The organism is Rheinheimera soli (assembly GCF_021290985.1).
Lineage (GTDB): Bacteria > Pseudomonadota > Gammaproteobacteria > Enterobacterales > Alteromonadaceae > Pararheinheimera > Pararheinheimera soli.
Map to the genome: position 1 here is coordinate 1 of NZ_JAJOYU010000028.1, position 55,083 is coordinate 55,083.

Sequence of the window (55,083 nt, forward strand, 5' to 3'; positions counted from 1 at the left end):
AACCCAATAATACACTCGGCCAAAATATGTGGCGTGGCACCATTTTTCCCATGCACTGGGACTATAGCGATCTTCGCTTAGTTTTTGATTAAACAGAGCCAGCCATAAAACATGAATGCCGAGCTTCTCATATGCTGATGTACGATCAGTTATCTCATTTACACTTAAATTGCTTCGCTGAATCTCAATCGCAACTGGGACATTATTTATAACACAATAAACATCTGCTATTACTGCTCCGAAATCAGCTTCAACGTCTAGACCTGTAACATGATCATATTGAGATAAAGCATTGTAGATAGATTCTTTGCACTTTCTGTGAGCATCCGATTCGCCTTCGCCTCTCTGGCACAGGTATGGAGGCTTATGAGCAAAGTGATGTACTTTTATTCTACCCTTCCGGAGGACAAGCTCATGCTTACAACCAGGGCAATGGAAAGGGCCTTGTGCTCTATCGCTATTGGTCGCGAATACCTTAAGGTTAACTCCAGTTCTTATTCCGCAAAGCATGAATCAATCTTCCCTCGATGATTAACTATTTTAATAGAAGGCAAAACGCCTGCAAGTCGGGAATTTTTTTGCCTTCTTTCCCGATTTTTACTCACACTAACCTAATACCAAAGCACCTATTTTTCAACCAACTTTCCCGAATGCGCTAAAGCACATAAGTACTGTCCGTGCGCGAGTTGTCCGAAATTTAACTCATATTAAGTTGCAGGATAGGTAAAAAGTAGTTTTAGAGACTTTGCTGGATAGATTTGACGAAGTCGAAAGGAGTTTTCGACTGCTTTTGGTACAAAATGGTAACAATTCGTATTAAAAGAATTGAACTTCACTCCATACTAACGTCTTCAGTTTTGATAAGAATAATACGCGTCAAATTCCCAGCAGATTCAATTTCGGTATCGCTGAGAGTTTGGTTTATGTGCTTGCTCAGCACTATTGCTACTGTGTCGTCTAATTTTTCGCAAAGCAAAATATCGCCAACAACAAAGTTAAGTTCTCGACAAAGATCATCAGGAAGAGATATTTCATTGTTTCTGTTGAGTTCAACTTGATATTTCATGATCACCCCGTACATGTAGCCGATTTAAATAAGACATATTTAACTAGACCAAAAAATCCATTTTCCGATTTATTTTTCAATTAATTATATTTAAATACAATGAGTTACCGTCAGGGTTAAACATAGCATAGTCTTTTGTGAAAGACCATTTTTTCATCTGAACAGAGGTGCTAGAAGCTAATCGGTATTGGCTTCAAACATCTGCAAAGTCGTAGACTTTGCACCTACTTGAAACTGCTATTGGAGCTGTCAACAATGCACCTCGATTTGAGCAACATGCTGCCATCTCAAGCGATATCAGACATTGAGAACATAGCATTGACGTACAAGGATTGCTGCCGGGGTTTGCTCTGGTTCATCTGGGTACGTGAACTGGATACCAACAGAACTTCAATCAACATACTTCAAGCTGGGGCGCAGCTTCTTGCGAGTTATGATTGTGTTATTGCGGCTTTAAGGTTTGGACTCTACTGTTCACGCTATTTCTCAAAGCATGGCAGCGCTTTAAGCGACGATGTAGCCCTTTACTACCTGAGGCTTAGCTTCTCAACTTTAGAGAACAGCTCTGACGCTGTTATCGAGTGGGTTCGCAAAGCTGAAGGCTTTGATTTTCCTGACGGCTTGAAAGATGAGTTCTGGATTCAGGCTTGTGCGGCTTATGTGCAGCACGAGTACGACAACAGCCCTGATTACTTGGACTCTACGATTGATTTTGCGATGAGCTTTTTGATAAACGACTGAGCCTGATTCAGACGTAAAAAATAGCTCAAACTGAAATGTCTGTGTATTTTAATGAGGGAAGGCTTACGCTACTCAATGTTGGGCTAACTTCTTCTATTATTAGCTATCACTTTTATTGGAACTGAGTCATGAACACCATCGTAACAGACTGGTACATTGTTTCGGTTATTGATAACGGCAAGTTGCTAGGCAGAGTACTTTGGGGAATTTGCGTTGAAGATATGACTTGCAGATTTGTTACTGGTGACTATATTTGCACGTCAAAGATTGAAGAGATTATTCCGAGTGCTAAGTTAATAAAAACGTATAGCGGTAGCTCCTATCAAGTCAAAGGCGATGGTACAGAAGCTGAAATCCAGGCTCAAGATTTCGAACTTTTAAGACAAGGGTTCAGCCCCGATCAGATCAACCAGCTCAAATTTGCAAGAAACAATCATTTAAACTAAATCCGAACACCCAGCATTTGTTAACAAGATATTCACTCAAAAATATCTGATTATCTGGCACTAAGCAGTGAATAGGGTTCTGTGTAGTATAAATTCCAGTAACCATTTAAGGAAAGCAAATAGCAAATATGACGATGTAAGAGTTAAAACCAACTCTTTTTAGTCAGAAGACTTTACAAATAACCTGTCAGGTCTTCACTTATATATCCTTTTTCGGCGTCGTCTAATAACCTTATTATAGTGGCAAGATTTCTAAACCGATTTTTATTATAAAGCGCAATAATAGAGTTGCTTAACTTTGACCCTTTCTGTACTAAAATTCGATTTCTACCTAAAAATTTGAATGGAAGACTATTTAGGGTTTTAAAGGTTTTTAGGTACACAGTGCCGGCCCATTGTCCTCTGATCCCATCGAGAATGTCTTTACTTTTTGATGTTGGGTTAATGCTACCAATAGATATAATTTGAATGCAGAAATTAAAACCGTTAAACGGTATAATCTTAATGGTGCTACTTTCATCGTAATCAAAAAGCATTGATGCTGGTCTGTTTGGCTCGGCAATATAGATATCTTTATATTTCCCAAGGAAAGATTGCGCAACTTGGTACGCTACATTAGTAAGGTCTTCAGCTGGTGTATATCTACTTCTAATGTTGTAGGAGTTTTGATTGAACCATATTTCTCCGCTCATCTTCAGTAGCGTTCCAAGGTTTACATATAATGGTTTTACCTCAAAAAAATCTATTCCCGTGGAAACTTTATATAGTTTATAACAAATAAGATCTGGATGATTTTTATAGGCGACGCTTAATTCGTCTCCTGTATATTGATCATACGTATTTCCACCATGCATTGCTGATTGCATATTCAAATTATATATATGCTCTGGTGTGTACGAATTTTTTTCCTGAAGAAATTCTCTGTAAGCTTGATGGATAAGGCTAGAAATATCAAAAGAAAGCGTTTCAGAAGAAGCATTTTCCAGCAACTGTTGACGGTCGAGTGTGAACTCGAAACCTTCAGGTGTTTTTTTATTAGCAACAAACGCTCCTATTCTTCCGAGATCAAAGCAGGTATTTTTGGAGCGCAATGGTATTGTAAAACCACATACTGCAACTTTAGAGGAATTGAATAGGTTATCTGTTGCATTCATTAATGAATCAGTTGCATTCAGCATAAAGGTCGCGTGCCCATTCTCCATTCTGTAAGCGAATTTTACACATATATCAATTAAGGATGATGATCCTTCCCAATGATATGTCTGAATCTTGTACTGATCTTTGAGTATAAATTTTGAACCGAATATTTGCTTGTCTGAAATTTCAATCGGCCCACTTGGTAACTTGTCAATGTGTCTATCTATTAATAATTCGACATCGATCTCTGAACATATAACACTACTTTTGAACTGTTCAATTACATCATCTAAAATTACGTCGCCGCGAAGATCCAATTTAACGCTAGTACCACACGGTACGCTTTTTTCTTTAAGCAACGTATAGTCTTTAAATTTTTCCAAGCTAACTTCAAACTGAAGCCCGGCAATTTTAGATGAGGATTTTAGGCCTTGATTTGTCAGCTCATAAGGTGCTGACTGTATCGTAGCTTTCTGGGCAATTGTGAAAACAGACCAAAAACCAATCCCAAACCTAGCTATAGAGTGGTAGTTATTAACAACATAAGCCTTATCTTTAGAACGACTATTACCGACTGTAAGAAAATTATTCAAGATGGTATGCTTTGACATGCCACACCCATTATCAATAACAGTAATGCTATTATTTGCTCTATCGAAAACGACTTTTATTTTTGGTTCATAATTACTTGCAGCTGGTGTGTTATAGGCTCGATACCTACATGCTTCAACAGCATTTTGAAGAAGTTCTTTAACACTAAGCCCAAGATCTGATTTCCATACTGAGTTTGATGTTATGAGATTAATAATGTTTTCTTTATTTATTCTAACTCCAATCCTTTCGAAATCAGCCCCCAAAATTTTCAAATTCCTAGAGAAGGTCTGTGGTGAGATCTTAAGTCTTTTCAGAGGACTACTTCTTTCTAGATCACAATAACCTCTAACCCATTCTTCTATATTGTCAATCGTATTATGAGCCAAAGATAGCACTTCAGCGTCGTCAAATGTCCCAGAAAATATGACCCTGCCATCAGTCCCTATAGCTACACTATCACCGATACAAACATGCTTCATATTTTCCATGTATGATCTGTTTTCAGCAGGACTTGACTTGCCTTCAAGGGACTCTATTACACCTTCAACTACTCTGGTATCACTAAACTCTAAAGCATCGGCAATGCAAACAATTAATGAAAGTTGCTTTATAGCAATCTCAGTTTCTTGTGCGGCAATTCGATCTTTAAACTCAAAGTCTAATTTCGATATCTCTAAGTTATGCGATCTCATTAAATCATGAAGAGGGTGAACTAAGTTTTTTGGTACATCTAGCTCTTGATAATTTTTATTTATATACTCCCCGCCTCTTTTGGAGTGCTCTGCTCGTAAATAATTTTGAAGATTGCTGTTAGTCTCCCAACCATTGTGCTCATCAATATCAAGATTAGCGAGTAAACTATCTTTCTCTCCTGGAAAAACTGTCATCCCAAGGTCATGCGCATATGCTGTTGCAATGAGAAGGAACACTTCAACTGGATTAAGTGATAATTTGCTACCACATTCAAAGCAATCATCTTCAAGAATCTGGTGTATGCGATTACACACTCTAAAGCCATGATGAGCATCATGCCTTGTGTAATAAGGAAAATGTGTTTGAGTTGTCTCTAATATAGGGGCTATTTTGGAAACGAAAACTTCTATTCGTCCTGCATATTCTTTATCTATATCAAAAAGGTACTTATAAATTTCTGTACTTTTTAGCTCTTCTATTGGATTAGAAACAATCAAAATAATCTCCGAAGTTGTTTATATGCTAACAGCTTCTAACATTTGTACATCACGCATGCGCGTTCAGGGCCTTAGCCCAGCGCTATGACGCTTTTCATTAATCTCTAAAATTACCGATTTCCGGATATTTGTCCAGTCCTTGTTTTCGGGTGCTCGTTATCCAACCGACAAGGAAATTAAATTTATGAATTTTCTTACAGCTATTGTTTCTTGCAATGGTTAAGCGCGCAAATTTGGTTGGTAACCTGACTAAATAGTCCTTCGATGATAGGTGATACTTTTCAAAAGTTGCTGTAGGATACTTCGAATAAAAGGGTGTTATAATTGTTGACAACATATGGTTTATTTTTTCAGTTTTTTGTCAATTTATAAGGTTAACGAGTAAAGTATGGATTCGGCGATATCAGAAAAGTTGCGGGTTATAGCCTATGTATTTTGTCACCTTATGGCTTAACCAATACGCAGTGTAACCTGTCGCTTTTGGCTTGAAGGACTACAGATGATACAAAAACAATACCTCATATCATGGGGAACGCTGTTGGGCTTCTGCTTGTGTTTTGCCTTTGGGCTGCAGGCCAATGACACTGTATTGCCTGAATGGCTGCAACAAGTTAAACAGCAAAAAGCCCAACAACCTGAACAAATGTTGCTGCTGTTACAGCAACAACAGGCCGCATATGGCGAATGGGACAATGAGTTGCAGGTGCAATTTTTATTGCAGCTCTCTGATGTGTATGAAAGTTTAGGTAAACATCAGCAGCAGCAGGAAGTGGCGGAGCGGGGTTTGGCATTACTAGGTGAACGCCGTGATTTAACCACTATCGACTTCTGGAACAACTTAGGTTTTGCGCTTGAAATGCAAAGCCAGTATCAACAGGCCTTGCATTATTACCTGCAGGCTTCAGCCTTAGCTGCCGAATTAAAAGCCGAAAAACTGCATATTGAAGCGGATATTAATATCGCGGCTATTTACAGCATTCAGGATAAAACTCAGGAAGCGCTGGCGCTGCTAAAAAGCAGTTATGACAGAGCTGTGCAGCTAAAAGATCCGGAAAGTCTGGCTTATGTAAACGCCGAGCTTGGCCTGCTGTATGTTGGCCTGGGTTTTGATAAAGAAGCCATTCAGTTTATGGAAGAAGCACTGGTAGGGTATGAGGCTTTAGGTTGGCAAAAAGACAAAATGGACGTGTTGTTTAACTTAGCCAGAAGTTACAGCTACTTAGAGCAATACGACAAAGCCATGTTACGTTATGATCAGTTGCTGCAACTGGCCATAGCACAGCAGGATCAGGCCAATTTGTATTTTGCTTATCTGGGGCTGGCGTCCACCAGTAAAGACAACGAGAAGCTGGATGTCGCTTTGGCCTACATAGAAAAAGCAGAACAGTATTTGCCAGGTTTAGAGTCGACTTATCAGAACTCTATGCATCACTATGAAAAAGCGCTGATTTATCGTGAGCTAGGTCAGATTTCTCTGGCAAGTCAGCAATTGGCTCAGGCCGAGCAAAGCTTAAGCAAAGAAGAAAGTAATGCCAACCAGTCCAGTGTGCTGTGGATTTTGAATTTAAAAGCCAGGCTGGAGGCCGATTCTGGTCGCTATCAAAAAGCCTATGAGCATCTGAATCAGTTTTTTCAGGGTTATCACAAATTACGCAATAAAGAACACGAGCTGTCGGTAGAAAAACTGCGCTTAGGTTTTGATGCGGAGCGCCAGCAAGCTCAAAATGAACTACTGGCTAAAGACAATGAATTACAAGCGCTGCGTTTGCAGGAAGCTGAACGTAAAAGACAGATCCAGTGGTTATGGATTGGGTTGTTTGGCTGCACCAGTTTAGTACTGCTGGTGTTATTGCTGTGGCAACTGGCGCGCCGTCAGGCTCAAATGCAGGCGCAATTACAACAGCAGCTACAAGCAAAAGCGCTTGAAAAACAACAGAATCAGGCTGGTTAACGGAAGCTAAAAATGACAGATATTATGATATCCAATGAAGGGACGGAACAGCTGCCGCTGCGCCGTTTTACAGAAGAAGCCTACCTGAATTATTCGATGTACGTCATTATGGACCGGGCTTTGCCATTTATTGGCGACGGTTTAAAACCAGTACAGCGCCGTATTATTTATGCGATGTCAGAACTGGGTTTATCGCATCTGGCGAAGTATAAAAAATCCGCCCGTACTGTGGGTGACGTGTTAGGTAAATTTCACCCTCATGGTGACAGTGCCTGTTATGAAGCTATGGTACTGATGGCTCAGCCCTTCTCTTACCGTTACCCGCTAGTCGATGGTCAGGGGAACTGGGGTGCGCCGGACGATCCAAAATCCTTCGCCGCTATGCGTTATACCGAAGCCAAATTGTCGCGTTTTAGCGAAGTATTACTGAACGAGCTGGGACAAGGAACAGTCGACTGGGTGCCAAACTTTGACGGCACTATGGACGAACCCCGCACTTTACCTGCGCGTTTACCGCATATTTTGCTCAACGGCGTAACAGGCATAGCCGTTGGTATGGCGACAGATATTCCGCCGCATAACGCCCGTGAAGTGGCCAATGCCACCGCCTTTTTACTGGATAACCCTAAGGCCACTATCCCGGATCTGATGCAATATATTCAGGGGCCGGATTATCCGACGGACGCTGAAATTATCAGTCCGGCGCATGAGCTACAGGCCATTTATGAAACAGGCCGTGGCAGTATCAAGATGCGTGGTTTGTACCAGTTGGAAGATGGCGACATTATTATCACGGCTTTGCCGCATCAAACCTCTGGCTCGAAAGTGCTGGAACAGATAGCGGCTCAGATGAACGCGAAAAAACTGCCTATGGTCAGTGATTTACGTGATGAGTCTGATCATGAAAACCCAACCCGCATAGTGATAGTTCCTCGTTCAAACCGCATCGACGTTGAACAGTTGATGGCGCATTTATTTGCCACTACGGATCTGGAAAAAAGCTATCGCGTGAATTTAAACATTCTGGGCCTGGATCAGCGGCCCCGGGTGAAAAACTTACTGGAAATTTTATCCGAATGGCTGGTGTTCCGCCGCGACACAGTGCGTCGTCGTCTGCAGTTCCGTTTAGATAAAGTGCTGGATCGTTTGCATGTGTTAGAAGCCTTGTTGATCGCGTTTTTAAACATCGACGAAGTGATTAAAATTATCCGCGAAAACGATCAGCCCAAGCCGGTGTTAATGGCGCATTTTGGCATTACTGAGCGTCAGGCTGAAGCCATACTGGAATTAAAGTTACGTCATTTAGCTAAGCTTGAAGAGATGAAAATCCGCGGTGAACAAGCCGAGCTGGAAAAAGAGCGTGACTATTTAGAAGGCATTTTAGGTTCAGAGAAAAAGCTGACCAAGCTTATCCGTGAAGAACTGTTAGCTGATGCTGAAAAATATGGCGACAACCGCAGAAGCCCAATAGTGATGCGCGAAGAAGCCAAAGCCTTAAGCGAAAAAGAATTACTGCCCAGTGAACCTGTCACTGTAGTGCTGTCCGAAAAGGGCTGGGTGCGCTGTGCCAAAGGCCATGATGTCGACGGCAACAGCCTACAATACAAAGCAGGGGACGGCTTTAAAGCGGCCGCTACAGGCCGAAGTAACAGATACGCTGCCTTTATCGACTCATCCGGTCGCAGCTTTGCTGCTGAAGCCCACGATTTACCTTCAGCCCGTGGTCAGGGTGAGCCGTTAACAGGCCGCTTTACCTTAGTGGCAGGGGAAAACTTCGAGCATGTATTGATGGCAGAAGACAGCCAGAAGTTATTGCTGGCCAGTGATGCAGGTTATGGTTTTGTTGGCACCTTCGCCGATTTAGTCAGCCGTAATAAAGCCGGTAAAGCTGTGTTAACTTTACCAACTGGCGCTAAGGTATTAAGCCCAATTCCGATTAAAAACCCGGAAACAGATTTAGTAGTGGCGATCAGTACTGAAGGCCGCATGCTGGTATTCCCAGTGGCCGATTTACCACAGCTGAGTAAAGGCAAAGGCAATAAGATTTTGTCTATTCCATCGGCTCGTGCCGCCAGCCGTGAAGAGTATCTGAAACTATTAACCGTAGTGCCTGCTGCCACAGCTGTGACTTTAGTGGCGGGTAAACGCAAAATGACCATCAAGGTGGATGATTTAGCGCATTACATAGGTGAGCGTGGTCGTCGTGGTAACAAACTGCCTCGTGGTTTACAGCGCATCGACGAGCTGTTAACCGGTGAAGTGGCTGGGGATACTACGGAATAAATCGTAGGGGCGGGGTTTATCCCCGCCCGTCTAATGACACCGCGGTACAGATAGAAAGGGCCGGGACAAGCCGCGGCACCTAAACCACCCGCCCGTCTTGAATTACAATTCGATCCCGAACGGGAAACAGATCAAACCAGACAAAAACACTAATGCCGTTATACTCTGGCCCTTGTAAAAAACAGGGGCCTTTTTTGTGGTAGCTATTCTGCGTTTGGTGCTGGTCGCCATTTTTATTGTCTTCAGTGCCGTAGTGGGTTTGCTGATCTGTCTGGTTCGTCCTTTTTATGCCCCAAATGTGGCTTTATTTTCCAGCTGGTATGGCTGGTCCGCCTGGATCTTTGGCTTAAAAGTTGAAGTGCGCCAGGCTCCTGAAGTCACTGCTGCCATGCCTTGTGTGTTTTTAGCCAACCATCAAAATAACTACGATTTATTTACCATCAGCAAAGCCTTGTTGCCTGGCACTGTGACCATAGGTAAAAAAAGCCTGAAGTGGATCCCGTTTTTTGGTCAGCTGTATTGGCTCAGTGGCAATATTCTGATCGACAGAGCGAACAAGTCAAAAGCTGTAGGCACTATGCAAGGTGCTGTTGACCGTATAGTGCAGGACAAGGTATCGGTGTGGGTATTTCCTGAAGGCACCCGCAGTTATGGTCGTGGTTTATTGCCTTTTAAAACCGGTGCTTTTCATATAGCGCATCAGGCCAAAGTGCCGCTGGTGCCTATTTGTATGAGCAACACCAGCAAAGTACGTTTAAACAAATGGAACAATGGCAGAGTGATTATTGAAATCATGCCGCCTATTTATCCTGAAGCAGGAACTCCGGCCCGTGAACTGGCTGAAACAATACGGCAACAGATGGCAGATAAGATTAAGCTGCTTGATAGCGAAGTGGCAACCGACTACACTGCCGACTCATTGACTGTCACGGGGTAATATCATGGAAAACTGGCAAGAATTTACTGAAGACACCATAGCTGCATTGATGGAAGACGGCAGCGATCCGGATGCGGAATACACCATCGAACACCATTTTTACCATGAAGATTTTGCCCGCTTAGAAAAACTGGCTGTTGAAGTCTTTAAATTAGGTTACGAAGTTACAGACGCCGAAGAAGTCGAATTTGAAGAAGGCGGCACCGCCTGGGTATTCGACGCTATTCGTGAACAATCTCTGGACGGCGGCAGCATTACAGCAGATGCGATCAAACTGGAAGCCTTAGCGCAGAAGTTTGGCGTAGAATACGACGGCTGGGGCACCTATTTTGAAGGTGGTGAAGACGAAGACGGCGAAGACTTCGATGATGACGAAGACGACGGCGACGAAGCTCCACGCCATTAAGTAAAACCTGTTTTTACCTATTTAGATCTCTACTCTGTTGGGATCAAACAAAAAGGCCAAAGCGAAAGCTCTGGCCTTTTTCTATTACAGTCTTATATTTCCTTTTAGTATAACCTTGCTACTTTAAAGTATTTTAAGTTATTAATTAGCTCTGCTTTAATGTCTTAAAGACATATAGATGTCCTTAAGGAGAACAGATATGGCGGCAAAAGAAGTGTCTGCAGATTTGCTGAACCAACTGCTCGATAAACTGGAAAAGCTGGTTGGCCGGGTAGAGTTTGGTTCTATTGAACTGGTGTTTCATCAGGGTAAATTAGTGCAGCTGGAAAAAAACGAAAAATTACGTCTGGATAAACCCTAGCCTGAAATGGTTCAGACTGTTTCCCTCAGTGAACCTACTTACCCAATTTCCACCAACTTCAGCGCACCGGACCACCGGATCTGAAGTGATGTTGAGCCACTAACAGCAAAGGCTGTGCTGGCTGCAACCTGAACTCAGAGCGCTACCATGAGCATCCGTATAGACCAGATCAATAAAAAATTTGGCGACTTTGTTGCCGTCGATAATGTCAGTTTATCCATTCAGACCGGCGAATTAACCGCCTTACTTGGCCCTTCAGGCTCAGGTAAAACCAGTTTGTTACGTATTATTGCCGGCTTAGAGCAAGCCGACAGTGGCAGCATCCATTTTGATGATCTGGATATCAGTGGGCGCCATGTGTCAGAACGTGGTGTAGGTTTTGTGTTTCAGCACTATGCGCTGTTTAAACATATGACAGTCTATGAAAACGTGGCTTTTGGTTTGACAGTGAAACCAAAAAAGCAGCGTCCTTCGCCGGAGCTTATCCGTAAAAAAGTGCAGCATTTGCTAGAGCTGGTGCAACTGGATTGGACGGCCGATCGCTATCCTTCTCAGCTCTCCGGTGGTCAGCGTCAACGTATTGCTTTAGCTCGTGCTTTAGCCGTAGAGCCAAAAGTGCTGCTGCTGGATGAGCCCTTTGGCGCTTTAGATGCCAAGGTCAGGGCTGAATTGCGTCGCTGGTTGCGGCGGCTGCATGATGAAATTCATGTCACCAGCGTGTTTGTGACTCATGACCAGGAAGAAGCGCTGGAAGTGGCGGACAAAATAGTAGTAATGAACAAAGGCCGCATTGAGCAACAAGGTTCACCAGAGCAGGTGTACGACAACCCGGCCAATCCTTTTGTTTATGAATTTTTAGGTAATGTAAACCTGTTCCATGCCCGTGTTAAGCAAGGCAAAGCCGAAATTGGCCAGTTGTCTGTTGCTTCGCCGGAATTTACCAACGAACAGGAAGAAAGTGGTTTTGCTTATGTGCGACCACATGAAATTGATCTGTTGCTCAACCCTGCTGACGAAGCGCTGGAAGCCAAAGTAGACTTGATTACCATAGTAGGCCCCAATGTCAGGCTGGAATTAGTAGCTAAAGACAGCCAGCAACTTATTCATGTGGAGCTGGCTCGGGATCGTTTTAAACAACTGGGTTTATCATTGGGGCAACAAGCCTGGGTTAAGCCGCGTTACAGTAAAGTGTTTTTGGGTGAAGGTATTTAGTTGACCACTTCACTGAAATGCTAACTGAATAAGTTATTGAAGTCAGAGTAATTTAAAGCTTTATCTGCAAGCAGTCCCGGCTGCAAAAAACTCTGTACAGCTTGCAGATAAGCCTGATAACTCTGCAGAAATAAAGCCGGTCCAGCACTTAGGCGCTTCACTCCTGCTTCAGTTAAATTCTCAACAGTTGCAGCGTCCGGCCAGCCCATTAAGTTCAGCGGCAAACTGCTATGCTGGCTCAATTTTTTCGCCACAGCTAAATCCGTTAATCCCGGTACAAAAGCGCCATCAGCCCCAGCCTCTTGATACAAAGCCAATCGTCTGAGGCACTCTGTAATAGCTTCTGGCCCTGTAGCCAATTGCGCCAGATAAATATCAGTTCTGGCATTGATAAACAAAGCTCGCTCGTTTAAAAGGCGACGACAAGCGCAGATCTTTGCGCATAAGAGTTGCGGCTCTGCGGTCCCGTCTTCCATATTAATACCTGCCACACCCAGCTCTGCCAGTTGTACTGCCAGATCCGCAACGTGCGTTGGATCTTCGCTATAGCCTTGTTCTATATCCACGGTCAAAGGGATTTGCACAACGCGCAGTATGCGCTGCACCGCAGCCAGCAATTCGGCGACAGGAAGCTGCTGGCCATCAGCGTAACCCAAAGACCAGGCTAAAGCTGCGCTGGATGTGCCGATGGCTTTGACACCTTGCTGCTGCGCTAAGACGGCACTGGCCGGATCCCAGATAGTGGGTAAGATCAAAGGGACATGTTGTTGGTGCAGTTGTTGAAAGTATGAGGCGGGCATGATGCTTATCCTGTTCAAAAAGAAGACCTCATACTAAAGAGCCTTTGGGGTTTTGTCTGGCCAGTTCCGGTACTGAACAGCAAATTCCGCTGATCTAGTCGCAACAACGTTCCCGACAGTTGCGACATACCGTCCTTCCATGGACATAAAAAAGGCAGCCGAAGCTGCCTTGGTGATGCTGTAATCTCTTAGAAGCGATAACTCAGATCGGCATAATAAGAGCCGCCGTTGAAGCCAAAAGGAGCATTGGTGTTCGGGTAAATAAAGATCCCATTGAAGCTGTTGATCGTCGGTTGTTTATCCGGATAAGTATCAAACAGGTTGTTGGCACCAAAACCAAAACGTAATTGATCCGTCAACTCATAATGGAAGGTGATATCCACTGTGGTTTTGCCGCTGTAGGTTTTATCTCCTGTGGCATAACCAATAGTGTAAGGGCCAAAGTAGTTCAGCCTCAGGTTGGTTTGCAGCTGTTTATAATCTTGCGTCAAGCTCCAGACTGCACCTTTGTTTGGGTTGGCTTTGGTTAAGCGTACCTGTTCAACCCGGTCAAAAAGTTTGGTTTCCAGGCCATCCAGCAAGGCAGGAACCCGAATCGCATCTATGTTGGTATCGTTGTATTGAGCGCTGAATGAGGTTTTCCATTCGCCCCATAAACCTGCATCCCACTGATAGGCGGCTACAGCTTCCAGACCCTGAGTGGTGGTATCCACTGCGTTGGTAAAGAAGCGCACAGAGTTTGCTCCCGAGTCTCCCAGAATTTCCGCTAAGGCAGCACTGTCGGCCCGGCCAACACTGCCTGTTAGTATCACGCGGTCGTCCAGTTCAATACGGTAAGCGTCCAGCGTAAAGCTAAAACCATCGTCGCCCTGAAAGGTAATACCTGCGCTGAAACTTAAGGCCGACTCAGCTTGTAAATCGCCCTGGCCTATAGCGCGGGTGACGGCTGAAATATTATTAAAAGTACCGGACTCAGTTGGAGTCAGTACACCGGTTTGTGGATCGGCCACAAAAAGCGTCGACAGGTTAGAGAAATACAGTTGCTGCACACTAGGGGCACGGAACGCATCGTTTGCTGTGGCGCGCACTGCCCATTGCTCAGTCAGTTGATAACGGCCAGACAGTTTCCAACTGGTGTCGCTGCCAAAGTCGGAATAGTCTTCCTGGCGCAGTGCTGCACCCCAGGTGAAATCATCGGTCAGGGCGTTTTCCAGTTCCAGATACAGCGCAGTATTGTGGCGCGATTCATCCACTTCTGACTCTGGCGTAAAACCACCAAAACCCTGAATACCACCGGCTTTATTCTGATAACCATAATTGCGCCATGACAGCTCTTCACCAGCATTGATCTGGTAGCTGTTATGACGGCGGCTGAGGCCTGCAGACACCACCAGTTCTGAGTCGTTGATAAAGCTGTATCTTTTGCTGGCATCTATATTGAAGTTTTGCTCGGCATTCACCAGTTCACCGGCATAAGCGCTGGTTGGGCTGTTTGGGCCAAAAGACGCGTTCAGCGAATTATTGACATAATATTTGAAGCTGCTTTCGCCTGTGCCTGCAGACAAATCCAACCGCCAGTCGGCGACATCAAATTTAACACCAGCAGTGAAAGAGTAATCGCCTGATTCAGGGGCTATTTCCGGCAGATAACCGTCAGGGTAAATTTCCGGGATATTACGGGCATCTTTCGCTATACGATAAAAGGCGCCAGAAGCTGACTCTCTGTGGCTGGCGCCACCAAAGGCATACCATTCTGTAGTGCCGTGTTCGTAACCAGCATTAATAAATACAGACTCTTGCTTAAATGCGGCATCACCCACTTTATGGCTCAAGCGGTTAAAGCTGGCTTCACGTGGGTCGGGTGCGCCGTTAATAGGGTTGTATTGTTCACGGGGATCTAAACCTGCTCTGTTGGTGCCGTTTTTGTGTTGCTGTTCAACACTGAAGTTGACAAAACCTGTGTCGGCAAAACGAAAGCTTGAATTCAGCGATGCTTTGTAGTATTCGCCGTCGCCTTCATAAGTCTGGCCAGCGCTGGCTGCGATTTCACCTGAGCCCGCCTGATCTTTCAGCACTATGTTAATGACGCCTGCAATAGCATCCGAACCATATTGAGCCGCGGCGCCGTCACGCAGTACTTCAATACGTTTAATCGCAGAGACAGGGATAGTATTCAGATCCACGTTTGAACTGCCACGGCCCATAGTGCCGTTCAGGTGAACCAAAGCTGTGCCGTGCCGTCTTTTACCATTGACCAATACCAGAGTATGGTCGGGAGACAAACCACGTAAGCTGGCTGGTTTTACTGCATCTGAACCATCAGTAATAGAAGATGTTGGGAAATTAAAGCTTGGAACCAACATTTGCAGCGCTTTTGCGGTTTCCAGCGCTCCTGTACCTGCCAGTTGAGCTTCATCAATAATATCGACTGGTGAGCTGGTTTCAGTGGCTGAGCGCACAGATAAGCGGCTGCCAATAACAGAAATTTTTTCTACGTCGGCCTGCGCCTGTTGCGCCAGAGTGCTACCGCTATAAGTGCCGCTGATCAGTGCCAAAGTAATAGCTGAGGCCAGTGGGGTGTTTATCGTCATGCTAAATCCTTTCTTTGATAATGCTGTAGCGGAATGATACCGAATCTTTTATGTAAGTATTTCAATAAATTGTGATTGAATATTTCAAATAGATATAAATGTTTTGTAAAAAAAGCCCCGCCGAAAAGTTGGTGGGGCTATATAGGGGGTAGTCACTTAAGTCAAAAAAGACTGTGGACCACAAGCAACAGGACAAGGAATAGAACGTAGCTGGGGTGGTACATCCTGTACCCTACGAATTTCAAATCCATTCAACAACCAGAGTGGCTGCCGCTTCTCGCTGACACTGAGTTGCGGCAACAGCTTCAATCTATTAGATCAAAACGTTCGTGTAAACTGTATTTGTATTCCAAAAATGAATATCATATTTTAGCTACAACAAAAATCAACGCCTTGCTCCTTTTGGTTCTTGCTTAGAACAGAACTGAATAGGTCGGAACAGGCACAGCCTCTATACTGGCGACCTTTACAGTGCGGAATTAGTTATGAAAAACATCAATTTAAAATTAGCCCTCTGGCAGCAGGTGGTACTTGCTCTGGTGTTGGGAGTGATCGCAGGTTTAGTCTTAGGCGGCGATGCTTTGGTATTAAAACCTCTGGGTACCGCCTATATCAATGCCATTAGAATGTTGGTGATCCCGCTGGTGTTTTTTAGCCTGATTTTGAGTATCACCTCACTGGGGCAAGGCAAAGGCTTAGGTCGAATTGCTAGTAAAACTGTGGGTTTGTTTTTACTGACAGCCTTGATTGCCAGCCTGATAGGCCTTGGTGTTGGCACCGCCTTTCAATTTGAAACCGGCCAAAACTTAGTGGCGGCACAAGTCACTGAAAAAGTCATACCTCCTGTCAGTCAGGTGTTAGTGGATTTAATACCAGCCAATCCTATTGCCGCTATGGCTCAGGGCCAGGTTTTACCTGTGATGTTATTTGCTATTTTGTTGGGACTGGCGCTGCGTAATATTGGTGAAAAGGGCACTGCCATGCTTTCTGTGGTGCGCTCTGGTGCTGATATGATGTTTGAAGTCACCCGCCTGGTGCTGCTGTTTACTCCTGTGGGTGTTTTTGGTTTGATGGCCTGGGTGGTTGGCACTTATGGCTTAGAAATGCTGCTGCCGCTGGGTAAGTTTATTCTGGCTATTTATGTCGGCTGTTTGCTACATATCAGCCTGACCTATGGCGGTTTTGTGCACTTTTTCAGTTCAATGAAAGTCACAGACTACTTTAAAGCTATCTTCCCCGTACAACTGGTTGCCTTTAGCACCTGCTCCAGTTATGCCTCCTTACCTGCCAGCTACAAAGCTGTGACTGAAGATCTGAAAGTCTCCAAAGACTATGCCGGTTTTGTATTGCCTTTAGGCTCAACCATTAATATGGATGGTTGTGGTGGTATTTATCCTGCTATAGCCGCTATTTTTATTGCCAGCTTATACGGCATTGAACTGCAGTTTATTGATTATCTGTTGATTGTCGGCACTGCTACTTTGGCGTCGTTAGGCACTGCTGGTGTACCAGGCACTGCGCTGGTGATGCTGACAGTTACTTTATCTGTAGTAGGTTTACCGCTGGAAGGTATTGCTTTTATTGCAGCCATAGACCGTATTATCGATATGGCCCGCACTACTACTAATGTTACAGGCGATACCATGGTGGCTTTAGTTATTGCAGAGCAGGAAGGCTTACTGACAAAAGACCTAGTTACAGATGACCTAAAAGACGACAGCGCTTTTGCAAAAGCGCTGGCAGATACACCAGTTAGCTGCGAAATCCGCAGCTAACTGGGATATAGTCCATCTTTAGTGTGACTGGCCTTGGGCTAAATCTTTGGCGGCTTTGTATTCCAGTAAAGATTTTAATAACAAAGTGACTAAAGCCAGTAAGGCCAACAGGGACGAGACCGCAAAAGCGGCGGCAAACTGATATTCGTTGTACAGAATTTCAATATGCAACGGCGTTGGTTTGCTCACGGATTTTTCCTGACACCACACTGACAGCACCAAATTCGCCCATAGCTCTGGCTAAAATTATACCTACAACAAAGATTATTTCACTCTAGTGTTACCACTGCCCTTGTGTTGCCTTATCAGTAAACTGCTGCAATAATTGTAATGACATTTGTAAATACAGGAGGGCAGGGATATGGGTAGCATCAACTTGCGTATCGACGACGACCTTAAAGCTCGTTCTTATGCTGCGCTGGAAAAAATGGGAGTAACTCCTTCTGAGGCGCTTCGCCTTATGCTCGAGTATATTGCTGATAATGGACGCCTTCCTTTCAAGCAGACTTTGTTGAGTGATGAGGATGCCGAACTTGTTGAAGTGGTCAGAGATCGCCTACGTAATCCGAAGCCTGTACGCGTGACGCTGGATGATCTTTAATGGCGTACTTGCTGGACTTTGATGAGCGAGCGTTAAAGGAATGGCGAAAACTGGGCTCGACAGTCCGCGAACAACTTAAAAAGAAACTGACAGAAATACTGGAGTCTCCCCGCATCGAGGCAAATAAGCTAAGTGGAATGCCTGATTGCTACAAGATAAAACTAAGGTCATCTGGTTATCGACTTGTCTACCAGGTGATTGATGAGAAAGTGGTTGTGTTTGTTGTTACTGTGGGTAAGCGAGATCGCTCTGAAGTATATTCCGAAGCGGTTAAACGTATTCTGTAACGTGCCGCTGCAGCTGTGTAGTCAGAGCCAGCACAGCAGCCTTCCGGGCTGCTGTGTGAGCGAGTTGTTTAATGGGCTTGTTGTGCACCGGCTAAATCTTTGGCTGCTTTGTACTCCAGCAAAGATTTTAGCAAGAGCGTAACTAACGCCAGTAAAGCCAATAACGACGACACAGCAAAAGCGGCGGCAAACTGATATTCGTTGTACAGAATTTCAATATGCAACGGCATTGTATTTGTTTGCTCGCGGATTTTTCCTGACACCACACTGACAGCACCAAACTCACCCATTGCCCTGGCGTTCGCCAGAATAATGCCATAGAGCAAAGCCCATTTCACTGAAGGTAAAGTAACCCGGAAAAAGGTTTGCCAGCCCTTGGCGCCCAAAGTTAAAGCTGCTTCTTCCTGCTCCCGGCCTTGCTCCTGCATCAATGGAATCAGCTCACGGGCAACAAAAGGAAAGGTAATAAAAATGGTCGCCAGCACTATGCCGGGTACCGCAAACATAATGCGTACATCGTGATCCATCAGCCAGTCGCCCAAATAACCCCGTGCGCCAAAAATCAGCATCAGGCTTAAACCTACAATCACAGGCGAGACTGCTATAGGTAAGTCGATGAGGGTGATCAGCAGCTGGCGGCCTTTAAACTGAAACTTGGCGATAGCCCAACTGGCTGCCAGACCAAAAATCACGTTGCAGGGCACAGCTATAGCTGCTGCTATCAGCGTCAGCTTGATGGCGTGTAAAGCAGCGGGTTCGGTGATGGACGCCAGATAGACTTCAGTGCCACGGGCAAAAGCTTCACTGAAGACAATAACTAACGGCAATAACAGAAATAGGCTTAAAAACAGCAAAGCAATGCTGGTCAGTAACACACGAACCCATAAAGGTTCAGTGGTTGCCTTACGTAAAGCCGCAGCTGCCGGGTGAGGATGGTTCAGAGGGATACTGCTCATGCTTTGGCTCCATGTCTGTTATTGCTCCAGTGTTGAAGCAGGTTAATCAGCAGCAATAAAATAAAGGAAATAAATAACATCACAGTGCCAAGAGCGGCGGCTCCGGCATAATCGAATTGCTCTAAACGGGTCATGATCAACAGGGGCGTAATTTCAGTTTTCATTGGCATATTGCCGCTGATAAAGACCACTGAGCCGTATTCACCAACAGCGCGGGCAAACGCCAAAGCAAAACCTGTCAGCAAAGAGGGTAAAAGGGCTGGGAATAAAATACGGCAAAAGGTTTGCAAGCGATTAGCACCTAAGCTGGCGGCTGCTTCTTCAATTTCTTTTTCCAAATCTTCCAGCACAGGCTGCACTGTACGCACCACAAAAGGTAGGCCGATAAAAATCAACGCTAAAGTCACGCCTAAAGGGCTATAAGCTGCTTTGATTCCGAGAGCAGTTAAATGCTGACCAATCCAGCCATTGGGCGCATAAATAGCAGTTAAAGCAATACCAGCTACTGCTGTAGGTAAGGCAAAAGGCAGGTCGACTAAGGCATCAATCACTTTTTTGCCGAAAAAGTTATAACGCACTAACACCCAGGCGACGATCAGGCCAAACACCAGATTGACAGCAGCTGCAATAAAAGATGCGCCAAAAGTCAGCTGATAACTGGCAATGGCCCTGTCGCTGGCTATCACTTTCCAGAATTCACTCCAGCTTAAAGTCAGGGTCTGGCCCAGCAGGGCGGCTAAAGGCAGCAGTACTATTAAACTTAAATAAAAGGTGGCAAAGCCTAAAGACAAGCCAAAGCCTGGTAATACAGTAGGTTTCAGCCAATATGATTTTTTCAAAACAAGGAACCCCTTTTGTGGTTAAACAACAAAAAGCGACAGCTGTATAGCGTCGCTTTTTAATTCGTTGTTTTGGCTAGTTATAAATTTGATCAAAGATGCCGCCGTCACCAAAGTGTTCTGGTTGGGCTTTTTGCCAGCCACCAAAGTCGGCAATAGTCACCAGCTTTAGTTGCGGGAACTGTTTACTGTATTCTGCTGCCACTTCTTTATCGCGAGGTCTGTAATAATGTTTGGCTGCCAGTTGTTGACCTTCTTTGCTGTATAAGTACTGCAGATAAGCTGTGGCAACTTCAGTGTTGCCTTTGGCTTCGGCATATTTATCGACCACAGCCACAGAGGGCTCAGCCAGAATGGATAAAGAGGGCACTACGATTTCGATTTTGTCAGCACCCAATTCGTTGACAGCTAAAAAGGCTTCGTTTTCCCAAGTCAGTAATACATCACCTATGCCACGCTGCACAAAAGTAGTAGTTGAGCCACGAGCACCAGAGTCCAGTACCGGCACGTTTTTAAATACTTTGGTCACGAAGTCTTTGGCGGCGTCATCTGAGCCGTATTTTTGTTCGGCATAAGCCCAGGCTGCTAAGTAGTTCCAGCGCGCACCGCCTGAGGTTTTTGGATTCGGAGTGATCACTTCGACCCCTTCCTTGACCAGGTCGTCCCAGTCTTTGATATTTTTTGGATTACCTTTACGCACCAGAAAAACTATGGTGGATGTGTAAGGTGCGCTGCTGTCGGCCAGGCGGCTTTCCCAGTTTTCCGGTAACAATTTGCCAATTTTTGCCAGCGGGTCGATGTCACCGGATAAAGCTAAAGTAACAACATCTGCTCTTAAGCCATCAATGACAGAACGTGACTGGCTGCCTGAACCACCATGAGATTGTTCAACTTTGACTGTATCGCCGGTTTTTTGCTGCCAGTAGGCCGAAAAGGCTTGGTTGTAATCACGGTACAACTCGCGGGTCGGATCGTACGACACGTTAAGTAACGTCACTTCCTTGGCTGCAACCTGACCACTTAACGCCAGCAATACGCCTAAGACTAAGGCTTTGGATTTTTGTAAAGAACTCATAGTTTCACCTCTATTCTTACCCGTTGATTTTGTGTTCTCACCAGCACCGCCAGAGAGATAAGCCACACATAGAAGGAGTGGCTTCAGATCTTATTAAAACTCTGTTTTGACTCTCAGGCCTATGTTGCGTGGGTCACCCGGATGGCCATAAATGGCACCTGAGTTACCTGCCTGAATACTTAAAAAGCTCAGGTAGTCTTCGTCAAACGCATTACGGGCATACAAGGACACATCAGTACCGCCATCGGTACGGAAACCTAAACGCAGGTTGGTCAAGGTAGAGCCATCAACTTCCAGGTATCTGGACACCGATGAATCTGAGTTCCATTTTGAGCGGTAGCTAACATCAGCGGCAAAGTACAACTCGCCAGACACTGTACTTAGCGTAGCCGGATGCACATATTCACCGCCCAAAGAGCCTGTATTTTTTGAAACACCAGGTAAATCACGACCACTTAAGTCAAAAGCCGCAGTAGTTCCTGTTAAAAACTCTAATGGTGGAGGACCATTTTTAAAGGAGTCATATTGGCCGTCTGTGTAAGCGTAAGTGAAGTAGGCACTTAAGAATTCGTTCACCAGAATGCGGCTGTCAATCTCAATACCACGTACTGATACTTCTTCAATGTTGGCCAGATAACCCCTTAATGATCCAGGGCCTGAATCCACAACGTTGGCTTGATAGTCTGTTACTTTGGTGTCATAAACAGCCAGGTTTAACGTGACATGACGATCGAGAAACTGAGATTTTAAACCCACTTCTACTGTGGTCGATTTTTCAGGTTCGATTACAGCGCTGACTAAGGAAGGAGCTCCTGTGGAATCAGTTGGGATCCCTGCTGCGTTAATGCCACCAGATTTATAACCACGGGCAATATTCAGGTAAGTCAGATGATCCTCTGTTAAGTCATAAGCAATATTCAACTGGCCTGTTGGACTTGAGTCTTTAAAATCGGCCTGGTAAGCCTGATTACGGGCAATACCGTTTTTTGCGCTGATTAATGCCGGATCGGTAGTTTCTAAACCACCACTGACTATTTGAGTAAAATCACCTGATTTTTCTTCTCTGGTATAACGCACACCCGGAGTAATGCGTAACTCATCGCTCAGATGGTAAGTTGCCTGAGCAAAAATAGCGTATGAGTCGGTGTCTGAGTACACTTTAGTGTTGGAGGTATAGCTATCAAGCAGATTTTCCGGTACTGCTGTTCGGATCAGCCACTTCGCGCCATCAGATCCCCATTGCTCAGTACCAGTGGTTTCAATGTCCTGACCAAAACCATATAAACCCACCACCCAATCCAGATCGTTTTGCCCTGTGGAAGCCAAACGGAATTCCTGACTCCACTGATCCTGAACCGACGGGTTATTCGACTTAGTACGAACCGCGAGAGCTGTATAGTCACGGTCATTTTGCGGTGTCCAATCCCATGATCTCAAAGCGCTGATGGAGGTAAAGGCTATGTCACCCAGATCCCAGTTGACAGTAGCTGAAGTGCCTCTGATGATCTGACGAGCTTGTATAGGAGAGTTCACATCTACCAGTCTGTCATAAGGATTTTGGCTTGGTGGTGCGTAATCAAATAATTCAGCTAAAGCCGGAAACTGCGATGCAGCTGAGCGGCCTGTAGGGCCATACCTGACAAAAACCTGAGTATTGGCATTTGGATTTTGATAAGCGTAGTCGGCTGAAACACGCACATCGACATCGTCAGACGGTGTAAATAATAACTGGCCGCGTAAAGCCTGACTGTTGGTATCGTTTTGTTTTGTGCCTAAAGTCACGTTGTATAAAGTACCATCACGTTGAGTGCTGGAAGCGCTGAAACGGCCAGCAACTTTTCCATCCACCAAAGCCCCGGATACAGTGGTTTTGCCCTGCAGAAAACCATCCTCACCCAAGGACAATTCAGCTCGACCTTGAGGGGTGAAGGTTGGAGCTCCAGTAGTCAAACTCAAAGCACCTGCCGTCGTGTTTTTACCAAACAAGGTGCCCTGAGGGCCACGTAATACCTCAACCCGTTCAATATCCAGTAAGTCGACAACAGCAGAACCTGGGCGAGCGTAATACACTTCGTCGACATAAATACCCACACCAGATTCCAGGCCATCGTTGGTTAAACCAATCACACTGCCTAAACCACGAATAGTTAAAGCGGTATTTCGAGGGTTAGAAGAGATTAACTGCAAGCTGGGTTGTAAGCGGGTAAGTTGTTCTGTGGAGTAAGTGCCGGTTTGTTCTAAGTCTTTCGCTGTAACTACCGAAATTGAAATAGGCACGTCCTGGACGTTTTCTTCACGGCGACGCGCTGTCACTTTGATGACTTCCACTTCTTTGTCTGCAGCTAAATCGGCAGCCGCTTCATCGGCTTGCAGTGAAGCGGAAAAGCTGAGAGTCAATAAAGCAGTGATACCTGCTGCAGTAGCTAAAGGCTTGAAAGTTTTAAATTTATTGGTTGGATGCAAGCGTGACTTACTGATCACACCGTAGTACTGACCTGACATAAAGTTCTCCAAAAGTTTTTTATAAACTTCCGGCGCTCCGGTCAGTTTTCATTTTTTATTTCCTGGTTTTTGTATTCAGAGCTTGAGTTGTAGTGGCTCCGTTCCTGGTAGCTTTCCCATTTAGGTTTTAGCCGTCTGGACGCTTGAGATGAATGTAGATGATATTTATATTCTTAAAAAGAACGAAATTCGTATTTGATAGTTCAGAAATGAATAAGGGCCAGAGTTATTAGCTCTGACCCTCGGAACAGCAGTAGGTCATCCAGTAAATACTGATAGTTAGTCAGCCTCAGATATCTGGGTCAGAACCAAGGCTCCGACCCAGATCACAGCTTCGCCAGAGCCTGTGCTAAGTCAGCAATTAAATCATCGGCATCTTCGACGCCTATACTCAGGCGAACCAGATTATCGGTGACGCCAGCTCTCTGTCTGTCTTCTGCTGTCATAGCGGCATGAGTAGTACTGGCAGGATGACAAGCTAAGCTTTCCACATCACCTAAGCTCACGGCCTGCGCGAATAACTGCAGGTTATTTAGAAACACTGCAGCCTTGGCAAAACCACCTTCGATATCCACGGCCACCATGCCACCAAAACCAGTGGCTGTGTCTGCTATTGCCTGATGCCCAGGATGACTGGCATGACCCGGGTAATACACCTTGGCCACTTTAGGCTGAGCTGCTAAAAAGTCAGCCACTTTACGGGCGTTTTCGATATGAGCATCCATCCGCAAGGTCAGAGTTTTTACGCCACGTTGCAGTAAATAAGCTTCCTGCGGGCCTATAGGTGAACCTATGTGCTTCAGCGCCACAGTACGGATTTTCTGCATCAGCTCGCTGCGTCCTGCCACTATGCCGGCAATAATATCGCCATGGCCAGACAGGTACTTAGTGCCGCTGTGCATCACAATATCAGCCCCAATTTCCAGCGGGCGGAATAAATAAGGCGTTAAAAAGGTATTGTCACAAATCACCAGAGCTCCGACTTTACGGGCTGCTTCCACCACAATGCGGGTATCTATCACTTTTAAGGTGGGGTTGGTGATAGGTTCAAATAACACTACTTTGGTGTTGGGTTTCACCCGCTCTGCAAAGTCTTTGTCGCTGCTATAACGGCTTAAGGTTACACCAGCGCGGGTTAAGGTATTACGTAAAAAGGCATCAGTACCGCCGTAGACCGGGTCGATAAAAGCCACTTCATCACCGGCGTTGGTCAGCGCATACATAATGGCGCTGACAGCGGCCATACCGCTGGCGACCACTAAAGCTTCATCTGCCCCTTCCAGCGCTGCTAGTTTCTGCTCTAAAGCTGAGGTAGTAGGGTTGGCAAAACGGCTGTAGATATAACCTGGGTTCTGACCTGAAAAACGTGCCTGACCTTCTTCGGCTGTGCCGTAACTAAAGGTGCTGGTGAAATACACCGGAGTGGCTAAAGCGCCGGTACTTGGGTCTGGTTGTTGCCCGGCATGAATACTTAAAGTACGAAATTTCATAATAAACCTTGGTTTTACTTTATTAATAGTTCAGCCGGGTTAATCCGGCTGTCACATTGGGGATGTATCTATCTTTACTTTGAAGCTGAGCTCAGACAGCTTTTGCCAGCTCTGCGTAATGAGCGGCAGCCACATCACGGTGTGAACGTAAACGTCCTTTTAGCACATTCTGGCCCACCTGATAAAACAATGGATTAGTTGGATCGCTGGCCGGACCTTTAGCTTCGTCAGCTAAATGAGACGGCAACTGCAAGAAAGGCACAGTGGCGTCCAGTTGAGCTGCCATAAAAAAGGCACAAGAGTAACGTTCTATGCCTGAATTTGGGCTGACCACTCGGTGCAAAGTAGCTTTTAAATAGCCGTTGGAGGCCAGTTCTAATAGCTCACCTATATTGACGACAAAAGCCCCTGGCAGCGGGGTAACGCTGACCCAACCTTGTTCAGTTTCCACTTCTAAACCGGATTGATCGTCCTGCACGACCAAGGTCAGATAACCCGGATCTTTATGAGCACCTACACCTTGTTTGCTGTTCGACGCTTTTGCATCCACACCCGGATAACGAATAAGCTTCATATGCTGATAAGGACCGGCTTTGATGGTGGCATCTAAAGCATCTGCAGGTTGTTGTAAGGCCAGCATTAAAGCGCGCATTAGTTTTACCGTGATGTCCGACAAGGACTGTTGCCAGTTCAGCAGTTCAGTTTGCATTTGTGGTAAAGCCGTTGGCCATTGATTAGGGCCAATTAAACCTTGCCAGGCTGGGCTGATATCCGTATTGGCGGGCACGGCTTCTTCCCGCATCACATCAAACTGTTCACGTATATCCGGCTGACCACGGGTTAATTCACCGCCTAAACCTGTGTAACCACGAAAATGCGGTGAGTGGATCATCTGTACTTGTTGTTTATCGGCCAGTGGCAGCGCAAACAACTGTTTTGCCAGCGCTAAAATCTGTTGCTGCTTTTGCTCGCTCTGACCATGACCTGTCAGGTAAAAGAAACCCACATCACGGGCTGCAACACGCAATTGCTGAATAAAAGACTGTTGCTCAACAGCAGTGCCATCCATCAGGCTCAAATCCAGCACAGGCAAAGCTCTGCTGGCCTCTGGTGCGGCGTTGCCGGATAAAAACTCTTGTGTTGAATGAAGCATAGACACCTCGATGTTCTCAAATTCATACTGGCCGTTACCTGCATCAAAAGAACTGGTTTGAGCAGCTGGCAGAAAGTGTGCGCATTCTAGGCTTGAGTGAGCAGTTAAATAACGAATGGATTGGTCTTGTATAGATGAATTAGAAATAACCGGATGTCTGGATAGTTAGCGGTCTTTAGATATAAAAGTCTTAGTATCTAAAACTTTATGGAATAAAGGAATGGCCAGTTATGCTTTCCAAGCCAGTCCTTCGCTAACAGGCTTATTTATAACAGTATTTCGTAAGAAATGGCTGGGAAGTCTAAAGCTGTACGTTTTTATGGATTAAAGGCAAGTGTTTTTCTATATCGCCAAAAGTTATAACCAAGATAAATTTGGCCTGTTGCTAGATACAACAAAGGCACCATCAGGTGCCTTTGTTCATACTGAATTACCTGTTAAGCAATCAAGATAAAACCAATAAATGCCAAAGTGGCAGCTATTAAGGTGTAAGGCAGCTGAGTTACAGCGTGCGATACCAGATTACAGCCTGAACCCTGAGCAGCTAATACAGTAGAGTCACTGTAGAAACAGGCCTGGCTGCCAAAAGAGCTGGCCGATAACAGCGCACCAATAACCAACGGAATATCTGCTTCTACTGCATAAGCCAAAGGCATCACAATAGGAATAGATACCGCAAAAATACCCCATGAAGAGCCTGTCGCAAAAGACAACACAGCCATAGCTAAAAACACAATGGCTGGTAGCATTTGTGCCGTCATATAAGGGGTCAGGTTTTCAATCACATACTGCGGCAGCAATAACTTGTCGCAGACATCTTTAAAGATAAAAGCGGCAATCACAGTACAAATGGCTGGCAGCATGGTTTTAAAACCATTCATCATGACTTCCATCATATCGCCTAAAGACATCAGGCGCTGATAGCTGTAAAACACAATAGTCAGCACTAAAGTCACCAACAGGCCTTTAAGAACATCTATATCAAAGTAGATGGTAAAGCCAATCAGCATCAGCATTGGCACTATAAAGTTACGCAGTTTGCCTTGCTTATTGCTGTCTTCAAATTCCTGTTCCATGGCATGCACAGCATACTGATCACCTGCTGGTACATTCTGGCCTTGCACATGGTGGTGACTGGCTGAAGCTTCGACACTCACTTCTGGCAGCGCATCTAAAGGGGTACCATTTTGCGCAGCAAGTTCAGCCTTTTTCATAGGGCCTATAGTAGGCATTATTTTTAAGGTCACCAGCAACACCATAGTGACAGCTAGCCATGGATACAGCATGTAAGGAATGGCTTGCATATAGACTTCCACGCCTTGCCCGGCCTCAGCCACTTTGTTGTTTTCCAGTAAACCGCCAAAAAAGATGGCCCAGGTGGAAATAGGAATGATGACGCAAATAGGGGCAGCGGTAGAGTCGACTATATAAGCCAGCATCTGACGGGAGATTTTATATTTGTCGGTGACTCTTTTCATCGCTTCACCCACGCTTAAAGCATTGAGATAATCGTCGATAAAAATAATACAGCCTAAAACAAAGGTCATAAACATGGAGGAGCGTGGGCCTGTGGCCAGCTTTGAAGCCGAACGGCCAAAAGCTACAGCACCACCAGTGTGGATCAGTAAACCAATCAGTGAACCAAAACCACCACACACCAGAATCAACCAGCCAATGGTTTCATCTTGCATTACGCTGGTAGAAATTTCAGCGAAGGTATTCAGTAACTCAAAAGGTTGAGTTGGGAACAGCATCAGCAAACCTGCAACAGCACCCACAACCAGCGACAAAATAGGTCGCTTCAGCCAGATGGCAACAGCCATCACAACAACTGGTGGGATCAAACTAATGGCACTTGGTGAATCCATTAAAGGGTTCCTTCACAAAGCCTGGCAATGCCAGAAAAATAAAAGCCAACCGCAGTAGCATAGCTTATTTGCTTACGTACGGAGTGTTTGGGGTTGAGCTGCCAGAGCCCGGGACTGAAAGTGATTGCTTATGGCGCAATTTCATCAGATCAGGGTAAACAACAGAATGAATTTACACGGGTTAAATTCAGGCGCGCAATAATAACAAAAAAAATGTTTTGCACAATATTTGTCTGAAGATGAAATTCAGGCGGGGATTTAGTTTAACTATTTGAATTTCATTAAAAAATCACTGCCGCGGCTAGCGGCAGTGAGCAGAAAATTATTTAGCCTGAGTGATCAGTTCTAACTTATCTAACACATCGGCCTTGAAGCTTAATTGCACAGACTTTTGTGCCGCTTCCTGAGTTTTTACTAATTCTGTTAAAGTTGGGTAGCTGGCTGACAATAAAGTCACATCGTAAACCCAAAAAGTTTTACCGTCTTTTTCTGTTTTGCTTGCTGGTTCACCCAGTTTTTCAGCAATAGCAGCCTGAGTAGATTTACCTTCAGTTAAACCTAAAGCTGTGCGAACTGACGTGTTTAAAGCCGCAGTTTTAACGCTTTCTTTGGTATCGTTTAGTGCACTACCTACACCGCCTTTAACAGCATTTAACCAATCAGCCTGAGCTGGAACTGCAGTCACTACTAAGGCAACGAATAAGGCGCTTAACTTTAATTTCATCTTGTCTCTTCCATTTGAGAATTAATCAGGGAACCTGCAACCTCGATGCTGCAGGCGGCGCGGATGGTATAGCAGATTGAGCTTCAGTCCAAGTTTTTTACCAGAACTTTACATAATTTTGCGATGGACTGAAGATAAAACTGACGCCATTCGTGAAAAAAAGCACAAAAACTAAAGAATTAGTTGAAGTATGAAAAATGTTCAGCTAGATTAAAACTAATTCTTTAGTAGATGATTCTTTAATGGGTAACAGGCATGGCAAGAGCAAAATCCCTCGAGCTTACAAGTGCAGAGCAAAAAATCATGCAGGTGTTATGGCAACATGGCCCTTGTTCAGTGAAAGACATTACGGCAGAGCTAAGCAAAGAGTCTGCGGTGGCTTACACTACAGTGCAAACTTTATGTCGTATTCTGTTTGATAAAAGCCATGTTGACTGTGAGAAGCAAGGCAAAGCTTTTATTTATCAGGCGACTACAGTGCAGCAGGAAGCCCGCAGTCAGGCCTTAAGTACACTGCTGCAGCGTTTTTTTGGCGGCTCTCCGGCTTTGCTGGCACAACATCTGATAGAGCAACAAGAGTTAGCGCCAGAACTTGTTGATGAATTACAGGCGCAAATTAACGCTCACTCAGGTAAGGCAGCACAGGGAGACTGATCATGCTGGAATTTAGCTGGTTGTTGTTTTATCTGGTTTTACATCTGCTATTGGCCCTGGTGACGATGCCATGGCTGTATTGGCTTGGCCAAAGCTCATGGCGGCCAAAACCGCAGTGGATGTTGCGCTTGTGGACCGCAGTGGCGGTGCTGTTGTTTGTATTGCCCGCTGTTGTATTAAGTGAAGGCACTGAACAGGGAGCGCCGCAGCACTGGTTTAACGCTGACATCTCTGTTTTACAGCAACAGCTTCAGTTACCAGAAGCCACAGCAGCTGCAGAGATCGAACCGGCTTTAACTCAGCGCTGGGATTTGGCACCACAGCTGTTTTATTTATTTGTCCCTCCAGCCTGGTGGTTATTGCTTGTGCCTTTGGGCTGCTGCTGGCAACTAGGGCGATTCAGCCAAAGTTACAGAGCGAGCCGCAAGTTATGGCTAGAGGCAAAACCTCTGAACTTGCCAAATATCACCAACCACAAGCCAGCACTGTATCAGCACTCTGCCATTGGTAGCGCTATGCTGGTGGGACTGCGTCAGCCTCGAATTATCCTTCCTGCATTATGGTTACAGAGTTTGTCTGAAGAGCAGTTGCAGCATGTGATTGCTCATGAGCGTATGCATTGGCGTCGATGCGATCTGGCGGCTTTTTATCTGCAACAATTATGTGCGGTGTTGTGCTGGTGGAGCCCGGTCTGGGGCTTAATCTGTCGGCAACTTAATAAATACCGTGAATTAAGTTGTGATGCTGCTGTAACGGCGCAATTAACGCAGCCACATCGTTATGCCCAAACCTTGCTTGATTGCAGCAAAACCTATCAGGCTGCGCAGCCTCTATTACTTGCTATGCCATGGCAGCAGCAACCTTTGTTAGCGCAGCGGATCCGTCTTGTGCTGCAAGGTTCTGCAGGCAAAATCACACCACAAAGTTGTGCTTTGCTAATGGCGTTATCTTTGTCTGTGGCCGCCACTCTGGTTTTGGCACAACGCGCTCAGGTGGCCCGTTTGCCTGCTGAATATGCTCAGGTTAGCCTGACTGAACTGACGCAACTGCAACAATTACTGCAAAAAGTGCGGCAGCGGGATTTAGCCGAAGTGCGCCAACTACTTGCTTTGGGTTATCCGTTAAATGCGGCTATGCCGGGTGAGGGCACTGCTTTAATGCTGGCCGTGCGCTCTGGCGATAAAGCCATGGTTGAATTGTTGCTTGCTGCTGGTGCTGATGTAAACCAAAGCAGCAGACGTGATGGCAACCCACTGATTATCGCAGCCCAGCTTGGCAATCTGGAGTTAGCTAAGCTGCTGGTTCAGGCCGGGGCGAATGTGAATGCCATAGTGCTGGCGGATGAAACGCCACTAATTAACGCCAGTTATATTGGCGATCTGGCAATGGTGCAGTATCTGGTTGAGCAAGGCGCCAGGGTTAATCTGAAAGTGGAAGCGACCTTAATGGATAGAAGTGAACTACGCTCGCCACTCAGCAGGGCTTCTACTGCCGAAGTCAGGGCTTATCTGTTGCAGCAGGGGGCAACCCCCTAGAACAAAACTGCTTTTAATTAAAGACTCAGAATTTCGGGCCTTGTATGCCCGTGGGCGAAGCTTTGCCCAAAACCATGGAAAATGATAAAACTAAAGGACATAACCAATGAAAAAAAGACTAATAGGTGCGGCAGTTGTGTTGCTGGCTGGGGCTGCAGTGGCATGGGATCAGTTGTCTGGCTGGACAGATTTATCGACAAAGTTGTCAACCGGGGTACCAGAGCAGACAAAAGTGTATCAACCAGAGTTTCAGGCCTCTGCAGAACAAGCCATAACTGCACTGAAGCAAAGTCAGCAGCAAGGCCAGTTTCCGGCTTTGACGGCTGCTGTAGCATGGCGTAGCCAGTTGTTATGGGCCGGAGCTGTGGGTTATGCCGATCTTGAAAGTCAAAAGCCAGCCAGTATTGAAAGTCAGTTTCGTATTGGCAGCACCTCAAAGGCGGTGACCGCCACTGCATTAGCCAGAGCCATGGCTGCTGGCGTTATAGAGTTGGATGCGCCAATCAGCCGCTATAAAACCGATCTGCCTAATTCGCAGTGGCAGGATTTAACTTTACGGCAACTAATGTCACACACAGCCGGTTTTCCTGGCTATAAAGAAAACACCGACTGGATTGGTGCGGTACACACTTTATTAAAACAAGCTGAGTTTCATGATGTGCATGATGCTCTGAGCTTATTTGATGAAAGTAAACTGCTGTATCCGGCAGGCACAGATTTTCATTACAGCTCTTTTGATGTCAATCTGGCCAGTGCTGTTTTGCAAAGTGCGGTACAGGCACCATTTTTACAGTATTTGGATACGCAAGTCAGTCAGCCACTTGGATTGCTTTCTCTGGCCGCTGCTGAGCTGCCATCGCCCCATCAGGTCAGCTTTTACACGACCCGTGATGGTTATGCCAAAAAACACAGAGAGGTGAATTTAAGCCAAAGATGGGCAGGCGGTGGCATGGCAGCTAGTTCAGTCGATTTAGCAGTGTTAGGCTCAGCCTGGTTTAACTCAGACTTTATTCCCGCGGCAGTACAGCAGCAGTTCTGGACACCACAAAAATTGCGCAATGGTGAAGTCAACGAGCAGTTTTATGCCTTGGGTTGGCGCAATTTTTCGCAAAAACATATGTTTTGTGACAAAGAGAATCCGCTGAGCCGCAGCGTCAGTTTTGTGCACCATGGTGGTGTGTCCAGCGGTGCTCAAAGCTGGTTAGTTATTTATCCGGAGTTGCAGCTGGTGGTGGCGATGAACACTAATACAGTCAAAGAGAACTACTGCGATTTTGCCAGACAAGCCGCTTTGATCACCCGACCATTTTTACAGCAGATTGCTCCGGACTGGTTATTGTCTGCCAAGCCGCAGGACAGCGACAAAGGCTAAACCGCTCGTTAAATCATAGCTGCTTTGTTCTGTATCAATGTGCTTTGCCAAAGGCAGGCATAAAGTGATGAATCAAAGTGGTGCATCAGAGGGGGCAGCTATGAGTTGGATAGTGCGGGCTTTATTATTTATCAGCGGCGTAATTACCAGCTGGTTTGTCTCAGTGGAGGCCAGTAACTACATTGTTTATCAACTGGTGATTGCGGTTTTCCTGATCACTTTATGTGCTGTGGCTTTGGTGTATCTGCCTGTTTTTTTGCGACGTTTAAGGGCTTAAGGCAGAGTGGGCTTGATGGGAGTGCAGTCTGACACTGTGCTCGCCCGATATGCGCAGTGGTAGCCCAGAAAACAACACCCACTATGCTGATGGTAGCGCCCAAAATACATACACCGTTCCAGCCCGCACGCTCGTATATCGCAGTGGAGGCAATAGCTCCGATGGCACTTCCGATAGAGTAGAAGAGCATGTAGCCAGCAACCAGTCGGCTATGTGCCTCAGGCCGAATGGCGAAGATCATGCTTTGGTTTGTAACGTGGACTGCCTGCACTGCCAGATCTAGAATAACCACACCAATCACCAGTGCCAGTATTGAGGAATCAAGAAGGGCAATGAATCCCCAGGATATGAGCAACAACAGCAGAGATATTCCACTCGTCCATTGCCCAAGACCCCTATCGGCCAAAGGTCCAGCTCCGCTGGCAGCAAATACACCAGCCAGCCCTGCAAGACCAAACAGGCCGATTTGCGTGTGTGACATAGCGTAAGGGGGCGCGCTGAGTGGCAGCACCAGCGCAGTCCAGAATGCACTGAAAGCGGCAAATAGTAGCAGAGCAAGAATGGCACGGATCCGTAAAATAGGCTCCTGCACAAACAATGTTAGCACCGAGCGAAGTAGTAATGGATAGGAAACCGAAGAGCGAGGAGCAGCCTCACGCGGCAAAATGCGATAAAGGACTGCTGCCATAAGTAGGTTTGTTATGGCAGATGTCATGTAAACCGTGCGCCAGCCGCCAAGATCAGCAAGCACTCCAGACACGAAGCGGGCCAGCAACAGACCGACGACTATACCGCTTGTCACCATCCCTACCGTTTTTCCTCGTGTTGTTGGCGAGGCGAGCATTGCAGCATAAGCCACCAAAACCTGCACGACAACAGCCAATAGTCCTACTGCGACCATGGCGATGAATAACATAGCTTCATTTCGGGTCGTCGCAACAACAGTCAGGGCTATAGCGGACAGCAACCCTTGAGCTACGATCAGCTTGCGACGATCGAGAATGTCACCCAACGGTACGATAAACAGAAGCCCGCATGCATAACCGATTTGCGTCAACGTAATGATCAGGCCAATCACAGAAGGAGCTATTCCGAAGTCGGCAGCCATGGTGTCCAGTAGGGGGTGTGCAAAGTAGATGTTGGCGACGCTTAGCCCGCTGGCTATTGCAAAGATAATAGTCGTTCCCATCGAGATGCTACTGGTATTCGCTGGGACTGGCGGATCGCTGGGTTTTGTCGTTGAGTCATGGTCATTTATCTGGCTGTTCATACGATATCCTGAAGCAATAAGATGTTACATGAAATGAAGTCTCATAATAAGACCAGATTTTGAATAGATCTAGTCTTATTTTAAGACTTCATTTGCAGGGGTAATAAAGGACCGTATAATGAGGCAGTCAGGTGAACCAGAAAGGATAACTGAATGAAGCGCAAGAACTTAAGTAAGGCTGAATGCCCTGTGGCACGCTCTCTGGATGTGATAGGTGACTGGTGGTCGCTTCTGATCATACGAGACGTTCTCGACGGCATAAACCGCTTCAGTGCGCTTCAGAAGAATCTCGGTATTGCACGAAGCATGTTGACTACTCGGTTGCAGGATCTGGTAGACCATGGAGTATTGGAGACTGCGCCAGCTTCTGACGGCACTGCTTATCAGGAATATGTTTTGACAGAGATGGGGCATGGGCTTTTTCCTGTGATTGTCGCTTTGCGCCAGTGGGGCGAGGATAATCTCTACCAACCGGACGAGCAACACTCAGTGTTGGTCGAAACTCAGACTGGCGAGCCTGTAACACGCCTTGAATTACGGTCTCGGGAGAACCGGGTTCTCGAATGGCGAGATACTACGATTAGGAAAGTATCGTCAGATTTGAAGCCGTAGAACCTAAAGTAAAAGCGCAGCGACGATGACTCGCAAGGCATTTTGCAGGACGAAAAATGTAAAAGGCGACCCGCAGGTCGCCTTTTGTCTTTCTATGCAACTGGCAGTTAAATCGCAGCTATTTGTGCCTGCTGAGCTTTTAACTTAGTGATAGCTTCTAAAGCTTCTGCCAGTTTTTCGCGCTCTTTCGCTAAAACTGCTTCAGGCGCTTTTGCCACAAAACCTTCGTTCGCCAGTTTACCGGCAACACGGTCATGCTCCTGCTGAGCTTTTTCCATTTGCTTGGCAATACGGGCCAGTTCGGCTTCTTTGTCGATCAAACCCGCCATAGGGATCAGAATATCCATCTTGCCCAAAAGCTGAGCTGCACAAGCTGGTGCTGTTTCGCCATCGGCCAATACAGTAATGGCTTCTAATTTCGCCATATTCTGCAAGAAGGCCATATTGCTTTGTAAGCGGCGGCTGTCGTCAACGGTCAGGTTACGCACCAGTACAGACAATGGCTTGCTTGGCGCTATATCCATTTCACCCCGCACGTTACGAATCGCGACGATAAAGCTCTTCACCCATTCCAGATCAGCAGTGGCGGTTTCGTTGACCAGTGCCTGATTAAATTCCGGATAGGCCTGCAGCATAATGCTGTCGCCCGGGTTGATATCTGTGCGAACCATAGGGGCTACGCGCTGCCAAATTTCTTCAGTGATAAATGGCATAATCGGGTGCATTAAACGCAGCAAAGATTCCAGCACTGTCAGTAAGGTATGACGAGTGCCACGTTGCTGAGCTTCAGTGCCTTTAAATAACACAGGTTTGGTCAGCTCTAAGTACCAGTCACAGAACTGGTTCCAGGTGAACTCATACAGCGTATTGGCCGCCATATCAAAACGGTAGCTGTCTAAATAACCACGGAACTGAACGATAGTTTGCTGATACTGGCTGATGATCCAATGATCGGCTAATGACAGTTCCATCTCGCCACCAGCAAGACCGCAGTCTTTCTCTTCAGTCATCATGGTGACGTAACGGCTGGCGTTCCACAGCTTGTTACAGAAGTTGCGGTAACCGTCTAAACGTTTCATATCCCAGCTGATATCACGGCCGGTTGACGCCAAAGCCGCTAACGTGAAACGCAGTGCATCTGTACCGCTGGCTTCAATACCTTCAGGGAATTGCTTTTTGGTCTGGTTGCCAATTTTTTCGGCCAGCTGTGGCTGCATCATATTGCTGGTGCGTTTCACCAACAGGTCTTCCAGGCTGATACCGTCAATCATATCCAGCGGGTCAATCACGTTGCCCTTGGATTTTGACATCTTGTCGCCGTTTTCATCACGAATAAGGCCAGTCACATAGACAGTCTTAAATGGCACTTGTGGTTTGCCATTTTCGTCTTTAACAAAATGCATCGTCATCATAATCATCCGGGCAACCCAGAAGAAAATAATGTCAAAACCAGTGACTAACACGTCGGTCGGGTGGAAGGTTTTTAGCTCTTCCGTATTGTCCGGCCAACCTAAAGTAGAGAAAGTCCACAGCGCTGAGCTGAACCAGGTGTCCAGTACATCGTTGTCCTGACGTAATTTCACGTCATCGGCTAAAGCGTGTTTAGCACGAATTTCAGCTTCATCACGGCCTACATAAACTTTACCTGTTTCATCGTACCAGGCTGGAATACGGTGACCCCACCACAGCTGACGGCTGATACACCAATCCTGAATGTCACGCATCCAGCTGTAGTACATGTTTTCGTACTGCTTAGGCACAAACTGAATGTCGCCGTTTTCCACAGCTTCAATGGCAGTTTTGGCCATAGGCGCCACACGCACATACCACTGGTCAGTTAATAAAGGCTCAATCACCACACCTGAACGGTCGCCGTAGGGCAGGGTGTTATTGTGATCTTCTACTTTGTCTAACAGGCCAGCTGCATCAAAAGCGAACACTATGGCTTTACGGGCAGCGTAACGGTCCAGGCCCTGATATTCCACAGGAATAAAAGCGTTATGCGCCGGGTTTGCTTCGCCATTAGGGAAGAAACATTCGCCTTCAGTGCGGATAGTAGCGTCAGCTGTCATCACATTGATCATTGGCAACTGATGACGTTTACCTACTTCGTAGTCGTTAAAGTCATGAGCTGGCGTGATTTTGACGCAACCTGTGCCTTTGTCTTTATCAGCATGTTCGTCGGCCAGAATTGGAATACGGCGGTTCACCAGCGGCAACAGCACTTCTTTACCAATCAGGGATTGGTAGCGCTCATCGTCAGGGTTCACTGCAACACCTGTATCGCCCAGCATAGTTTCAGGACGGGTAGTGGCTACTACTATGTAGTTTTTGCCATCAGCAGTAGTGACGCCATCGGCCAGCGGGTAACGTAAGTTCCACAGATGGCCTTTTTGTTCTTTGTTTTCTACTTCTAAATCAGAAATAGCAGTGTGCAGCTTAGGATCCCAGTTCACCAGGCGTTTGCCACGGTAAATCAGGTCGTCCTGATACAGGCGCACAAACACTTCCTGTACGGCATTCGACAGGCCTGCGTCCATGGTAAAACGCTCTTTGTCCCAATCGACTGAGTTGCCTAAACGGCGCATTTGTTCGGTGATGGTGCCACCTGATTCGGCTTTCCATTCCCATACTTTTTCGATAAAAGCTTCACGGCCCATGGCATGACGGTCTGGTTTGCCTTCGGCTGCCAGTTTACGCTCCACCACCATTTGCGTGGCGATACCAGCGTGGTCAGTACCTACTTGCCATAAAGTGTTTTTACCCAGCATACGTTTGTAGCGGGTTAAGGCATCCATTATCGTTTGCTGGAACGCATGGCCCATGTGCAGGCTACCGGTCACGTTTGGTGGTGGGATCATGATGCAATAAGCACCATTACTGTTATCACCACTTGGCTTGAAATAGCCTTTGCTTTCCCATGCCTGATACATGGCTTGTTCAACTTGACTCGGGTTAAATGTCTTTTCCATCTTCGTTACCTGAAACTCTCACTAAAAACGCAGGCCGGCCATCAGAGCTGCACTGTTTGCGGGGTTAACCCCGACTGGCGATAAAATTTAAACCGTTCCCGCGCCTGAACCTTAAGCTGTTCTTCGGCTGGAACAAATTCGATAATTTGTTGAAAACGCTGACTAAAAGGCGGCACTGTTGCCGACAGGTTAATTAAAACCGGCCTCGCGTTGCTTGGAGGCAGCCAACTGATTTCCACCGGAGCGCCTCGGGCAGGGCCTTCGCCCGCCAGATTGTGTGGTACAAATCGCTCTGGATCAAAGCGCCATAATACCTCATCCAGCAGTTCGGCGTCCGCCTGATTTTGGCAGAACACAAAAACCCGCTGTCCGGCCTGATACAAATCGGCGCAGAGTTTTGCTGCTACATGAAAAAAAGCTGGCTCTGACGCCAGCTGTGATTCAGCTTCTGCTGCCTGTTCCGGCAGCAGATAAAAACTGACTTGAGGCACTGTTATCCCTCGATGTCGGTTCCGACACGGTTAATTAAAAACTGGGTCAACATAGCCACAGGGCGGCCTGTTGCACCTTTGTCTTTACCACCACTGCGCCATGCAGTACCGGCAATATCCAAATGCGCCCAGTTGTATTTACGGGTGAAGCGCGACAGGAAACAGGCTGCGGTAATAGTACCGGCGGCACGGCCACCTAAGTTACTGAAATCCGCAAAGGGGCTTTCCAGTTGATCCTGATAGTCATCCCACAAAGGTAAACGCCAGGCTCTGTCACCACTTTGATCTGACGCATTTAATATTTCATGCGCCAGCGGGTTATGGTTACTTAATAAACCTGAAGCGTGTTTACCCAAGGCAATGACACAAGCGCCTGTTAAGGTCGCAACGTCAATCACCACATCAGGGTCAAAACGCTCGACATAAGTTAAGGCGTCACAGAGCACTAAACGGCCTTCAGCGTCAGTGTTCAATACTTCAACGGTTTGGCCCGACATGGTAGTTAAAATATCACCTGGGCGATAAGCGCGGCCATCCGGCATGTTTTCAGCGCCAGCCAGTACAGCCACCATATTAATAGGCAAACCTAAACTGACTACCGCATGCATAGTGCCCAGCACTGAAGCTGCGCCACACATGTCGTATTTCATTTCGTCCATCGCATCGCTTGGCTTGATGCTGATACCGCCGGTATCAAAGGTTAAACCTTTACCAACCAGTACCACTGGCGCACTGCTATCCATAGCGCCGTTGTATTTAATCACCGCCATTTTGGCTTCGTTTTCCGAGCCACGACCAACAGCTACGTACGAATGCATGCCCAAAGCCGTCATTTCAGCAATGCCCAGCACTTCCACCGACACTTTATCGTGTTGCGCTAACGCTACTGCCTGATCGGCCAGATAAGCCGGAGTACAGATGTTTGGCGGCATATTCGACACGTCTTTACAGACCTTGATACCAGCAGCGACAGCCAAACCATGTTCAACGGCTTTTTCGCCTATGGTTAAGTCGCGACGGGTTGGTACGTTAAAGACAATTTTACGCAGCGGGCGACGGGTTTCGTCTTTGCGGCTTTTTAATTTGTCGAATACGTATAAGCAATCCTGCGTGGTTTCCACCGCATGACGCACTTTCCAGTAAGTATCACGGCCTTTGACATGCAGCTCAGATAAGAAACACACAGCTTCCATTGAGCCGGTTTCATTGAGGGTGCTGATGGTTTTGGCAATGATTTGGCGGTACTGACGTTCGTCTAGTTCACGTTCTTTACCACAGCCCACCAACAGTACACGCTCACTCAACACGTTAGGCACATGGTGCAATAACAACATCTGGCCGGGTTTGCCTTCTAAATCGCCCCGGCGTAATAAATTGCTGATGTAGCCTTCGCTGATTTTATCCAGCTGTTCGGCAACCGCTGACAAGCGGCGCGGCTCATAAACGCCGACAACGATACATGCACTTCGTTGTTTTTCCGGACTACCGCTTTTTACGCTGAACTCCATGCTCACTCCTGATTCTAAGACTTCCGGCCACTATACCAAGTTAGTTCGGTGTTACAGTGGGCTTCTTTGTGATGATATTTTGTCCTGCTTTATAAAAAAGCTCGGATTTATCGCCACTTTAGTCAATAATAATTGCTGTAAACATCCAGTTTACTTAAAAATCGTCAGGGTTCCAGCAAAAAGACAGGTTTTAGGGGGCATTTTTGATTGTTTTTCGTTATCTGATTGGTGAAGTGTTTAAATCCCAATTGGCGGTCTTCCTGATCCTGATCACTATTATCATGAGCCAACGCTTTGTGAAAATTTTGGCTGACGCATCAGACGGTGATATTCCGGGTCAATTAGTACTGACCATACTGTCATTAAAACTGCCGCAATTGGCCGTAGTTATTATTCCTTTAAGTGCTTTTTTGGGTGTACTTATTGCCTACGGCCGTATTTATGCCGACAGCGAAATGACGGTGTTACATGCCACCGGCATCAGCGAATGGTATGTTACCCGCTTAACCCTGATTTTATCTGTGGTGATGGCGCTTGGAGCAGGTTTTGTCACTTTGTATTTAAGCCCCTGGTCTATCGAGCGCGAATATCAGATCCTAGAACAGGCCGAAGCCGATTCTGGCTTGAGCAGTTTAATACCGGGGCGCTTCCAGCAAACCTCGAATGAAAAAGCTGTGGTTTTTGTGCATGACATCAGCCGCGATGGCGGTGAGCTGGAAAAGGTATTTTTAGCCCAGACTTCTTCAGAACCAGGCGGACAAACCTCTATTGTTTATGCTCAGTCTGGTTATGTGAAAGAAGATGCCAGCGGTGCTCAGTTGCTGGAATTAAACAGCGGCCGTCGTTATGCAGGTGAAACCCGTTCGCCAGGCTATGAAGTAGTGGAATTTGGTCAATATCAAATTCAAATTCGCGAACAGCAGGTGGAACAAAAACGCCGCAAGTTATCCAGTTTACCTACGGCTGAACTGCGCAAGCAAACTGGCCCTGAAGCTGCGGCAGAATGGCACTGGCGTATCGCTATACCACTGTCTATTCCTATTCTGATGTTGATTGCTGTGCCTTTGAGTAAAGTAAACCCACGACAGGGCAAGTTTGGCCGTTTACTGCCAGCTTTGGCTTTATACCTGCTGTATTACATTCTGCTGATTGCCAGCCGCTCAGCTATTGAGGATGGCAAAATTCCTCAACAATTAGGCATGTGGTGGATCCACGCTTTGGGCCTGACTTTTGGCACAGTGCTGCTGGTGAAACACCGTACTGCAGGTCAGAAGTTAAAAGCATTACTGACAGGGCGCTCTTCTCATGTTTAAGATCCTCGACCTGTATATAGGTCGCACCATTTTGAGCACAGTGCTGATGACAGTGACAGTACTGATGATTTTATCCGGCATGTTCAGGTTTATCGACCAGCTGCGATTAACAGGGCGGGGTGATTACGACTTGTTGTCGGCCGGTTTATTTACCTTATTCAGCGTGCCAGGCGACTTAATTTTGTTTTTTCCTATGGCGGCCTTAATAGGCGGTTTAGTGGGCTTGGGCATGCTGGCCAGCAACAGCGAATTGGTTGTCATGCAGGCAGCGGGGTTGTCTCGACTCAATATCATCAACTCTGTGATGAAAACCTCATTACTGATGATGCTGATTGTGATGCTGGTGGCCGAGTTTGGTGCGCCAGTGGCTGAAAAAACCGCCCGTGAACTGCGAACTAAAGCTATTTCAGGCGGTGATTTAATTTCTGCACGACAGGGTGTCTGGGCTAAAGACGGTGATCATTTTATTAATATCAAGCAGGTGGATGACTTTGGTAACCTGACTGATTTAACGATTTATGAGTTTGATACCGACTTAAAATTGCAGGCTATTGTCAGCGCCAAAACCGCAGTTTTTATCAGCAATGCCTGGCGTTTATCAGATGTTAGCCGATTGAATTTTCGTGACGACAGAGTAGAGAAGCATCAGTGGCAGGAACAGCGCTGGCGCTCAACCTTAACCCCGGACAAACTGGGGGTTGTGTCTATTAAACCTGAGTTGTTATCGCTCAAGGGCTTAACCGACTACATCGACTATTTGGACAGTAATAAGCAGGACAGCAGTAAGTTTGAACTGGCATTCTGGCGCAAGGCAACCCAGCCTTTAACCATAATTGCTATGTTGCTGGTGGCTTTGTCTTTTATTTTTGGACCACTGCGCAGCGTCACCATGGCAGCCCGTATTCTGATGGGAATTCTGACAGGTTTTGCGTTCTATATGAGCGATCAGGTGTTTGGGCCTGTGGCTTTGGTGTACCAGTTGCCGCCAGTCCTTGGTGCCGTATTGCCATCGGCTGTATTTATAGCGCTGGCGATGTATTTATTGCAGAAGAAATAGCGAAGTTGTTGTTCCAGATATAAAAAAGGCAGAACTGAATTCTGCCTTTTTTATATCTGCTGATTTAGCTGCTGGTTTAACCCGCTTTACGATGTAAATTCAGCTCTTTGCTTTCATCTTTGGTCAGCTTCACCACTATGGTGTTGGTGATTTGATCCTGCAGCGCCAAGCCCTGGCCCCAGCGGATCCACAACCAGAAATTTCCCAGACCTAACAAAGACACCACTAAACGCAGTAACCCTTGTTTTAGCGTAATAGGGGAACCATCAGCCTGTATCAACAAAATACGCCAGGCCCGCATACCGAGGGTTTGACCAGCTTTCACCCAGAAATAAACATAAAACCAGACAAAAACCAACAACGAATAGAGCTGGAACCAAATGGAATGTTTCTGAATAAAGTCAGCCTGATCCTGATAAGCCGCCAGCGAAACCAACCCCAGCTTATCCAGAATAGTTACCAGCAACAGCGCCAGACCCATAGCCAGCATCCAGAGCGCCGCTAAAATCAGCACGTCATAAATAATAGCCGCTAAACGGCGGAACAAACCCGCCCTTGGAGATTCGTGATACATCAGTGTTTCCTGATTTTTATTGATTCTGTGAATGGCGCTAAGTGTATCACGCAGCTTAGTTTTTCCGAAACTGCTGCAAAAACGCGCAACCACACAGCGAACTGAAACTTTTGCTTGCGCCGCGCCATTCGCTTTGTATAATGCAAGCGTTTACTTCTGTACGACCCTCAATGCCTGGGTGGCGAAATCGGTAGACGCAGCGGATTCAAAATCCGCCGGGGGAAACTCCGTGTCGGTTCGAGTCCGACCCTAGGCACCAATACTGCAAGTTATTTCTAAATTAGTTACCATCAGTTCATATAGTTTCCTTTCTTTTAAGACCTCTTTTGATAATTATGAGTAATCTAAGTCTTTGATAAACCATTAAATTTTGGTTTCAATAAGCTTTGCTTGTGAACGACTTTTTCAGATGTTAATTTGTGTTTTATATAGGGATTTTTTAGAACCCAGTTGATACTTGATGGTCATTAAAATCGCAATCGCTTAATGGGAGTAAGACGTGGCCTTAAAAGACATGGTTTTTAAGTGTTTAAAGGATGCTGCCGGACAACAGTTCACTGCTCGCCAGTTGGCCGAAATGATTGTCGAAAAGTATCCCGAGCAGGCATCCCATAAAAAAGCTAATAGCGGCTCTAATGTTCAGACTATGTTGGATCTGATTGAACAATTCGCTGCAGAAATAGGAAGTCGCAGGCCTGGATGGCAGGAAAAAAATACTCAGTTAAAAACAACCAGTGGTCGTCCACGTAAATATTATTGGTCAGAGCATTCAGATGAAGCTGAAGTCAATCTGTCCGATTCATTAGGTCTACCTGCAAAGCCACTAGCTACAGAGCAAAGTGCATTACCATCAGACCCTCCAGCTATTATTACTGAGCATTCTTTATACCCATTGTTGGCTAAATATCTTAAGTCTGAGTTAGACGTATTTTCCATGCGTATTGATGAGAAGACCTCATCGAACAAAGGCGGTATGGGTTCGAATGAATGGCTACATCCAGACTTAGTTGGACTTGAGGATCTCGCCTCTGACTGGGTTGATGTAATTAAGTCCTGCGTTGCTGAGCTATCGGAAAGAAGGGCCCGGTTATGGTCTTTTGAAGTCAAAATTCTGATCAATCGTTCAAATGTCCGCAAATCATATTTTCAAACAGTTTCAAACTCATCATGGGCTCATTATGGCTATCTGGTGGCTGCTACTGTTGAAGGTGAGGACACTATGCGAGAGCTACAAATGCTTTCAGCAACTCATGGTATTGGTGTCATTCAATTAGACGTTAATGAACCCACTGAAAGCCAGATCCTGATCCCTGCAAAAGAGCGAGCTACTTTAGATTGGGAGATGTGTAATCGTTTAGCGGAGGAAAATAAGGATTTTACCTCTTACTTACAGAAAATTGGCGACTTCTCAAAACTTGGGAAAGTTCTTCCCACTGAATGGCTGATGAAGTAAAACTTGGTATTGAGTAGCTATTGCGTTCACTGCTCTGAATCAGTTGGTGATGCTCCAAACATCATGTGGCGCGGACAGAAGATGCTGTGCTGCCTAAGAACTGAAATTATTTATATGTGGAAAAACATCGGCGTTTTTCCAGCTTGGCGTAACCGAGATGGTGTTCCATCTCTTCTTCAAGGCTCGTTCAGCAAGCTTTTTGGTCAACTGGCGCAGCAAGCGTTGCTCGCCCATCAGATCTTAAGGAGATTTGCAGTCAGCTGATCCAGTAATTGGCATTCTTTATCCCCTCTAAGGAGTTAGGTAGAATGCCACTCACACAGATTTTTTATACTATCAAATGCTCTAACTCTGCCAATAGGTGTTCAAAATTTAAGCATTCCAAGATGACTTGTTGGACACGACTTACTTGCTCAATAAAGTAAGCGAGTTGCTCTTCAGATGTGTACAAACTTTCAAAAAAGCAATCCATAGGTTGAATAATCGCTAATGGATGGTACCAATTGATCCCGTTATTACTGTTATTTTCATTGTTATCAACAACAGTCCATCCTTCGTCAGAAGTTTTGTCGCTCTGATATGACTCATTTATAGCGAAAATTCTGCTCTGTAGTTCTTGTCTAAACAAACGAAAATGCTCACTTTTGCGAACAACCTCCTGGGCCAGTTTATTTAAATCGAGCACTACAGCAACGTGTAGCCGCTTCCCCATAACCAAGTCAAAATTATGATCTTTTCCGTCAAGGATGAATCCACAGAAGATCCCTGGAGACCACTTCATTTCTTTATTGGGATTAAATTTACAAAACTCTACACCTATGCGCTTTTCCACTGCACGGGAGCGATCTTTAAATACAGGTTCAAGTACTGATTTGAGCGGCCATTGGACATGATTTAGCGCGGCGTTGCTTAGCAATGCGCACATCTGTTCTTCGAGAGCTTTAGCTTCAATATAATGGTCAATGGCTAAATGATTAATGGGTGAGACCGGTCCCAGCCCTTCAGCCCACAATAGTTCGACGATTTCCTGCACGTACCACGCGACTCGGTTGTCATTTAATGAATCTTTAATGTTCCTGAGAAAATGATAAATGTTGTGCCAGCATAGTGAGCAGTCAGGATTCTGCTTGTGTTGATATTCACGGGCAGTGATAAGAACTAGCCTGTAATCGGAAAAGTGGTCCTGTGCGAAATTGCGGTAATTTTTGAGTTGATTATCATGTAACGCTGAATGAACCTTGTGTTCGAAAACTAATGCAGAGTCATCCCACTTAATCACCAGATCAGGAAATTTATTGTTAAAATTTTCCTGTGTTGAAATGACACATGCATCAGCGTTGAAAGCAATAGGGACTTCAAGGTGTTCATTTATCTTGGCTACGAACGCTTTTACTACATCCCGACTGCTGCGCAGAAGGTGAGCAAAGGCTTCAGTAATGAAGTTTTCTAAAGGGTCTGTATTTTCTCTAGGTCGATATTTTCTAAGATTAATTAATAAGTTATTTTCCATTGCGTATCCTATTCCGCTACAGATCAGAAGCGTTCTGTTCCACTTCGATTACGGCATAATTTGCCCTGCTTTTACTATGTATACAGTTTGCCCTTTCCCCGAGATTAACACCAATCTCTCGATGAGATTTCGAGCTTAACAGCCTTGTATAAATAGTCTTTATTGATCTGCTTCAATGCAATACTCTTGTATGGGTATCGCGTAATCCAATAGCCTTTGCTGTAAGCAGCGCAGTGTCGGGGATAAACAGGTTCTGAATTCTTAATCCTTTAATCAAGAGCGTCGTATCACTATGCCATCTGAGTTTTCGTCTTATCGTGCCGCTTTCTCAACTAAAAAGGCCTGGTGCCTTGCTTTTTCTATACTCAGCCTTGCGCTGTTTAGTGCTTGCACAGTTGCACTAGCAGCCGGGCTTGCTAAGGATGATAAACCGAGTACAGTCCAGAACCTTGCTCTGTTACAAAACGTTAGCTTCACTAGCGTGCTGGCTCTGCCTGTAAAAAATCAGGGGATGAAATTAGCCTATGGCAAAGCGGCTTTGCAGTTTGGTTTGTTGTCTTTACCTGAAGCCAGCGCTAACGCCAAACCGCCTTTGGTTATTTTTGTACATGGTGGCTGCTGGTTGAATGCTTATGATGTTGAGCACAGCAAAGCGTTAAGTCAGGCGCTGACAGAGGCTGGTTATGCCGTATGGTCGTTGGAGTATCGCAGGGTAGGTGATGAGGGCGGCGGCTGGCCTGGTAGCTTGAACGATATAGTGCAGGGCATCGACTATGCTCAGGCTCAGTTTGAGCAGTATGGCGTTGATGTTAATCGTATTGCTCTGATGGGACACTCAGCCGGTGGCCAGTTGGCGCTTTTAGCGGGTGAAAAGCTAGCTGGTGAAAAGATAGCAGGTGAAAAGTTAGCAGGTGAAAAGCTGGCTGCCGGAAAAAAAGTTCAACAGGTGCAAGCCGTGATAGGGTTGGCCGCTATTACAGATATGGCCAGTTACTCGCTTGGTACTAACAGTTGTCAAACTGCGACTGCTAAATTTATGGGGGCTACAGTTGAGCAGGCTCCAGAGCTATACCAACAAGCCAGCCCAAGTCAGGGCAAAGCTCATCCGAAAACAGTGTTGCTGCAGGGGGCGGCAGATCAAATTGTTCCTGTCACTCAAGCGACTGACAGTGGCATGCCTTATCGTACCTTTGATCATTTAGGACATTTTGATTGGATCCATCCACAAAGTGCCGCTTATCCACATCTGATATTCACTCTACAGGAGCTATTACCGCTGTGATGCCATCTTTAACTCTCGAACAGCTTCAGCACTATGATCAACAGGATGTATTGGCTCATAAAAGAGCAGAATTTAGTTTGCCTGAGCATATTATTTATTTTGATGGAAATTCGTTAGGTGCTATGCCTGTAGCTGCAGTGCAGCGGGCGCAGGACGTGCTGGTCAGGCAATGGAGTCAGGATTTAATACAAAGCTGGAATAGCAATCATTGGATTGATTTACCTGTCAAAGTAGGTGAACAAATTGGCCGTTTGATTGGTGCTGAAAGTGGCCAGGTGATTTGCTGTGACTCTACTTCGGTGAATTTATTTAAAGTGCTGAGCTGCGCCTTGTTTATGCAGCCGGATCGTTCTGTGGTGTTAACCCAGCAAGGCAATTTTCCGACCGATCTTTATATGGTGCAGGGGCTTAGCACGCTGGTAGGTGAAAAACGCTGTCAGCTGTTGGAGGCACCAGAGCATGAACTGGTGCAGGCGCTGAACAGCGATGTTGCGGTCTTGATGTTAACTCAGGTTGATTTTCGCAGTGGTCGTTTATTGGATGTGCAGCGTTTAACCCAACGTGCACACGAACAGGGCGTATTAGTGATTGTAGACCTGGCCCATAGTGCCGGTGCTTTGCCTGTTGAACTGGACTCATGGCAGGTCGACTTTGCAGTCGGCTGTGGTTACAAATACTTGAATGGTGGCCCTGGCGCTCCAGCGTTTTTATATGCGGCTAAACGTCATCACGCCAACATCACTCAGCCCCTGAGTGGCTGGATGGGACATAAAACTCCCTTTAGCTTTAGTCCTCAGTACGTTAAATCTGACGGCATAGAGCAGTTTTTAACTGGGACTCCTGCTGTAATTTCCATGAGTGTGCTGGATGCGGCCTTAGGGGTGTTCAGCGATGTCAGCATGACGCAAATTCGCGAAAAATCCCTGGCTTTAAGTCACTGTTTTCACCAGTTAGTACAACAACAGACTGCGTTAAGTGAATTAAGTCTGATGACGCCTCTGGATCCGGCAGAGCGGGGCAGTCAGTTGGCTTATCAGCATAGTCATGCCTATCAGTTGTGCCAGGCTCTTATTAAGCGCGGTGTGATTGCTGATTTCAGGGCGCCTGATATTTTACGCTTGGGTTTTACTCCGTTGTATCTACGTTATGTCGATTTATGGCATGCCGTAGACATACTCAGCGATATTGTACAGAGCAAAGAGTATTTAAAACCTGAATATGCCATCAAGCAAAAAGTGACCTGAACTTGCAAACTGCGGCTAAGCTGTAACCCGCTTCGAGTCTAAAGTGCTGCAGGTTCAGGCATTACTGCTTTGTTACTGAAAAAGCAACTTTGCTTGGTTTAACTCAGGCTTTAGCCTCTAGTGTGGTCCAGAAAATGCGCGGGTAATGAAGCTTTGATAGTTATGATGCTCAAACAAGCATGGCGCTCCACCTTCTTCCGTTTTCGATTCAGCGCGTCAGCGCACAGAGAGTCACTTTGTGCGGCTGTTAGGCTTGCTGTAGGAATTCGTTAGATGGGATCAGACAATGGAATTTATTGATTATTACACTGTGCTTGGCGTTGTTCCAACGACGGACGCTAAAGCTATTAAAACGGCCTATCGCAAACTTGGCCGCAAGTATCATCCTGATGTCAGTAAATTGCCGAATACCGCAGAAATATTTAGACGTGTTGCTGAAGCCTATGCTGTCCTACACAGCACAGAGAAACGAGCCAAATACGATGCATATTGTGCAGCGCGCCGCCATGGTTTTATACGCTTAGTCAGGACAAACGCAAGCGGCCGTTAATGACGCCTGCTTAGTTTTTTAAACTCGATGGAGCTTTGGCTAAGTAGTAGTTGATATGCCAGGGCTAAGCTGGCACCTGGTGAATAGGCTGCTTTGCGCTATCGGACTTTCGTCGCCCTATAAGTATTTGCACCCCGAATCAAAGAAAACCCTGTCGGCTTATTTTTAGTATCTGTTTCAAACCGGACTGTGGTATCTGAGACTGTCAGGAAAAAGCTTGAATCTGCTTCGCGGTGCAGTTCGAGGCGATTGCTGCTGAGTAAATTGCTTTGCAGATACAGGCGGTCTGCTTCGGCGAAAACATGGGCTGGCTGGTTTAGCAGCAGGTACTCGCCTGCTAACTTTTTGTTTAGTGTGGCATCCGGCGAGACGGTTGATTTTTGTACCACCTTAAAATCGGGCCAGTTGTATTCGGCGGCAATACTGGCAAATATCTCTTGAATTAACGCCCTGCCATTATCGCTGTTGGTTAGCACTACCGCGCCCTGGCCGGTTTTGGTGTAGCCGAACAACAAGGTGCGAAATCCTTCATTGCCACCACTATGGCTAAAGCTGGTTCTGTCTTGCTGTTGTTCAACAAAAAAGCCAAGGCCGGTTTCACCTAAGCCGCGGGTTAACATAGTTTTGGTCATTTGGCTGGAAAGTATTTTGTCTGAAGTACCAGCCTCCGACTTTTGCACTTCAATCATGATTTTTGCTAAATCTGTCGCTGTACTCCACATGCCTGCCGCTGCCAGTTCAGGATATTGGTGCCACAAACCGGGAATGGCTGCACCGCTGCCGTTATGTCCTGCGGCAGCATTGTTGCGATCTTCCTTTGGCAAGCGTGCTGCGAAGCGGCTGTGTTGCATATCTAAAGGAGCGAGTACGATATCTTCTAATAGCTGCGGGAAATCCTGTTTGCTTGCTTCCATCATCATCAACTGGATGATGCTGTAGCCACCACCTGAATAGCTCCACTGAGTGCCTGGTATGGCTTCAACACGAACTGCTGCTGAATTCGCTGGTGCATCACCATTTAGCACTGCAAGTAAGTTTGGTGCAGTTTGCTTATCTGTATAGCCATGAAAACCATGCACATTGACGCCACCACTGTGGTTCAGCAACTGCCGCAGGCTCACTTTATGCTCTTTGGTGAATTGATTGTCAGGCAGCTTCCAGCTTTTCAGTTGGTTATTTACATCACCATCCAGTTTGAGTTTTCCTTGTTCCACCAGATGTAATGCTGCCATGGCGCTGATGGCTTTGCTGATGGACGCGGTTTGAAACAAGGTGCTTGGCGTGGTGTGTTCAGTTTGTCCCACTACATTAACCCCATAAGCGCGGGCCCACTCAAGTTGACCATTGTTTACAACCGCAATGCTTACCGCAGGCACCTGATGGTAGTGCATCCGATCTGCAAGCTGCATTTTTTGAGCTGATGCGCCTTTAACAACCACTGGAGTAGAAAGCCCTTGTTCAACGCGGTTGATTTTCTCATTGAGCGCTGTTGATTCTGAACTGGCAGCAGCTGTATAGGCAGCACATACCATAAGGAACATCAGGGTTTTACGCAGTAACTGTGGTGCAGGCATGAAGTGGTCGTCCTTGAGTTAGCGGCCATAATATGGCTCTAACAAGTTAATTTACCTCAGATTATTGAAAAGCGGCGGTAGTTGCAATGCTCAAGCTGTAAGCAATAGTTTCGTAAAAAGGTAAACCCAAAGTTGCTCAATCCACTTGCTCATCCTCGCCTATGGCTTTAGTCTGTACCCGTATTTTTCTTTTTAATCGCGTAAGTTTAAATAACCGAATAGTGATGTTGTAGTTGCTAAGCATGGAGTGCTGATGGCCCGCCGAAAGAAAACCAACCTGCTGGAAGACTTATTTAATATGGCCGCAGCTTTGCCCTGGTAGGTTGGCGTTGTACTGGCTTTTGTTGTGTTCTGGTACCTCGATTCACTTGCTGCGCAGCCTATTCCTGTTGCAACCAATGCGGAGCAGTTATTGTCTGGTGTGAAGTATCAGGCCCTGCAGACCTTGGGCTTTTATGGCCGCTTTGTTTTTCCGTTCTTTTTACTTGCAGGTTCTGTTGCTTCATTTTTTGCGCGGCGCAAAAGAATAAAGCTTTTAGCTACTGCAAGAAACATAGAGTCTTCTGATCCGTTTAGTACCTTGTCCTGGCATGACTTTGAGTTGCTGGTAGGGCAGTATTTCAGGGAATTGGGTTATAGCGTGGCTGAAACCAGTTTTGGCGCAGACGGCGGCAATTTCTTTTATGGTTGTAGTCGTTATCCTGGTTGTAAGGGGGTTAGAGATGCAACCGCTGAGGCACAGCCGAATTCAGAGATCCGGGCGTAAAACGCTAAACTGCTGCTGTCACTTCTTTGGCACAACTTTATCTACATCAATAGCACTTCCATAAGCTTTGTTGCGCATCCCTGACGGATGCTTTACTGTGCACCCTAGATGAATGTTAAAAGGTTAGCTCTCTGAGATTTATCTAAAAACGGTTTTTTCTATAAAAACAACAAATTAAGGATAAATAAAGATGAATAAATTTTTAAAAGCCAGCATCCTGTGTCCGATGTTAGTCCTTGGCATGAGCCAGGCTAGCGCTGCTGTATTTAGTTCAGAGCAGGTTATCGCCAATCAACAGTTTAATTTCAATAAGCAGCAAGTGTTGTCTTATGTAGACAGTGCCGAAGTGCAGAATAAACTGATCGAGCTGGGCGTAAGTCCTGCTGATGCAAAACAACGTATCGCCAATATGACTGCTGAAGAGCTGAGTGCGCTGAATAGTCAGATGAACGAAATGCCTGCAGGCGGTATTGTCGGTGTTGTGGTTACTGTACTGGTGGTTGTGGTTGTCACAGATTTAATGGGCCTTACTGACGTTTACCCTTTTATCAACCCAATTTAATTCGTGAGTTTGATGGTTTTACTACGACAGGTCTGCCTTTTGGCGGGCTTGTTGATTGTACTGACAGGCTGCCAGACACCGCCACAAACCAAGCGGCTACTGGCAGAGCCTCCAGCTATCGCTCGTCAGCATCTGATCCCACAAGTCCCATTTTATCCGCAGCAAGAGTATTTTTGCGGTCCAACGACCTTATCTGAAGTTGCTGGTTTTTATGGGCTTAAAAAAGACCCTGCCACTATAGCGCCCACTACCTTTATTTCGGGTTTGCAAGGCACTCTGCAAATTGAAATGTCGGCTGCAACACGGCAACTTGGCATGCTCGCCTATGCACAGCGCGGTACCATGCACCAACTGTTAAGTCTGGTTGCTGAAAATATTCCAATCATAGTGCTACAAAACAACTCTCTGGCTTGGCTACCGCAGTGGCATTATGCCGTGGTGATTGGCTACGACCTGCAAAACAAAGAAGTGATTTTGCACACCGGCGTGACTGAAGCGCATCGGCTGAATTTTTCCACTTTTGAGCGCACCTGGGCGCGGGGCAACTATTGGCTGCTAGCTATGTTGCCTGCAGATAAAAGCAGTTCGCAGCTTGAGCCCTTTATTTACACCAAAGCCAGTCAGGATTTACTCAGCACTCAACAGGTCAATAGCGGTATAACCGCGCTTAAAACCGCGACAAGCCAATGGCCTGACTATTGGTTACCGTACTTTTTATTGGGTAATCATTATTTCTCAAGCCAGCCTTTAGTAGCTGCACAATGGTTTGAAAAAGGCCTGCCTTTTGCGAAGCAGGAAATATCTTATCTGAACAATTATGCGGTGCTGCTGAGTGAACAAGGTTGTCATGCTAAAGCAACCACACTGATTGAAGCGGCGCTGAAAATCGCTCCGAATGACAGCAATCTACTGGATAGTCAGCAACAAATTCGCAAGTCTGAAGGCTCAGGTGGCACTGCTATTGCCCAATGCCAGCTGCAAACAGCCAACTAGTTGCTGGCTGTTTGAGCACCTAAGCTTGATCAGCCCGGAATGCGGGCTATTACTTTGATCTCAAAATCAAAGCCGGATAACCAGGTGACACCCACTGCTGTCCAGTTTGGATAAGGTGGGGCACCAAAGATCTTTTGTTTTACTTTCATAATGGTGCCGAATTGATGTTGTGGATCGGTATGAAAAGTGGTGACATCGACAATATCGTCAAAGCTACAGCCTGCTGCCGCCAAAGTAGCTTTAAGATTCTCAAAGGCTAACTCAACCTGAAGTTCGAAATCCGCTTCTGGGCTGCCGTCAGCATGGCTGCCTACCTGACCGGAAACAAATAACAGATCGCCTGAGCGAATTGCTGCTGAATAACCATGCTCTTCATAAAGTGCATGTCTGTTGGCTGGGAAAATAACTTCTTTTGTAGTCATGGTATAACTCTCTTTGTTAATGGGTGATTGGCTGCGAAGCTGCCGATATGTGCAGTAGCGCAACACAATTCGGATAGTTTTAATGGTCCTGCATGTTGAATTGGTTTAACATACGAGGCGTATGTAGAATATCTCGCATACGCGACGTATGTCAAGTGACATACATTGCGTATGTGAAAGGAGTATCGAATGAGTATCCGATTAACAAAGATGGCGGAAAACCGTGAGAAGCTGATTGCTGCTGCACGGCGGGCCTTTGCTGAACAAGGTTACGCTGCCGCGTCTATGGATACCTTAACTGCTGAAGCGGGGTTAACCCGGGGCGCGCTGTACCATAACTTTGGCGATAAACGTGGTTTGCTTGCTGCTGTGGTGGACCAAATTGATTCTGAAATGGCTGACTATGCGAAGTCTGTCGGTGCCAAAGCAGAGAATGCCTGGTTAGGTTTATTAGCTGAAGGCGCGGCCTATATAGAAAAGGCGCTGGACCCTGAAGTGCAGCGTATTGTATTGCTGGATGGCCCTTCTGTTTTAGGTGATCCATCGCAATGGCCAAGCCAGAATAAATGCCTGCAATCGACCAGAAGCACTATTGAGAAGTTGATTGAAAACGGCATAGTCAAACCTGTTGATGCTGAAGCTGCCGCTATGTTGTTAAATGGCGCAGCCTTGAATGCAGCGCTTTGGCTAGCATCCAGTGCCAATCCTCAGGCTATGCTGCCAAAAACGCTGGAGGCATTTAATCTGCTGGCTTCAGGGTTTTTGGTGAAGGGATGACAGAGGAAAAATAATATTCTCACTTTACAGTATGTTGCCCAGTACCTCGTATTGGGTCAAAACGGACAAGGGCAGCTGATCGTCATACGTTGCCCTGTTACCGGATGATCAAACTCCAATTCTGACGCATGCAACAACAGCCGTGGCGCCATAGCTTGTGTTTGGTCGCTGCCGTATAAATCACAGCCCAAAATAGGATGACCCAGATACTGGCTATGAATACGAAGCTGGTGAGTGCGGCCTGTTTCTGGCGTAAATAACAGCCGGGTCCGGTCAGGGTTGGTCAGTCGTTCCAGCACCTGAAAATCGCTGATGGCTTTTTGCCCTTGTTCAAAACAAACTTTTAAACGTGGAAACAAAGCTTTGTCTTTGCTGATTGGCGCTTCAATCACTCCGCTATCTTGTTTTATGTGACCCGCTACTATGGTTTGGTAGCGTTTTATTACAGTGCGGGACTGAAACTGCTGGCTTAACAAGGCGTTGGTGGTTTTATCCAAGGCCAGGATCATAATGCCTGAGGTGCCCAAGTCGAGTCGGTGTATTAATGTGATCTGTGGATAAATGTGGGCTAAACGATAGTGCACAGAGTCCAGATTTAGCGGGTTTTTACCGGACAAACTCAATAGGCCGCTTGGCTTGTTAATAAGCAGAATATGGTCGTCCTGATACAGCGTTTCAATGGGCTGATGACAGGCAGGGGCCACAAAATTATCTATCACTGTCATCATAGGTATCCCAACTAAATCTGGCGCAGAGTGTACTTGAAATCAAAGCTTGCTGCCTTGCTTTAACTTGGTGAAAATAGCTGTTTTCAGCCAGCAAGGGCGTTTGACGATGAATTTGGATGAAGCAGAAGACTGGGCCTGGTGTGATGCGCAGTTTGCCGCTATTGAAGCTTATGTAAAAGCACAGAATATTCCGCATGGTGTCATTTGTGACTGGCCTGAATGGTATGCCGCACCTTATGTCGGTTTATGGGCAGTGGAAGATCCTGCGGATCCGGGTTTTGTTGGGAACTGGATTTTAGCCGGTGATACAACAGGTGTGCAGCCGCAGCCTGTGGCTTTTGATTCTTTAAGCGCAGAAGATGGTGCTGAGCCCCGTGAAGCTTTAGCTGCTTTTGCCAAGAAATGGGCCACTTTGGCAGCATCTGCGGCTAAAGGCAAAGCCTGGACTGGCAGCCCGGTACTGAGTGGGGATTTGCCACAACAAGCAACACAGTTAGCCCGGCAGGCTGAGCTGTTAAAACTCTGGGCCAGTGACGATGATATGTGGGATGAAGACTAAGCAAAAAGTCAGCTCCGGTTAAATAAAAAAGGTCTCAGTAGTT

Annotated in this window: 50 protein-coding genes and 1 tRNA gene; 28 read left to right on the forward strand and 23 right to left on the reverse strand. The window is 46.1% G+C overall.

Translation table 11 applies throughout. From position 1 onward, the window contains the following. Together LSG37_RS16495 and LSG37_RS16500 are read right to left on the reverse strand one after the other, a co-directional pair. A partial coding sequence (locus LSG37_RS16495; protein WP_269836637.1) for a competence protein CoiA occupies nt 1–510 on the reverse strand: 510 nt, incomplete at its 3' end. A gap of 322 nt (nt 511–832) precedes the next feature. Next, nucleotides 833–1,066 carry a hypothetical protein gene (locus LSG37_RS16500; protein WP_233080903.1) on the reverse strand — a complete coding sequence of 78 codons (234 nt, stop codon included), beginning with the start codon at nt 1,064–1,066 and terminating at the stop codon, nt 833–835. Nucleotides 1,067–1,321: 255 nt separating this feature from the next. On the opposite strand from LSG37_RS16500, the gene LSG37_RS16505 reads away from it, so the two are divergent. After that, on the forward strand, nt 1,322–1,807 hold the full coding sequence (locus LSG37_RS16505) for a hypothetical protein (protein ID WP_233080904.1): 486 nt from the start codon (nt 1,322–1,324) through the stop codon (nt 1,805–1,807). A 128-nt stretch (nt 1,808–1,935) separates the two neighbouring features. Next, nucleotides 1,936–2,253: a hypothetical protein gene (locus LSG37_RS16510; RefSeq protein WP_233080905.1), complete on the forward strand. Its 318-nt coding sequence runs from the start codon at nt 1,936–1,938 to the stop codon at nt 2,251–2,253. Between the two features lie 173 nt (nt 2,254–2,426). On the opposite strand, the gene LSG37_RS16515 is transcribed toward LSG37_RS16510, so the two are convergent. Then, complete coding sequence (locus LSG37_RS16515) at nt 2,427–5,174, reverse strand: HD domain-containing protein (RefSeq protein ID WP_233080906.1); 2,748 nt, start codon at nt 5,172–5,174, stop codon at nt 2,427–2,429. Between the two features lie 499 nt (nt 5,175–5,673). Here LSG37_RS16515 and LSG37_RS16520 point away from each other — a divergent pair, with 499 nt between their 5' ends. The 6 genes from LSG37_RS16520 to LSG37_RS16545 all read left to right on the forward strand — a co-directional run bounded on the left by LSG37_RS16520 (nt 5,674) and on the right by LSG37_RS16545 (nt 12,324). Continuing rightward, nucleotides 5,674–7,125: a tetratricopeptide repeat protein gene (locus LSG37_RS16520; RefSeq protein ID WP_233080907.1), complete on the forward strand. Its 1,452-nt coding sequence runs from the start codon at nt 5,674–5,676 to the stop codon at nt 7,123–7,125. A gap of 12 nt (nt 7,126–7,137) precedes the next feature. Further along, nucleotides 7,138–9,408, forward strand: coding sequence for a DNA topoisomerase IV subunit A (gene parC, locus LSG37_RS16525; protein ID WP_233080908.1), 2,271 nt, complete (start codon nt 7,138–7,140; stop codon nt 9,406–9,408). 196 nt (nt 9,409–9,604) lie between these two features. Beyond that, nucleotides 9,605–10,345, forward strand: a complete 741-nt coding sequence (locus LSG37_RS16530; RefSeq protein ID WP_233080909.1) for a 1-acylglycerol-3-phosphate O-acyltransferase — start codon at nt 9,605–9,607, stop codon at nt 10,343–10,345. Between the two features lie 4 nt (nt 10,346–10,349). Then, entirely contained in the window at nt 10,350–10,751 is a 402-nt protein-coding gene (gene rraB / locus LSG37_RS16535) for a ribonuclease E inhibitor RraB (RefSeq protein ID WP_233080910.1), read from the forward strand. Nucleotides 10,752–10,950: 199 nt separating this feature from the next. Further along, entirely contained in the window at nt 10,951–11,112 is a 162-nt protein-coding gene (locus LSG37_RS16540) for a YezD family protein (RefSeq protein ID WP_068226353.1), read from the forward strand. 147 nt (nt 11,113–11,259) lie between these two features. Further along, nucleotides 11,260–12,324, forward strand: coding sequence for a sulfate/molybdate ABC transporter ATP-binding protein (locus LSG37_RS16545; RefSeq protein WP_233080911.1), 1,065 nt, complete (start codon nt 11,260–11,262; stop codon nt 12,322–12,324). A gap of 20 nt (nt 12,325–12,344) precedes the next feature. On the opposite strand, the gene LSG37_RS16550 is transcribed toward LSG37_RS16545, so the two are convergent. Together LSG37_RS16550 and LSG37_RS16555 are read right to left on the reverse strand one after the other, a co-directional pair. After that, nucleotides 12,345–13,124: an isocitrate lyase/PEP mutase family protein gene (locus LSG37_RS16550; protein ID WP_233080912.1), complete on the reverse strand. Its 780-nt coding sequence runs from the start codon at nt 13,122–13,124 to the stop codon at nt 12,345–12,347. Nucleotides 13,125–13,312: 188 nt separating this feature from the next. Continuing rightward, nucleotides 13,313–15,715, reverse strand: a complete 2,403-nt coding sequence (locus LSG37_RS16555; protein ID WP_233080913.1) for a TonB-dependent receptor plug domain-containing protein — start codon at nt 15,713–15,715, stop codon at nt 13,313–13,315. A 485-nt stretch (nt 15,716–16,200) separates the two neighbouring features. On the opposite strand from LSG37_RS16555, the gene LSG37_RS16560 reads away from it, so the two are divergent. Next, nucleotides 16,201–17,490 (forward strand): dicarboxylate/amino acid:cation symporter, encoded by a 1,290-nt coding sequence (locus tag LSG37_RS16560; protein WP_233080914.1) that lies wholly within the window; start codon nt 16,201–16,203, stop codon nt 17,488–17,490. A gap of 18 nt (nt 17,491–17,508) precedes the next feature. Here the strand turns inward: LSG37_RS16560 and LSG37_RS16565 are convergent, their stop codons facing one another. Beyond that, a complete protein-coding gene (locus LSG37_RS16565; protein WP_233080915.1) occupies nt 17,509–17,679 on the reverse strand; it encodes a hypothetical protein in 171 nt (56 codons plus the stop codon). A gap of 172 nt (nt 17,680–17,851) precedes the next feature. Between LSG37_RS16565 and LSG37_RS16570 the strand changes: the two genes are divergently transcribed. Beyond that, nucleotides 17,852–18,091, forward strand: a complete 240-nt coding sequence (locus LSG37_RS16570) for a type II toxin-antitoxin system RelB/DinJ family antitoxin (protein ID WP_233080916.1) — start codon at nt 17,852–17,854, stop codon at nt 18,089–18,091. Beyond that, nucleotides 18,091–18,378 carry a type II toxin-antitoxin system RelE family toxin gene (locus tag LSG37_RS16575; protein ID WP_233080917.1) on the forward strand — a complete coding sequence of 96 codons (288 nt, stop codon included), beginning with the start codon at nt 18,091–18,093 and terminating at the stop codon, nt 18,376–18,378. Before LSG37_RS16570 ends, LSG37_RS16575 begins: the two co-directional genes overlap by 1 nt. Before the next feature lie 68 nt (nt 18,379–18,446). Here LSG37_RS16575 and cysW read toward each other — a convergent pair whose 3' ends face one another. The 8 genes from cysW to LSG37_RS16615 form a co-directional block, all read right to left on the reverse strand. Next, a complete protein-coding gene (cysW, locus tag LSG37_RS16580) occupies nt 18,447–19,334 on the reverse strand; it encodes a sulfate ABC transporter permease subunit CysW (protein ID WP_233080918.1) in 888 nt (295 codons plus the stop codon). Continuing rightward, nucleotides 19,331–20,173 (reverse strand): sulfate ABC transporter permease subunit CysT, encoded by an 843-nt coding sequence (cysT, locus tag LSG37_RS16585; protein WP_233080919.1) that lies wholly within the window; start codon nt 20,171–20,173, stop codon nt 19,331–19,333. The genes cysW and cysT overlap by 4 nt, the downstream gene beginning before the upstream one ends. Nucleotides 20,174–20,249: 76 nt before the next feature. Continuing rightward, the gene (locus LSG37_RS16590) at nt 20,250–21,248 is read right to left on the reverse strand and encodes a sulfate ABC transporter substrate-binding protein (RefSeq protein WP_233080920.1); all 999 of its coding nucleotides are present in this window, start codon (nt 21,246–21,248) and stop codon (nt 20,250–20,252) included. Nucleotides 21,249–21,341: 93 nt separating this feature from the next. Then, nucleotides 21,342–23,750 carry a TonB-dependent receptor gene (locus LSG37_RS16595; protein WP_233080921.1) on the reverse strand — a complete coding sequence of 803 codons (2,409 nt, stop codon included), beginning with the start codon at nt 23,748–23,750 and terminating at the stop codon, nt 21,342–21,344. 326 nt (nt 23,751–24,076) lie between these two features. Then, complete coding sequence (locus LSG37_RS16600) at nt 24,077–25,240, reverse strand: trans-sulfuration enzyme family protein (protein ID WP_233080922.1); 1,164 nt, start codon at nt 25,238–25,240, stop codon at nt 24,077–24,079. Between the two features lie 91 nt (nt 25,241–25,331). Next, nucleotides 25,332–26,393, reverse strand: a complete 1,062-nt coding sequence (locus LSG37_RS16605) for an isopenicillin N synthase family dioxygenase (RefSeq protein WP_233080923.1) — start codon at nt 26,391–26,393, stop codon at nt 25,332–25,334. A 437-nt stretch (nt 26,394–26,830) separates the two neighbouring features. Then, nucleotides 26,831–28,261 carry a Na+/H+ antiporter NhaC family protein gene (locus tag LSG37_RS16610; RefSeq protein WP_233080924.1) on the reverse strand — a complete coding sequence of 477 codons (1,431 nt, stop codon included), beginning with the start codon at nt 28,259–28,261 and terminating at the stop codon, nt 26,831–26,833. Between the two features lie 322 nt (nt 28,262–28,583). Further along, on the reverse strand, nt 28,584–28,985 hold the full coding sequence (locus LSG37_RS16615; RefSeq protein ID WP_233080925.1) for a hypothetical protein: 402 nt from the start codon (nt 28,983–28,985) through the stop codon (nt 28,584–28,586). 255 nt (nt 28,986–29,240) lie between these two features. Between LSG37_RS16615 and LSG37_RS16620 the strand changes: the two genes are divergently transcribed. From LSG37_RS16620 to LSG37_RS16635, 4 genes are all read left to right on the forward strand, one after another. After that, entirely contained in the window at nt 29,241–29,639 is a 399-nt protein-coding gene (locus LSG37_RS16620) for a BlaI/MecI/CopY family transcriptional regulator (protein ID WP_233080926.1), read from the forward strand. A gap of 2 nt (nt 29,640–29,641) precedes the next feature. Further along, on the forward strand, nt 29,642–31,174 hold the full coding sequence (locus LSG37_RS16625) for a M56 family metallopeptidase (RefSeq protein ID WP_233080927.1): 1,533 nt from the start codon (nt 29,642–29,644) through the stop codon (nt 31,172–31,174). A 106-nt stretch (nt 31,175–31,280) separates the two neighbouring features. After that, nucleotides 31,281–32,546, forward strand: coding sequence for a serine hydrolase domain-containing protein (locus LSG37_RS16630; RefSeq protein WP_233080928.1), 1,266 nt, complete (start codon nt 31,281–31,283; stop codon nt 32,544–32,546). 100 nt (nt 32,547–32,646) lie between these two features. Next, a complete protein-coding gene (locus tag LSG37_RS16635; protein WP_233080929.1) occupies nt 32,647–32,823 on the forward strand; it encodes a hypothetical protein in 177 nt (58 codons plus the stop codon). Here the strand turns inward: LSG37_RS16635 and LSG37_RS16640 are convergent. Beyond that, nucleotides 32,762–34,093 (reverse strand): MFS transporter, encoded by a 1,332-nt coding sequence (locus LSG37_RS16640; RefSeq protein ID WP_233080930.1) that lies wholly within the window; start codon nt 34,091–34,093, stop codon nt 32,762–32,764. The genes LSG37_RS16635 and LSG37_RS16640 overlap by 62 nt on opposite strands. A gap of 153 nt (nt 34,094–34,246) precedes the next feature. Here LSG37_RS16640 and LSG37_RS16645 point away from each other — a divergent pair, with 153 nt between their 5' ends. Beyond that, nucleotides 34,247–34,705 carry a winged helix-turn-helix transcriptional regulator gene (locus tag LSG37_RS16645; protein WP_233080931.1) on the forward strand — a complete coding sequence of 153 codons (459 nt, stop codon included), beginning with the start codon at nt 34,247–34,249 and terminating at the stop codon, nt 34,703–34,705. Nucleotides 34,706–34,812: 107 nt separating this feature from the next. Here the strand turns inward: LSG37_RS16645 and LSG37_RS16650 are convergent, their stop codons facing one another. Genes LSG37_RS16650 through pepA form a run of 3 tightly spaced genes read right to left on the reverse strand, consistent with a single transcriptional unit; the run spans nt 34,813 to nt 39,676 of the window. Next, nucleotides 34,813–37,677 carry a valine--tRNA ligase gene (locus LSG37_RS16650; protein WP_233080932.1) on the reverse strand — a complete coding sequence of 955 codons (2,865 nt, stop codon included), beginning with the start codon at nt 37,675–37,677 and terminating at the stop codon, nt 34,813–34,815. A 41-nt stretch (nt 37,678–37,718) separates the two neighbouring features. Continuing rightward, nucleotides 37,719–38,168, reverse strand: a complete 450-nt coding sequence (locus LSG37_RS16655; RefSeq protein ID WP_233008199.1) for a DNA polymerase III subunit chi — start codon at nt 38,166–38,168, stop codon at nt 37,719–37,721. Between the two features lie 2 nt (nt 38,169–38,170). Further along, complete coding sequence (gene pepA, locus LSG37_RS16660) at nt 38,171–39,676, reverse strand: leucyl aminopeptidase (protein ID WP_233080933.1); 1,506 nt, start codon at nt 39,674–39,676, stop codon at nt 38,171–38,173. Between the two features lie 203 nt (nt 39,677–39,879). Here pepA and lptF point away from each other — a divergent pair, with 203 nt between their 5' ends. Beyond that, the gene (lptF, locus tag LSG37_RS16665) at nt 39,880–40,989 is read left to right on the forward strand and encodes an LPS export ABC transporter permease LptF (protein WP_233080934.1); all 1,110 of its coding nucleotides are present in this window, start codon (nt 39,880–39,882) and stop codon (nt 40,987–40,989) included. Beyond that, nucleotides 40,982–42,046, forward strand: a complete 1,065-nt coding sequence (lptG, locus tag LSG37_RS16670) for an LPS export ABC transporter permease LptG (protein WP_233080935.1) — start codon at nt 40,982–40,984, stop codon at nt 42,044–42,046. Before lptF ends, lptG begins: the two co-directional genes overlap by 8 nt. Nucleotides 42,047–42,122: 76 nt before the next feature. Here lptG and LSG37_RS16675 read toward each other — a convergent pair whose 3' ends face one another. Beyond that, nucleotides 42,123–42,620: an RDD family protein gene (locus LSG37_RS16675; RefSeq protein ID WP_233080936.1), complete on the reverse strand. Its 498-nt coding sequence runs from the start codon at nt 42,618–42,620 to the stop codon at nt 42,123–42,125. Between the two features lie 172 nt (nt 42,621–42,792). On the opposite strand from LSG37_RS16675, the gene LSG37_RS16680 reads away from it, so the two are divergent. Both LSG37_RS16680 and LSG37_RS16685 read left to right on the forward strand, forming a co-directional pair. Further along, nucleotides 42,793–42,879 (forward strand) — tRNA-Leu (locus LSG37_RS16680). A 240-nt stretch (nt 42,880–43,119) separates the two neighbouring features. Next, nucleotides 43,120–44,073, forward strand: a complete 954-nt coding sequence (locus LSG37_RS16685) for a COG2958 family protein (RefSeq protein WP_233080937.1) — start codon at nt 43,120–43,122, stop codon at nt 44,071–44,073. A gap of 328 nt (nt 44,074–44,401) precedes the next feature. Here LSG37_RS16685 and LSG37_RS16690 read toward each other — a convergent pair whose 3' ends face one another. Beyond that, nucleotides 44,402–45,583 (reverse strand): PDDEXK-like family protein, encoded by a 1,182-nt coding sequence (locus LSG37_RS16690; protein ID WP_233080938.1) that lies wholly within the window; start codon nt 45,581–45,583, stop codon nt 44,402–44,404. 511 nt (nt 45,584–46,094) lie between these two features. Between LSG37_RS16690 and LSG37_RS16695 the strand changes: the two genes are divergently transcribed. From LSG37_RS16695 to LSG37_RS16705, 3 genes are all read left to right on the forward strand, one after another. Then, nucleotides 46,095–46,865 carry an alpha/beta hydrolase gene (locus LSG37_RS16695; protein WP_233080939.1) on the forward strand — a complete coding sequence of 257 codons (771 nt, stop codon included), beginning with the start codon at nt 46,095–46,097 and terminating at the stop codon, nt 46,863–46,865. Continuing rightward, complete coding sequence (gene kynU, locus LSG37_RS16700) at nt 46,796–48,109, forward strand: kynureninase (RefSeq protein ID WP_233080940.1); 1,314 nt, start codon at nt 46,796–46,798, stop codon at nt 48,107–48,109. The genes LSG37_RS16695 and kynU overlap by 70 nt, the downstream gene beginning before the upstream one ends. 286 nt (nt 48,110–48,395) lie before the next feature. Further along, nucleotides 48,396–48,659, forward strand: coding sequence for a DnaJ domain-containing protein (locus tag LSG37_RS16705; protein ID WP_233080941.1), 264 nt, complete (start codon nt 48,396–48,398; stop codon nt 48,657–48,659). 98 nt (nt 48,660–48,757) lie between these two features. Here the strand turns inward: LSG37_RS16705 and LSG37_RS16710 are convergent, their stop codons facing one another. Next, nucleotides 48,758–50,233, reverse strand: coding sequence for a serine hydrolase domain-containing protein (locus LSG37_RS16710; RefSeq protein ID WP_233080942.1), 1,476 nt, complete (start codon nt 50,231–50,233; stop codon nt 48,758–48,760). A 421-nt stretch (nt 50,234–50,654) separates the two neighbouring features. Here LSG37_RS16710 and LSG37_RS16715 point away from each other — a divergent pair, with 421 nt between their 5' ends. The 3 genes from LSG37_RS16715 (at nt 50,655) to LSG37_RS16725 (ending at nt 52,554) form a co-directional block, all read left to right on the forward strand. Then, complete coding sequence (locus LSG37_RS16715) at nt 50,655–50,999, forward strand: restriction endonuclease (RefSeq protein ID WP_366515569.1); 345 nt, start codon at nt 50,655–50,657, stop codon at nt 50,997–50,999. A 190-nt stretch (nt 51,000–51,189) separates the two neighbouring features. After that, the gene (locus LSG37_RS16720; protein WP_233080944.1) at nt 51,190–51,561 is read left to right on the forward strand and encodes a PA2779 family protein; all 372 of its coding nucleotides are present in this window, start codon (nt 51,190–51,192) and stop codon (nt 51,559–51,561) included. A 39-nt stretch (nt 51,562–51,600) separates the two neighbouring features. Continuing rightward, nucleotides 51,601–52,554 carry a PA2778 family cysteine peptidase gene (locus LSG37_RS16725; protein ID WP_233080945.1) on the forward strand — a complete coding sequence of 318 codons (954 nt, stop codon included), beginning with the start codon at nt 51,601–51,603 and terminating at the stop codon, nt 52,552–52,554. Between the two features lie 29 nt (nt 52,555–52,583). Here the strand turns inward: LSG37_RS16725 and LSG37_RS16730 are convergent, their stop codons facing one another. After that, nucleotides 52,584–52,976: a RidA family protein gene (locus tag LSG37_RS16730; RefSeq protein ID WP_233080946.1), complete on the reverse strand. Its 393-nt coding sequence runs from the start codon at nt 52,974–52,976 to the stop codon at nt 52,584–52,586. Nucleotides 52,977–53,165: 189 nt separating this feature from the next. Here LSG37_RS16730 and LSG37_RS16735 point away from each other — a divergent pair, with 189 nt between their 5' ends. Continuing rightward, complete coding sequence (locus LSG37_RS16735; RefSeq protein WP_233080947.1) at nt 53,166–53,753, forward strand: TetR/AcrR family transcriptional regulator; 588 nt, start codon at nt 53,166–53,168, stop codon at nt 53,751–53,753. A 56-nt stretch (nt 53,754–53,809) separates the two neighbouring features. Here LSG37_RS16735 and LSG37_RS16740 read toward each other — a convergent pair whose 3' ends face one another. Then, nucleotides 53,810–54,481 carry an RluA family pseudouridine synthase gene (locus tag LSG37_RS16740; RefSeq protein WP_233080948.1) on the reverse strand — a complete coding sequence of 224 codons (672 nt, stop codon included), beginning with the start codon at nt 54,479–54,481 and terminating at the stop codon, nt 53,810–53,812. Nucleotides 54,482–54,587: 106 nt separating this feature from the next. Between LSG37_RS16740 and LSG37_RS16745 the strand changes: the two genes are divergently transcribed. After that, nucleotides 54,588–55,040, forward strand: coding sequence for a DUF4826 family protein (locus LSG37_RS16745; protein ID WP_233080949.1), 453 nt, complete (start codon nt 54,588–54,590; stop codon nt 55,038–55,040). Nucleotides 55,041–55,083: the final 43 nt, after the last annotated feature.

What these genes read in the sequence shown, in the direction of transcription:
- LSG37_RS16500 (WP_233080903.1), bottom strand. Translation starts at nt 1,066, where the DNA reads ATGAAATATCAAGTTGAACTCAACAGAAACAATGAAATATCTCTTCCT.
- LSG37_RS16505 (WP_233080904.1), top strand. Translation starts at nt 1,322, where the DNA reads ATGCACCTCGATTTGAGCAACATGCTGCCATCTCAAGCGATATCAGAC.
- LSG37_RS16510 (WP_233080905.1), top strand. Translation starts at nt 1,936, where the DNA reads ATGAACACCATCGTAACAGACTGGTACATTGTTTCGGTTATTGATAAC.
- LSG37_RS16520 (WP_233080907.1), top strand. Translation starts at nt 5,674, where the DNA reads ATGATACAAAAACAATACCTCATATCATGGGGAACGCTGTTGGGCTTC.
- parC (WP_233080908.1), top strand. Translation starts at nt 7,138, where the DNA reads ATGACAGATATTATGATATCCAATGAAGGGACGGAACAGCTGCCGCTG.
- rraB (WP_233080910.1), top strand. Translation starts at nt 10,350, where the DNA reads ATGGAAAACTGGCAAGAATTTACTGAAGACACCATAGCTGCATTGATG.
- LSG37_RS16540 (WP_068226353.1), top strand. Translation starts at nt 10,951, where the DNA reads ATGGCGGCAAAAGAAGTGTCTGCAGATTTGCTGAACCAACTGCTCGAT.
- LSG37_RS16545 (WP_233080911.1), top strand. Translation starts at nt 11,260, where the DNA reads ATGAGCATCCGTATAGACCAGATCAATAAAAAATTTGGCGACTTTGTT.
- LSG37_RS16550 (WP_233080912.1), bottom strand. Translation starts at nt 13,124, where the DNA reads ATGCCCGCCTCATACTTTCAACAACTGCACCAACAACATGTCCCTTTG.
- LSG37_RS16555 (WP_233080913.1), bottom strand. Translation starts at nt 15,715, where the DNA reads ATGACGATAAACACCCCACTGGCCTCAGCTATTACTTTGGCACTGATC.
- LSG37_RS16560 (WP_233080914.1), top strand. Translation starts at nt 16,201, where the DNA reads ATGAAAAACATCAATTTAAAATTAGCCCTCTGGCAGCAGGTGGTACTT.
- LSG37_RS16570 (WP_233080916.1), top strand. Translation starts at nt 17,852, where the DNA reads ATGGGTAGCATCAACTTGCGTATCGACGACGACCTTAAAGCTCGTTCT.
- LSG37_RS16575 (WP_233080917.1), top strand. Translation starts at nt 18,091, where the DNA reads ATGGCGTACTTGCTGGACTTTGATGAGCGAGCGTTAAAGGAATGGCGA.
- cysW (WP_233080918.1), bottom strand. Translation starts at nt 19,334, where the DNA reads ATGAGCAGTATCCCTCTGAACCATCCTCACCCGGCAGCTGCGGCTTTA.
- LSG37_RS16590 (WP_233080920.1), bottom strand. Translation starts at nt 21,248, where the DNA reads ATGAGTTCTTTACAAAAATCCAAAGCCTTAGTCTTAGGCGTATTGCTG.
- LSG37_RS16595 (WP_233080921.1), bottom strand. Translation starts at nt 23,750, where the DNA reads ATGTCAGGTCAGTACTACGGTGTGATCAGTAAGTCACGCTTGCATCCA.
- LSG37_RS16600 (WP_233080922.1), bottom strand. Translation starts at nt 25,240, where the DNA reads ATGAAATTTCGTACTTTAAGTATTCATGCCGGGCAACAACCAGACCCA.
- LSG37_RS16605 (WP_233080923.1), bottom strand. Translation starts at nt 26,393, where the DNA reads ATGCTTCATTCAACACAAGAGTTTTTATCCGGCAACGCCGCACCAGAG.
- LSG37_RS16610 (WP_233080924.1), bottom strand. Translation starts at nt 28,261, where the DNA reads ATGGATTCACCAAGTGCCATTAGTTTGATCCCACCAGTTGTTGTGATG.
- LSG37_RS16615 (WP_233080925.1), bottom strand. Translation starts at nt 28,985, where the DNA reads ATGAAATTAAAGTTAAGCGCCTTATTCGTTGCCTTAGTAGTGACTGCA.
- LSG37_RS16620 (WP_233080926.1), top strand. Translation starts at nt 29,241, where the DNA reads ATGGCAAGAGCAAAATCCCTCGAGCTTACAAGTGCAGAGCAAAAAATC.
- LSG37_RS16625 (WP_233080927.1), top strand. Translation starts at nt 29,642, where the DNA reads ATGCTGGAATTTAGCTGGTTGTTGTTTTATCTGGTTTTACATCTGCTA.
- LSG37_RS16630 (WP_233080928.1), top strand. Translation starts at nt 31,281, where the DNA reads ATGAAAAAAAGACTAATAGGTGCGGCAGTTGTGTTGCTGGCTGGGGCT.
- LSG37_RS16635 (WP_233080929.1), top strand. Translation starts at nt 32,647, where the DNA reads ATGAGTTGGATAGTGCGGGCTTTATTATTTATCAGCGGCGTAATTACC.
- LSG37_RS16640 (WP_233080930.1), bottom strand. Translation starts at nt 34,093, where the DNA reads ATGAACAGCCAGATAAATGACCATGACTCAACGACAAAACCCAGCGAT.
- LSG37_RS16645 (WP_233080931.1), top strand. Translation starts at nt 34,247, where the DNA reads ATGAAGCGCAAGAACTTAAGTAAGGCTGAATGCCCTGTGGCACGCTCT.
- LSG37_RS16650 (WP_233080932.1), bottom strand. Translation starts at nt 37,677, where the DNA reads ATGGAAAAGACATTTAACCCGAGTCAAGTTGAACAAGCCATGTATCAG.
- pepA (WP_233080933.1), bottom strand. Translation starts at nt 39,676, where the DNA reads ATGGAGTTCAGCGTAAAAAGCGGTAGTCCGGAAAAACAACGAAGTGCA.
- lptG (WP_233080935.1), top strand. Translation starts at nt 40,982, where the DNA reads ATGTTTAAGATCCTCGACCTGTATATAGGTCGCACCATTTTGAGCACA.
- LSG37_RS16675 (WP_233080936.1), bottom strand. Translation starts at nt 42,620, where the DNA reads ATGTATCACGAATCTCCAAGGGCGGGTTTGTTCCGCCGTTTAGCGGCT.
- LSG37_RS16690 (WP_233080938.1), bottom strand. Translation starts at nt 45,583, where the DNA reads ATGGAAAATAACTTATTAATTAATCTTAGAAAATATCGACCTAGAGAA.
- LSG37_RS16695 (WP_233080939.1), top strand. Translation starts at nt 46,095, where the DNA reads ATGAAATTAGCCTATGGCAAAGCGGCTTTGCAGTTTGGTTTGTTGTCT.
- LSG37_RS16705 (WP_233080941.1), top strand. Translation starts at nt 48,396, where the DNA reads ATGGAATTTATTGATTATTACACTGTGCTTGGCGTTGTTCCAACGACG.
- LSG37_RS16710 (WP_233080942.1), bottom strand. Translation starts at nt 50,233, where the DNA reads ATGCCTGCACCACAGTTACTGCGTAAAACCCTGATGTTCCTTATGGTA.
- LSG37_RS16720 (WP_233080944.1), top strand. Translation starts at nt 51,190, where the DNA reads ATGAATAAATTTTTAAAAGCCAGCATCCTGTGTCCGATGTTAGTCCTT.
- LSG37_RS16730 (WP_233080946.1), bottom strand. Translation starts at nt 52,976, where the DNA reads ATGACTACAAAAGAAGTTATTTTCCCAGCCAACAGACATGCACTTTAT.
- LSG37_RS16735 (WP_233080947.1), top strand. Translation starts at nt 53,166, where the DNA reads ATGAGTATCCGATTAACAAAGATGGCGGAAAACCGTGAGAAGCTGATT.
- LSG37_RS16740 (WP_233080948.1), bottom strand. Translation starts at nt 54,481, where the DNA reads ATGATGACAGTGATAGATAATTTTGTGGCCCCTGCCTGTCATCAGCCC.
- LSG37_RS16745 (WP_233080949.1), top strand. Translation starts at nt 54,588, where the DNA reads ATGAATTTGGATGAAGCAGAAGACTGGGCCTGGTGTGATGCGCAGTTT.